General features: G+C 69.9%; 51 protein-coding genes (1 of these 51 running past the window's edge). 23 read left to right on the top strand and 28 right to left on the bottom strand.

Features of this window, described 5'->3' with window-relative positions; translation table 11 throughout:
- Positions 1 to 146 precede the first annotated feature (146 nt).
- From U1T56_RS00005 to U1T56_RS00015, 3 genes are read left to right on the top strand one after another with little or no spacing between them, the layout of a single operon-like run.
- Positions 147 to 1,700 carry a trimethylamine methyltransferase family protein gene (locus tag U1T56_RS00005; protein WP_418157371.1) on the top strand — a complete coding sequence of 518 codons (1,554 nt, stop codon included), beginning with the start codon at positions 147 to 149 and terminating at the stop codon, positions 1,698 to 1,700.
- Between the two features lie 28 nt (positions 1,701 to 1,728).
- The gene (locus tag U1T56_RS00010; protein ID WP_418157372.1) at positions 1,729 to 2,883 is read left to right on the top strand and encodes an iron-containing alcohol dehydrogenase; all 1,155 of its coding nucleotides are present in this window, start codon (positions 1,729 to 1,731) and stop codon (positions 2,881 to 2,883) included.
- 9 nt (positions 2,884 to 2,892) lie between these two features.
- Complete coding sequence (locus U1T56_RS00015) at positions 2,893 to 4,005, top strand: mandelate racemase/muconate lactonizing enzyme family protein (protein ID WP_418157373.1); 1,113 nt, start codon at positions 2,893 to 2,895, stop codon at positions 4,003 to 4,005.
- A 294-nt stretch (positions 4,006 to 4,299) separates the two neighbouring features.
- Here U1T56_RS00015 and hflX read toward each other — a convergent pair whose 3' ends face one another.
- From hflX to U1T56_RS00055, 8 genes are all read right to left on the bottom strand, one after another.
- Complete coding sequence (hflX, locus tag U1T56_RS00020) at positions 4,300 to 5,634, bottom strand: GTPase HflX (RefSeq protein ID WP_418157374.1); 1,335 nt, start codon at positions 5,632 to 5,634, stop codon at positions 4,300 to 4,302.
- Positions 5,634 to 5,894, bottom strand: coding sequence for an RNA chaperone Hfq (gene hfq / locus U1T56_RS00025; protein WP_418157375.1), 261 nt, complete (start codon positions 5,892 to 5,894; stop codon positions 5,634 to 5,636). The genes hflX and hfq overlap by 1 nt, the downstream gene beginning before the upstream one ends.
- Positions 5,895 to 6,118: 224 nt before the next feature.
- Positions 6,119 to 6,973, bottom strand: a complete 855-nt coding sequence (locus U1T56_RS00030; protein ID WP_418157376.1) for a D-amino-acid transaminase — start codon at positions 6,971 to 6,973, stop codon at positions 6,119 to 6,121.
- 42 nt (positions 6,974 to 7,015) lie between these two features.
- Positions 7,016 to 8,392, bottom strand: a complete 1,377-nt coding sequence (trkA, locus tag U1T56_RS00035) for a Trk system potassium transporter TrkA (protein WP_418157377.1) — start codon at positions 8,390 to 8,392, stop codon at positions 7,016 to 7,018.
- A 33-nt stretch (positions 8,393 to 8,425) separates the two neighbouring features.
- Positions 8,426 to 9,811: a nitrogen assimilation response regulator NtrX gene (gene ntrX, locus U1T56_RS00040; protein WP_418157378.1), complete on the bottom strand. Its 1,386-nt coding sequence runs from the start codon at positions 9,809 to 9,811 to the stop codon at positions 8,426 to 8,428.
- 81 nt (positions 9,812 to 9,892) lie between these two features.
- Positions 9,893 to 12,091 (bottom strand): sensor histidine kinase NtrY-like, encoded by a 2,199-nt coding sequence (locus tag U1T56_RS00045; RefSeq protein ID WP_418157379.1) that lies wholly within the window; start codon positions 12,089 to 12,091, stop codon positions 9,893 to 9,895.
- A 32-nt stretch (positions 12,092 to 12,123) separates the two neighbouring features.
- Positions 12,124 to 13,569 (bottom strand): nitrogen regulation protein NR(I), encoded by a 1,446-nt coding sequence (ntrC, locus tag U1T56_RS00050; RefSeq protein WP_418157380.1) that lies wholly within the window; start codon positions 13,567 to 13,569, stop codon positions 12,124 to 12,126.
- Positions 13,566 to 14,699: a two-component system sensor histidine kinase NtrB gene (locus U1T56_RS00055; RefSeq protein ID WP_418157381.1), complete on the bottom strand. Its 1,134-nt coding sequence runs from the start codon at positions 14,697 to 14,699 to the stop codon at positions 13,566 to 13,568. Before U1T56_RS00055 ends, ntrC begins: the two co-directional genes overlap by 4 nt.
- Before the next feature lie 176 nt (positions 14,700 to 14,875).
- Here U1T56_RS00055 and U1T56_RS00060 point away from each other — a divergent pair, with 176 nt between their 5' ends.
- From U1T56_RS00060 to U1T56_RS00070, 3 genes are read left to right on the top strand one after another with little or no spacing between them, the layout of a single operon-like run.
- The gene (locus tag U1T56_RS00060; RefSeq protein WP_418157382.1) at positions 14,876 to 16,036 is read left to right on the top strand and encodes a bifunctional 2-C-methyl-D-erythritol 4-phosphate cytidylyltransferase/2-C-methyl-D-erythritol 2,4-cyclodiphosphate synthase; all 1,161 of its coding nucleotides are present in this window, start codon (positions 14,876 to 14,878) and stop codon (positions 16,034 to 16,036) included.
- A 34-nt stretch (positions 16,037 to 16,070) separates the two neighbouring features.
- Positions 16,071 to 16,574: a CinA family protein gene (locus U1T56_RS00065; protein WP_418157383.1), complete on the top strand. Its 504-nt coding sequence runs from the start codon at positions 16,071 to 16,073 to the stop codon at positions 16,572 to 16,574.
- Entirely contained in the window at positions 16,571 to 17,272 is a 702-nt protein-coding gene (locus tag U1T56_RS00070) for a GNAT family N-acetyltransferase (protein ID WP_418157384.1), read from the top strand. The genes U1T56_RS00065 and U1T56_RS00070 overlap by 4 nt, the downstream gene beginning before the upstream one ends.
- Before the next feature lie 20 nt (positions 17,273 to 17,292).
- Here U1T56_RS00070 and U1T56_RS00075 read toward each other — a convergent pair whose 3' ends face one another.
- Positions 17,293 to 18,852: a DHA2 family efflux MFS transporter permease subunit gene (locus U1T56_RS00075; RefSeq protein WP_418157385.1), complete on the bottom strand. Its 1,560-nt coding sequence runs from the start codon at positions 18,850 to 18,852 to the stop codon at positions 17,293 to 17,295.
- A gap of 11 nt (positions 18,853 to 18,863) precedes the next feature.
- The gene (locus U1T56_RS00080; protein ID WP_418157386.1) at positions 18,864 to 20,132 is read right to left on the bottom strand and encodes an HlyD family secretion protein; all 1,269 of its coding nucleotides are present in this window, start codon (positions 20,130 to 20,132) and stop codon (positions 18,864 to 18,866) included.
- Between the two features lie 143 nt (positions 20,133 to 20,275).
- On the opposite strand from U1T56_RS00080, the gene U1T56_RS00085 reads away from it, so the two are divergent.
- Positions 20,276 to 20,914, top strand: a complete 639-nt coding sequence (locus tag U1T56_RS00085; RefSeq protein WP_418157387.1) for a TetR/AcrR family transcriptional regulator — start codon at positions 20,276 to 20,278, stop codon at positions 20,912 to 20,914.
- Here the strand turns inward: U1T56_RS00085 and U1T56_RS00090 are convergent.
- The 7 genes from U1T56_RS00090 to lpdA all read right to left on the bottom strand — a co-directional run bounded on the left by U1T56_RS00090 (position 20,911) and on the right by lpdA (position 27,517).
- The gene (locus tag U1T56_RS00090) at positions 20,911 to 22,050 is read right to left on the bottom strand and encodes an ABC transporter permease (RefSeq protein WP_418157388.1); all 1,140 of its coding nucleotides are present in this window, start codon (positions 22,048 to 22,050) and stop codon (positions 20,911 to 20,913) included. The genes U1T56_RS00085 and U1T56_RS00090 overlap by 4 nt on opposite strands.
- Complete coding sequence (locus U1T56_RS00095; RefSeq protein WP_418157389.1) at positions 22,047 to 22,967, bottom strand: ABC transporter ATP-binding protein; 921 nt, start codon at positions 22,965 to 22,967, stop codon at positions 22,047 to 22,049. The genes U1T56_RS00090 and U1T56_RS00095 overlap by 4 nt, the downstream gene beginning before the upstream one ends.
- 12 nt (positions 22,968 to 22,979) lie before the next feature.
- Entirely contained in the window at positions 22,980 to 23,924 is a 945-nt protein-coding gene (locus tag U1T56_RS00100) for an HlyD family secretion protein (RefSeq protein ID WP_418157390.1), read from the bottom strand.
- On the bottom strand, positions 23,921 to 24,535 hold the full coding sequence (locus tag U1T56_RS00105; RefSeq protein WP_418157391.1) for a TetR/AcrR family transcriptional regulator: 615 nt from the start codon (positions 24,533 to 24,535) through the stop codon (positions 23,921 to 23,923). The genes U1T56_RS00100 and U1T56_RS00105 overlap by 4 nt, the downstream gene beginning before the upstream one ends.
- Before the next feature lie 118 nt (positions 24,536 to 24,653).
- Positions 24,654 to 25,154, bottom strand: coding sequence for a type II toxin-antitoxin system RatA family toxin (locus U1T56_RS00110; RefSeq protein WP_418157392.1), 501 nt, complete (start codon positions 25,152 to 25,154; stop codon positions 24,654 to 24,656).
- A 13-nt stretch (positions 25,155 to 25,167) separates the two neighbouring features.
- Positions 25,168 to 26,115, bottom strand: coding sequence for a lipoyl synthase (gene lipA / locus U1T56_RS00115; RefSeq protein ID WP_418157393.1), 948 nt, complete (start codon positions 26,113 to 26,115; stop codon positions 25,168 to 25,170).
- Between the two features lie 4 nt (positions 26,116 to 26,119).
- Entirely contained in the window at positions 26,120 to 27,517 is a 1,398-nt protein-coding gene (lpdA, locus tag U1T56_RS00120; protein ID WP_418157394.1) for a dihydrolipoyl dehydrogenase, read from the bottom strand.
- Between the two features lie 588 nt (positions 27,518 to 28,105).
- On the opposite strand from lpdA, the gene U1T56_RS00125 reads away from it, so the two are divergent.
- From U1T56_RS00125 to U1T56_RS00135, 3 genes are all read left to right on the top strand, one after another.
- Positions 28,106 to 28,330: a hypothetical protein gene (locus U1T56_RS00125; protein ID WP_418157395.1), complete on the top strand. Its 225-nt coding sequence runs from the start codon at positions 28,106 to 28,108 to the stop codon at positions 28,328 to 28,330.
- A 103-nt stretch (positions 28,331 to 28,433) separates the two neighbouring features.
- On the top strand, positions 28,434 to 28,907 hold the full coding sequence (locus U1T56_RS00130) for a DUF2189 domain-containing protein (RefSeq protein WP_471683462.1): 474 nt from the start codon (positions 28,434 to 28,436) through the stop codon (positions 28,905 to 28,907).
- A gap of 51 nt (positions 28,908 to 28,958) precedes the next feature.
- A complete protein-coding gene (locus tag U1T56_RS00135) occupies positions 28,959 to 29,930 on the top strand; it encodes a cation diffusion facilitator family transporter (RefSeq protein WP_418157397.1) in 972 nt (323 codons plus the stop codon).
- Positions 29,931 to 30,032: 102 nt separating this feature from the next.
- Here U1T56_RS00135 and U1T56_RS00140 read toward each other — a convergent pair whose 3' ends face one another.
- From U1T56_RS00140 to tpiA, 9 genes are all read right to left on the bottom strand, one after another.
- Complete coding sequence (locus U1T56_RS00140) at positions 30,033 to 31,373, bottom strand: pyruvate dehydrogenase complex dihydrolipoamide acetyltransferase (RefSeq protein ID WP_418157398.1); 1,341 nt, start codon at positions 31,371 to 31,373, stop codon at positions 30,033 to 30,035.
- Between the two features lie 22 nt (positions 31,374 to 31,395).
- Positions 31,396 to 32,811 carry a pyruvate dehydrogenase complex E1 component subunit beta gene (locus U1T56_RS00145; protein WP_418157399.1) on the bottom strand — a complete coding sequence of 472 codons (1,416 nt, stop codon included), beginning with the start codon at positions 32,809 to 32,811 and terminating at the stop codon, positions 31,396 to 31,398.
- Between the two features lie 77 nt (positions 32,812 to 32,888).
- Complete coding sequence (gene pdhA / locus U1T56_RS00150) at positions 32,889 to 33,908, bottom strand: pyruvate dehydrogenase (acetyl-transferring) E1 component subunit alpha (protein ID WP_418157400.1); 1,020 nt, start codon at positions 33,906 to 33,908, stop codon at positions 32,889 to 32,891.
- A gap of 160 nt (positions 33,909 to 34,068) precedes the next feature.
- The gene (locus U1T56_RS00155; RefSeq protein WP_418157401.1) at positions 34,069 to 34,410 is read right to left on the bottom strand and encodes an FtsB family cell division protein; all 342 of its coding nucleotides are present in this window, start codon (positions 34,408 to 34,410) and stop codon (positions 34,069 to 34,071) included.
- Between the two features lie 19 nt (positions 34,411 to 34,429).
- On the bottom strand, positions 34,430 to 35,713 hold the full coding sequence (gene eno, locus U1T56_RS00160; protein ID WP_418157402.1) for a phosphopyruvate hydratase: 1,284 nt from the start codon (positions 35,711 to 35,713) through the stop codon (positions 34,430 to 34,432).
- 126 nt (positions 35,714 to 35,839) lie between these two features.
- Positions 35,840 to 36,682, bottom strand: a complete 843-nt coding sequence (gene kdsA / locus U1T56_RS00165) for a 3-deoxy-8-phosphooctulonate synthase (protein WP_418157403.1) — start codon at positions 36,680 to 36,682, stop codon at positions 35,840 to 35,842.
- Positions 36,682 to 38,310 (bottom strand): CTP synthase, encoded by a 1,629-nt coding sequence (locus U1T56_RS00170; protein WP_418157826.1) that lies wholly within the window; start codon positions 38,308 to 38,310, stop codon positions 36,682 to 36,684. The genes kdsA and U1T56_RS00170 overlap by 1 nt, the downstream gene beginning before the upstream one ends.
- Before the next feature lie 88 nt (positions 38,311 to 38,398).
- A complete protein-coding gene (gene secG, locus U1T56_RS00175) occupies positions 38,399 to 38,743 on the bottom strand; it encodes a preprotein translocase subunit SecG (protein WP_418157404.1) in 345 nt (114 codons plus the stop codon).
- Between the two features lie 58 nt (positions 38,744 to 38,801).
- On the bottom strand, positions 38,802 to 39,602 hold the full coding sequence (gene tpiA, locus U1T56_RS00180; RefSeq protein WP_418157405.1) for a triose-phosphate isomerase: 801 nt from the start codon (positions 39,600 to 39,602) through the stop codon (positions 38,802 to 38,804).
- 110 nt (positions 39,603 to 39,712) lie between these two features.
- On the opposite strand from tpiA, the gene U1T56_RS00185 reads away from it, so the two are divergent.
- Together U1T56_RS00185 and trpE are read left to right on the top strand one after the other, a co-directional pair.
- On the top strand, positions 39,713 to 41,638 hold the full coding sequence (locus U1T56_RS00185) for a SurA N-terminal domain-containing protein (protein WP_418157406.1): 1,926 nt from the start codon (positions 39,713 to 39,715) through the stop codon (positions 41,636 to 41,638).
- 33 nt (positions 41,639 to 41,671) lie between these two features.
- Positions 41,672 to 43,180, top strand: coding sequence for an anthranilate synthase component I (trpE, locus tag U1T56_RS00190; RefSeq protein WP_418157407.1), 1,509 nt, complete (start codon positions 41,672 to 41,674; stop codon positions 43,178 to 43,180).
- Positions 43,181 to 43,189: 9 nt separating this feature from the next.
- On the opposite strand, the gene U1T56_RS00195 is transcribed toward trpE, so the two are convergent.
- Positions 43,190 to 44,533, bottom strand: coding sequence for a divergent polysaccharide deacetylase family protein (locus U1T56_RS00195; protein ID WP_418157408.1), 1,344 nt, complete (start codon positions 44,531 to 44,533; stop codon positions 43,190 to 43,192).
- A 187-nt stretch (positions 44,534 to 44,720) separates the two neighbouring features.
- Here U1T56_RS00195 and U1T56_RS00200 point away from each other — a divergent pair, with 187 nt between their 5' ends.
- From U1T56_RS00200 to lexA, 6 genes are all read left to right on the top strand, one after another.
- The gene (locus tag U1T56_RS00200; RefSeq protein ID WP_418157409.1) at positions 44,721 to 45,305 is read left to right on the top strand and encodes an anthranilate synthase component II; all 585 of its coding nucleotides are present in this window, start codon (positions 44,721 to 44,723) and stop codon (positions 45,303 to 45,305) included.
- Positions 45,302 to 46,351 (top strand): anthranilate phosphoribosyltransferase, encoded by a 1,050-nt coding sequence (trpD, locus tag U1T56_RS00205; protein WP_418157410.1) that lies wholly within the window; start codon positions 45,302 to 45,304, stop codon positions 46,349 to 46,351. The genes U1T56_RS00200 and trpD overlap by 4 nt, the downstream gene beginning before the upstream one ends.
- Positions 46,348 to 47,148 carry an indole-3-glycerol phosphate synthase TrpC gene (gene trpC / locus U1T56_RS00210; protein WP_418157411.1) on the top strand — a complete coding sequence of 267 codons (801 nt, stop codon included), beginning with the start codon at positions 46,348 to 46,350 and terminating at the stop codon, positions 47,146 to 47,148. Before trpD ends, trpC begins: the two co-directional genes overlap by 4 nt.
- Positions 47,145 to 47,618, top strand: a complete 474-nt coding sequence (moaC, locus tag U1T56_RS00215) for a cyclic pyranopterin monophosphate synthase MoaC (RefSeq protein WP_418157412.1) — start codon at positions 47,145 to 47,147, stop codon at positions 47,616 to 47,618. Before trpC ends, moaC begins: the two co-directional genes overlap by 4 nt.
- A gap of 1 nt (position 47,619) precedes the next feature.
- Positions 47,620 to 48,831 carry a molybdopterin molybdotransferase MoeA gene (locus U1T56_RS00220; RefSeq protein WP_418157413.1) on the top strand — a complete coding sequence of 404 codons (1,212 nt, stop codon included), beginning with the start codon at positions 47,620 to 47,622 and terminating at the stop codon, positions 48,829 to 48,831.
- Positions 48,832 to 48,976: 145 nt separating this feature from the next.
- On the top strand, positions 48,977 to 49,684 hold the full coding sequence (gene lexA, locus U1T56_RS00225; RefSeq protein ID WP_418157414.1) for a transcriptional repressor LexA: 708 nt from the start codon (positions 48,977 to 48,979) through the stop codon (positions 49,682 to 49,684).
- 3 nt (positions 49,685 to 49,687) lie between these two features.
- Here the strand turns inward: lexA and ugpQ are convergent, their stop codons facing one another.
- The gene (ugpQ, locus tag U1T56_RS00230) at positions 49,688 to 50,470 is read right to left on the bottom strand and encodes a glycerophosphodiester phosphodiesterase (RefSeq protein WP_418157415.1); all 783 of its coding nucleotides are present in this window, start codon (positions 50,468 to 50,470) and stop codon (positions 49,688 to 49,690) included.
- Positions 50,471 to 50,571: 101 nt separating this feature from the next.
- On the opposite strand from ugpQ, the gene recD2 reads away from it, so the two are divergent.
- The 5 genes from recD2 to cbiE all read left to right on the top strand — a co-directional run.
- Complete coding sequence (gene recD2 / locus U1T56_RS00235) at positions 50,572 to 52,803, top strand: SF1B family DNA helicase RecD2 (RefSeq protein ID WP_418157416.1); 2,232 nt, start codon at positions 50,572 to 50,574, stop codon at positions 52,801 to 52,803.
- Entirely contained in the window at positions 52,800 to 53,594 is a 795-nt protein-coding gene (locus U1T56_RS00240; protein ID WP_418157417.1) for an inositol monophosphatase family protein, read from the top strand. The genes recD2 and U1T56_RS00240 overlap by 4 nt, the downstream gene beginning before the upstream one ends.
- Before the next feature lie 92 nt (positions 53,595 to 53,686).
- A complete protein-coding gene (locus tag U1T56_RS00245) occupies positions 53,687 to 54,700 on the top strand; it encodes a sirohydrochlorin chelatase (RefSeq protein WP_418157418.1) in 1,014 nt (337 codons plus the stop codon).
- Positions 54,701 to 54,714: 14 nt separating this feature from the next.
- Entirely contained in the window at positions 54,715 to 55,344 is a 630-nt protein-coding gene (locus U1T56_RS00250; RefSeq protein WP_418157419.1) for a precorrin-8X methylmutase, read from the top strand.
- Positions 55,341 to 55,436 carry the beginning of a precorrin-6y C5,15-methyltransferase (decarboxylating) subunit CbiE gene (gene cbiE / locus U1T56_RS00255; RefSeq protein WP_418157420.1) on the top strand. Its footprint extends 1,134 nt past the window's final position, so 96 of the gene's 1,230 nt are visible here — the first part of the coding sequence; its start codon is at positions 55,341 to 55,343; its stop codon lies off the right edge, out of view. Before U1T56_RS00250 ends, cbiE begins: the two co-directional genes overlap by 4 nt.

Below are 55,436 nucleotides of genomic sequence, written 5' to 3' on the forward strand. Positions count from 1 at the left end.
ACCCGGACGGGCGCTTCATGCTGTTCCGGGTGGGGGATGCCGTCGCCAGCCGCAACATCCACGCCGCCATCTTCGACAGCTTGCGGCTCTGCAAGGATTTCTGAACGAACGAGGGACCCTCGAGGGTCTGGAAGGGAGGCTCGAAGATGACCGCGAGCGAGACGGGAGGCCGGGCGGAGCGGCGGGGCGGCCGGCGCGCCGGACGCGGGGAGAGCGGGCCGAAGCAGCTCCCGTTCCGCCAGCCACGGCTGCGCTACCCGCCGGTCGAGGCGGTTTCGGCCGACGAGCTCGAAGCGATCCACGAGGCCTCCTTGCGCGTCCTCGAAGAGATCGGGATGGACGTCCTCCTGCCCGAGGCACGCCAGATCCTGAAAGAGGCCGGAGCGGAGGTCGAGCCGGGCGCCCAGCGGGTGCGGATGGACCGGGACCTCGTCCTGGAGGCCGTGGCCAAGGCACCGGAGCGCTTCCGGCTCCATGCCCGCAACCCTGCCCACGACCTCGAGATCGGTGGCGATCGCGTCTGCTTCGGCCAGGTCAGCAGCGCTCCCAACTGCTCGGACCTCGACCGCGGCCGCCGCCCCGGTAGCCAGGCCGACTTCCGCGACCTCGTGCGGCTGACCCAGTCGCTCAACGTCATGCACTTCATCGGCGGCTACCCGGTCGAGCCCGTCGACCTCCATCCCGACATCCGCCATCTCGAGTGCCTGCGGGATTTCGTGACCCTTACCGACAAGCCGTTCCACGCCTATTCCCTGGGCTGGAAGCGCATCCGCGACGGGATCGAGATCGCCCGGATCGGCCGCGGCATCAGCCGCGAGCAGCTCGAGCGTGAACCCTCGCTGATGACGGTCATCAACACGAGCTCGCCCTTGCGGCTCGATGCACCCATGGCGGCGGGCATCATCGAGATGGCGCGGGCCGGGCAGGTCGTGATCCTCACCCCCTTCACGCTCGCCGGCGCCATGGCGCCGGTCACCGTGGCGGGGGCTCTGGTGCAGCAGAACGCCGAGGCGCTGCTCGGAATAGCGCTCGCCCAGATCGTTCGCCCTGGCGCACCCGTGATCTATGGCGGCTTCACGAGCAACGTCGACATGAAATCGGGCTCGCCCGCCTTCGGCACGCCCGAGTACATGAAGGCCGTGCTCGTGGGCGGGCAACTCGCCAGGCGCTACCGCCTGCCCTACCGCTCGTCCAACGTGAATGCCGCCACCTGCGTCGACGCACAGGCCGCCTACGAGTCCGTGCTCTCGCTCTGGGCCGTGATCATGGGCCACGCCAACCTCGTGAAGCACGCGGCGGGCTGGCTCGAAGGCGGGCTCGTGGCCTCGTTCGAGAAGCTGATCATCGACGCCGACACCCTGCAAATGGTGGCGGAATTCCTGGAGCCCTTGCAGGTGGACGAGGCGGCACTGGCGCTCGATGCCATGCGCGAGGTGGGGCCCGGCGGCCATTTCTTCGGCTGCGCCCACACACAAGCGCGCTACCGCACCGCCTTCTACGCCCCCATCGTCTCGGACTGGCGCAACTACGAGAGCTGGCGCGAAGCGGGCGCTCCCGATGCGGCGCAGCGGGCGAACCGGATCTGGAAGACGATGCTCACCGCTTACGAGCCGCCGCCGCTCGACCCCGCGATCAAGGACGAGCTCGACGCCTTCGTCGCGCGCCGCATCGCCGAGGGCGGTGCGCCCAACGAGTTCTGAGCCAAGCGGCCAAGGGAGGCCCGGCATCATGACCATCGTTCTCGACCGCATCCCGCGCATCACCACCGGTGTCGGCGCTTTGGAGAGCCTGGGCACGCTCGTCGCGGGCCGGCTCGGGACCTCCGGCTCGGTCCTGCTCGTGGCCGATCCTGGGCTGATGACACTCGGCCTGATCGACGAGGCCCGCCACGCGCTGACCCGCTCCGGGCTTGCCGTGCATCTCTTCGCCGACATCAGGAGCGACCCGCTGGCCACCCAGGTCGATGCCGGGGCGGCGATCGCGCGCCGCGAGCGGGTCGGCGCGGTCGTGGCCCTGGGCGGCGGCTCGGCGCTCGACGCCGGCAAGGCGATCGCGGTCGTGGCGGGCAGCGAAGCGCCGGCCGAGAGCTACGCGCTCTGCGCGAAGCCTTTCCCGAAGACGCGGCTTCTCAAGATCTGTGTTCCCACCACCTCGGGCACGGGCTCGGAGACCACCCGCACCTCGATCGTGACCGATGCCGCCGGCAACAAGGTCTGGCTCTGGGGGGACGAGCTCAAGGCCGACGAGGTCGTGCTCGACCCCGCCCTCACGGTAGGCCTGCCGCCGGCCCTCACGGCCGCTACCGGCATCGACGCCCTGGTCCACGCGATCGAGGCTTCCACCAACCGCAACGCCTTCGCCGCCAACGACGTGTTCTGCCACGAGGCGATCCGACTCGTGACGCGCTGGCTGCTCCGCGCCCTCGAGCAGCCCGGCGATCTCGCCGCCCGCGAGGGGCTGCAGCGCGCCGCGACACTGGCCGGCATCGGCATCGACAATGCCGGCACGGCGGTCGCGCACAATATCGGCCACGCCCTCGCCTCGCTGCGCCCCTTGCACCACGGCCGCGCCGTGGGCGTGGCGATGCTGGCCACGCTTCCCTGGAACGTCGCTCACGATCCGCACGGGCGCTGGGCCGCCGTCGCCGCCGCCATGGGCCAGGCACCCGAAGCCGTCGCCGTGCCGCGTGCCTTCGAGCGGCTCCTGCGCGCCTGCGGCATCGAGGTCGGTCTCGCACGCGACGGCTTCGCCGACGTCACGCCCGAAGCGCTCGCCGCCCAGATGGCGCGGCCCGAGAACACCGCCATGCGGCGCTCGAACGCGCGCGAGATCGCGGACGAGGATCTCCTCGCCTTCGCCCGCACGGTCCTCGCCCAGAGCTGAGCGCTACCGATGAAGATCACCGGCATCGAGATCACCCAACACCGTTTCGTGTTCGCGGGTGCGCCGTTCCGGGCGAGCTGGGACACGCGGCCCCGCACGCACTGGGATGCCACCATCGTCCGGGTGACGACCGACGAGGGGCTCACCGGCATCGGCTCGGGCGACCTGATGCTGGGCTTCTCGGGCCACGAGCATCTCTTCGTCGGCTGGGATCCGCTCGCGATCGAGCGGCACTACCGGGTGCTCTCGCACCTGAACTTCCACTACGGCCGCTGCTGGCCGCTCGATCTGGCGCTCTGGGATCTCGCCGGCAAGATCGCGGGCCAGCCCTGCTGGAAGCTCCTGGGCGGGCTCTCGGGCCGGGTGCGGGCCTACGCCTCCTCGGGCACGCTGCGCGATCCCGGTGCGATGGCAGAGGTGGCCGAGCGCTATCTCGGCCAGGGCTTCGGCGCCATGAAGATCCGCTTCCAGCGCGGCCGGTGGCGGGACGACATCGAGGCGCTCGAGGCCGTGCGGGCGCGGGTGGGCGAGCGGCTCACCCTCATGGTCGACTGCAACCAGGGCTGGCGCATGCCCTGGGACACGCAGGCACCCTGGAGTCTCAAGGACGCCATCCAGGTCGCGCGCGAGCTGGAGCGGCTCGGAGTCTACTGGATGGAGGAACCGCTCCACCGCGGCGACCGCGAGGGCATGCGACGCTTGCGCGATGCCGTGGACGTGCGGATCGCCGGCGGCGAGATGACCCGCGAGCTGCACGAGTTCCGCGAGCTCATCACCGGCGGCTGCCTCGACGTGCTCCAGCCCGACGTGGCGCTGGTGGGCGGCATCACCGGGCTCCGGCGCGTCGCCTACATGGCGCAGGAGCACAACCTGATCTTCACGCCGCATAGCTGGACCAACGGCATCGGCGTGATGGCCAACGCCCAGCTCACGGCGGCGGTCGCGGATGCGCCCTGGCTCGAGTTCCCGTTCGATCCGCCCGAGTGGGACCTCGACCGTCGCGACTACATGCTGGCCGAGCCGGTCCGGGTCGATGCCGACGGCTGGATCGTCCTGCCGGAAGCGCCGGGCATGGGCCTCGTGCTCGACGAGGCGATGCTGGGGCGGACCCGGATCGGCTGAGATCTGCGCCCGACCCGATCGGACAAATCAACCAAAGGTAGAGAGCGGATTCCGCAGCGCTGCTGCGGCAAGACCGGGCGTTCGATCGCGCTTCGGATTATTTTTCTTGACATCTTATCAACTTTAAGGCAAAGTCTGGGTGTGTCTCGGGAGTTTTCCCTTCGACACCCGACTTGAGGCGTTTCCTCCCTACTGGCAGGCCGCGGTTCGTCCCGGCCTGCCCTTTTCTTTCCGGACCGATGCGTGAGGACGAAGGCCGGGATCGTGCGTCACGCGGTGGGCACGAGCGGGCCTTCAGACGGGATGGCCCAATTTATGGGCGAGGCGCGCCCGCTCGGCGGGCGAGATCGCGACCTTGAGCTGAAGCCCTTCGCCGTCGTCGGTCTGCTCCAGGACCTCGCCGTGGCGGTGCAGCCAGGCGACGAGTTCGCCGGCATCGTAGCCGACGCGCAGCTCGACCGTGGTGCGGTTGGCGGCGAGCCGCCGGTCGATCAGGGCGAGAAGCTCCGGAATTCCCGTGCCGTCGCGCGCCGAGACCGGGACGGCGGGAACGGGCGACCGCGCCGCCTCGGCCCGCCGCTCCCCGAGCGCCTCGGGCGACAGGCGGTCGATCTTGTTCCAGACCTCGGCCATCCGGGCGCCACGCTCGGCCTCGTCGATGCCGAGCTCGTCCAGGACCTGTTCGACGTCGCGTTTCTGCGCCTCGGTGTCGGCGCGGCTGATGTCGCGCACGTGCAGGACGAGGTCGGCCGAGAGCACCTCCTCGAGGGTGGCGCGGAATGCCGCCACGAGCATGGTCGGCAGGTCGGTGATGAAGCCCACCGTGTCGGAGAGGATGACCTTGGCTCCCGACGGCAGCCGGAGCTGGCGCATGGTGGGGTCGAGGGTCGCGAAGACCTGGTCGCGCGCATCGACCCTGGCGCCGGTCAGGCGGTTGAACAGGGTCGACTTGCCGGCGTTGGTGTAGCCGACGAGTGCGATGACCGGATAGGGCACGCGCTTCCTCGCCTCGCGATGCAGGCCGCGCGTGCGGCGCACCGCCTCGAGCTCTTGCTTGATGCTCGTGATCCGCTCGGTGATGCGCCGCCGGTCGAGCTCGAGCTGGCTCTCGCCGGGACCGCCCAGGAAGCCGAAGCCGCCGCGCTGCCGCTCGAGATGGGTCCAGGAGCGCACGAGGCGCGAGCGCTGATAGGTCAAGGCCGCGAGCTCGACCTGGAGCACGCCCTCGCGGGTATGCGCGCGCTCGCCGAAAATCTCGAGGATGAGCCCGGTCCGGTCGATGACCTTGGTTTTCCAGCGCCGCTCGAGGTTGCGCTGCTGTACGGGTGTCAGCGCCGCATCGACCACGACCAGCTCGGTGGGCTCGATCTCGAGTGCTCGCTTCAGCTCCTCGACCTTGCCCGAGCCGAGAAGCGTTGCGGGCGTCTTCTGGCGCAAGGGCACGAGCTCGGCACGCACGACCTTAAGGTCGATGGCCTCGGCGAGGCCGACCGCTTCCTCGAGTCGGCTCCTGGGCTCGCGCTCGTCGGCCGAAGCGGACGGATCGAAGGGACAGACGACCCAGGCCTGCCCCTTCCCTGCCTCGGCGGTAGCGCCGCCCGTCCGCTCGGGCCCGTCCTGCGTGGCCATCAACCCTGCATCGACGCCTGCTCGTCCGCCGCTGGCTCGTACAAGCGTACAGCAGCCGAAGGCATGACGGTCGAGACCGCGTGCTTGTAGACGAGCTGAACGTGACCGTCGCGCCGCAGCAGCAGGCAGAAGTTGTCGAACGAGCTGATTACGCCCTGGAGCTTGACACCGTTGATGAGGAACACCGTGACCGGAACCTTGTTCTTGCGGACATGATTCAAGAACACGTCCTGCAGGTTCTGTTGTTTCTCGGCCGCCATTTGATCTTTCCTTTCTTCTTTTCTTTGCCCTTGCCGTGCTTTCCCGGTCCGCTTCCTCATTCCGGTGCCGCACACAGATCCGAGCATGATTGCCGGAGCCGGCTTCCGGCTCCGGCTCTATCGAATATAAGTGATACGGCTCCCGATAGACGTCCACCCCATGGGCATCAAGAGCGGATTTTTATGCGATGATGCCCGAATACAACCAAGGAGAGCCCGGCGTGTCATTCCGGCATCTGCAAATGGTTCCGGTAGCGCGCCAGAAGCTCCAAGGTGATCGAGCCTGGAACGCCGTTCGCGACCGGCTGGCCGTCGATCGAGGTCACGGGCAGGACGAGCGAGGAGGTGCTGGTGAGAAACGCTTCCCGTGCGGCCTTGGCCTCCTCGACGGAGAAGGGGCGCTCCACCACCTCGAGGCCGGCGGTCTGCGCCAGCTCCAGGATCACGGAACGGGTGATACCGCCCAGGATCTCGGGACCGAGCGGCCGCGTGATCAGGCGGCCGTCGCGATCCACGATCCAGGCGTTCGAGCTGGAGCCCTCGGTCACGAGACCGTCCGCATCGTAGAGCCAGACTTCCCGGCACCCGGCCTCCGCTCCCTTCTGCTTCGCCAGCACGTTGGCGAGCAGGCTCACCGACTTGACGTCGCAGCGCTTCCAGCGCTGATCCGGCAAGGTGATAACACGGACACCTTCGGCAAGTTCCCGCGGCTTGGGCAGGCTCGCCCGGCGGACGGTGACGACGAGCGAGGGCTCGACGTCCTCGGGGAAGAGATGATTGCGTGGGGCCACGCCCCGGTTGATCTGGACGTAGACGATGGCGGTCGAAAGCGCGTTGCGGCGCAGCGTCTCCCGCATCACGGCCGCGAGGGCGGCGCGCGACATCGGCATCGGGATCGAGAGGGCGGCAAGCGAGCGCTCGAGCCGGGCGAGATGCCGGTCGAGATCGCAGAACCGGCCGTTCAGGACTTTGACGACCTCGTAGATGCCGTCGGCGAACTGTAGGCCGCGATCCTCGACCGGCACGGCGGGTGCGCCGATCGGCAGGTAGCGGCCGTTGACGTAGGCGATGCGGGACATGCTGGTCTCGTCCGGCAGACTCGGTGGCTCGGTTGGATTGGCTCAGAAATAATCGAGGCGGACGGCGAAGAGCTGCTGCACGCGCCGCACCATGTCCTTGCGCGCGGCGAGGATGACGCGGTCGCCGCCGCGGATCAGCGTGTCGCCACGCGGCATGATCACCTCGTGCTTGCGGACGACGGCGCCGACGATGATGCCGCCCGCGAGCCGCGCCTCGCGCAAGGGCTTGCCGACGAGCTGCGAGGTCTCGAGCGCCTCGGCCTCGTAGACCTCGGCCGCGCCGTCGCCGATGGCGTGCACGGCCTTGATCCGGCCACGGCGGACGTGCTGCAGGATGCTCGAGACCGTGATGTCGCGCGGGTTGATGGCGACGTCGAGGCCGATCGAGCGGTTGATCAGGTTGTAGGTGCCGTTGTTGACGAGCGCCAGGCCGCGGCGGCAGCCGAGTCTCTTTGCGAGCAGGCTCGAGATGATATTGACCTCGTCGTTGTTGGTCACAGCGACCATGGCCGAGGCCACGGCCACATTGGCCTCGTCGAGCACGTCGCGCTCGCGGATGTCGCCCTTGAGCACGACCGTGCGCTTCAACTGCTCGGCGGCGACCTCGGCGCGGAGCGGATCGGCCTCGATCAGCTTCAGGCCGAGCTCGGGGTGGCGCCGCTCGAGCTCGCGCGCGAGGAAGATGCCGACATTGCCGCCACCGGCGATGATCAGCCGCTCGCCGAGACGCTCCTCGAAGCCGAAGACGGAGAGCGCGCGCGGCACGTGCGCCGTCTCCACGACGCAATGGACCTCGTCGCCCTCCAGGATCTCGTCGTCGGCGTCGGGGATGAAGAACCGCTCGCCCCGGCCGATCGTCACCACGACGAGGTGCAGGTCGGGAAAGAGATAGGTGAGCTGGCGGAGCGGCGTGTCGTTGACCGGGCAGTCGGGGCTGGCGCGCACGGCGAGAAGCCGCACGCGGTCGTCCGCGAACGGCACGCAGTTGATCGCACCCGGCACCTCGAGCCGGAGCGCTATCGCACGCGCCACCTCGACCTCGGGCGAGATGATGACGTCGATCGGCACGTGCTGCGAGCGGAACAGGTCCTGCCAGCGGCCGTCGAGATAGGCCTGCTGCCGGATGCGAGCGATCTTGGTCGGCACGTTGAACAGCGTGTGCGCGACGTTGCAGGCCACCATGTTGACCTCGTCGACATGGGTGACCGCGATCAGCATGTCGCAGTCGGCGGCTCCGGCCTCGGCCAGCACGTTCGGGTGCGAGGCATGGCCCACGTGCGCCTTGATGTCGAGGCTGTCGCCGATCTTCTGCACGAGCTCGGCGCGCTGGTCGACGATCGTGACGTCGTAGCCGGTGCCGGCGAGATAGCGGGCGATGTGCAGCCCGACCTGCCCGGCGCCGGCGATGAGCACCTTCATCGCCGTGGCCGCCGGACCGGCCGGAACTCGGCCTCAGTCGTCGCCATGCAGCCCCAGGGTCTTGAGCTTGCGATGCAGGGCCGAGCGCTCCATGCCGACGAAGTTCGCCGTGCGCGAGATGTTGCCGCCGAAGCGCTGGAGCTGGGCCTGGAGATAGGCGCGCTCGAACTGCTCGCGCGCCTCCCGGAGCGGCATCGAGACCAGCTCGCCGTTGGCGTTGGGGTCCATGGCGGAGGTGGCGCCGTTGGTGAGCTCGGGCGGCAGGCCGTCGATGCCGATCGGACTGCCGGGCTCGCCCGGCGCCATGATCAGCATCCACTCGATTGCGTTGCGGAGCTGGCGCACGTCGCCCGGCCATTCGGTGGTCTGGAGCACCGCCATGGCCTCCTCGGTGATCGGGCGCGGCGGCAGGCCGGAATGGCGGGCCGCGGCCAGCATGAAGTGCCGGGCGAGCTCGGGGATGTCGACCCGCCGTTCGGCCAGGGGCGGCATGACGAGCGGTACCACGTTGAGGCGGTAATAGAGGTCCTCGCGGAAGCGGCCGGCCGCCATCTCCTGCTTGAGGTCGCGATTGGTGGACGCGATGACACGCACGTCGACCTCGACCTTGGTGTCGCCGCCGAGCCGGACGAAGCGCTGCTCCTGCAGGACGCGCAGGATCTTGCCCTGCGATTCCAGCGGCATGTCGGCGACCTGGTCGATCAGCAGCGTGCCGCCGTCCGCGCGCTCGAACGTGCCGATCATCCGGGGCTGGTCGGGCCCGAGCCAGCCGGGCTCGCACCCGAACAGCTCGATGTCGACCCGCTCGGGCGCGAGCGCCGCCGCGTTCAGGATCACGAACGGCATCGAGGCGCGGCGCGACTTGGCGTGGATCAGGCGGGCCGCGACCTCCTTGCCCGAGCCCGGCGGACCGCTGATCAGCACGCGCGAGCCGGTGGGCGCCACCTTCTCGATCGCCTGGCGCACCCGGACGATCGCCGGCGCCTGACCGATCAGCTCGGTCTCGTCGAAGGCGAGCGTTCTGAGTTCCGCCACCTCGCGCTTGAGCTGGCTCGCCTCGAGCGCTCGCTGCACGGCGAGCAGGAGCCGGTCGGACTTGAACGGCTTCTCGATGAAATCGTAAGCTCCTTTCTTGATCGCGGCGACCGCGGTCTCGATCGTACCGTGACCGCTGAACATGATCACCGGAATGTCGGGATACTGCTCCTTGATCCGCTCCAGGATCTGCACGCCGTCGAGCGCACTCCCCTCGAGCCAGATGTCGAGGAGGACGAGCCCCGGCGGGCGCCGCTCGATCTCCTTGAGCGCCTCGTCGCTGTTCGCCGCTTCCCGAGGACGGTAGCCTTCATCCTCGAGAATGGCGCCCACCACCTCGCGAATGGCTGCCTCGTCGTCGACGATGAGAACGTCTTTGCTCATGTGCTTGGCCAGGTTCCAGCGCTTTCTTGGCGGCCGCGCCGGCATTGGCCGGCGCCCGCGTCGACGCACCCGATGGCGATCTCAGACGGTGCGTAGCGGGAAGGTGAGCCGCACGAGCGCACCGCCCCGTTCCCCCGCAAGCAACTCAACCGTTCCTCCGTGTTCCTCCATGATCTTCTTGACGATGGCAAGCCCCAAGCCCGTACCTTTGGCCCGTGTCGTGACATAGGGTTCGAACAGCCGCTCACGGTCGGACGGGAAGCCGGGTCCGTCGTCCTCGACCTCGATCGCGACGTGAGCGTCGTTCGAGGAAACGCGCACCGTGATCGCGCCATGCTGAGGCTGCCTCCCTTCCGACAAAGCGTTGATGCTGTTCTGCAACAGATTGGTCAGCGCCTGCGATAGCTTGGCGCCGTCGCAGACCAACCGGACCGGACGGCTCGGCGGCAGCTCGACGGTGAAGCGGATCTGCGGCCAAGCCGACTGTTGCAAGAATACCGCATCACGCACCAGCTCGTCCACATTCTCCTCACGCATCACCGGCGCGGGCATCCGAGCGAAAGCCGAAAACTCGCTGATCAGCCGGCCGATCGTGTCGACCTGCCGCACGATGGTGCCTACCGACTTCCGGAACGACTCGCGGTCCTCCTCGTGCACCTGCCCGAGATACTTGCGCTCGAGCCGCTCGGCCGAGAGGCGGATCGGCGTCAGAGGATTCTTGACCTCGTGGGCGATGCGGCGCGCCACCTCGGCCCAGGCCGCCTGGCGCTGCGCGGAGAGGAGGGCGGTGATGTCGTCGAAGGTCACGATGTAGCCCAAGGTCCGGCCGCCGTCGCGCTGCGGCGAGAGTCGCACCAGGAGCGTGCGCTCGCGGCCATGGCGAAAGAGGCTGAGCTGGCGTTCGATCAGCTCGTCCGGATGCTGGGCCAGGGCCTCGAACAGCTTCTCGACGCCCGGCAGCACGGCCTCGATGCGCTGACCCACGATCTCGCCGTCCTCGTCGCCGAGAAAGTCCTGCGCCGCCTGGTTCGGGAGGACGATCTTGTGCTCGGGGTCGATGCCGATGACCCCCGCGCTCACCCCGGCGAGCACGGTCTCGGTGAAGCGGCGCCGCTCGTCGAGCTGCTGGTTCGCCTGGATCAGCTCGCTGCGCTGGCTCTCGAGCTGGCTCGTCATGCGGTTGAAGGCGCGGCTCAGCATGACGAACTCGTCGCTGTCGGGCCCCTCCTCGGGCACGCGCGCCAGAAGATCGCCGCTCCTGACCCGGTTCGCCGCCGTGATCAGCCGGCTGATCGGAGCGACGAGCTGGTTGGCCAGCGCCATGCCCACCCAGACCGAGGCGAAGAGGAGCAGGAGCGCGACGATCATGAAGATGAGGGCAGAGGTGATCTGGATGCCGGAGCGCTCGCTCTGCATCCGTTGATACTCGGCCACCATGGTCTGGGTCCGCTCCATGTAGCCCAGCACCTTGGCGTCCACGAACCGGCCGATGAAGAGATAGGCATCGCCGAAGCCGTCGAGCCGGACCAATGCCCGCACCCGATCCTCGGTGTCGCTCGTGAGCACGACCACCTCGCCGTTCGCGGCGCGGTCCAGGGCCTCGGTCGGGATCTGCTCGATCTCCATGGTGAAGGAGAGCCCGGTCCGGGCCAGCACCCGCCCGGCGCCGTCGAGCACGACCGCCTCGGTGAGCGAGCGCAAGGCGGCCTGCGCGTTCACGACCTGACGCAGCCGGGCCGGGCCGAACTCGGGGCTGATGCTCTCGCGGTTGAGGTCGGCCGCCATCGCCAGCGCGTCGGCGCGGATGTTCTCTTTATGCTCCTGCAGATAGGCCTGCGCCACGGCGAGCGAGTTCTCGAGCGCGTTCCTGACCCGCTCGCTGAACCAGTTCTCGAGGCCGGAACTCAGGAAGAACACCGAGAACACGGCGACGATGATCGCGGGTGTCACGGCGACGCCGCTGAAGAGCAGCACGAGGCGGGTATGGAGGCGCGAGCCCGCGGAGCCCTGGCGGCGCTGGAGGACGAGCTGGGTCAGGCGGCGCGCGATGACGACGCCGAGCAGCAGCAGGAGGACGAGGTCGAGGTTGAGGAGGACGAGCACGGTCCCGACATCGGGGCCGTAGGGCGGCGAGCGCGAGATCAGCCAATAGGTGGCGAGCCCCGCGGCGATGGCGCTCACGGTGAGCACCAGCGCCAGACGGCGCTCGAGGTCGACTTGCCTGAGCCGGGCCCACAGCGCGGCACCCAGCGGTTGATGATCGGGGAAGACGGCTCTCAACGAATGGTCCTACGGCCCGCGATGAGGGGGCATCATGGAGCCCGGCTCACCTGGATGTCCAGATCGCGGATCTTCTTGCGCAGCGTGTTGCGGTTCAGTCCGAGGATGTCCGCGGCCTTGAGCTGGTTGCCGCGCGTGGCGAGCAGGGTGCGTGCGATCAGCGGCCGCTCGACCTCGCGGATCAGCCGGTCGTAGACGCCGGGCGGCGGCAAAGCGCCGTCGTGGGCGCGGAAATAGCGGTCGATGTAGCGCTCGATCGCCCCACCCAGACTGTCGTCCACCGGACCGGCCTCGGCCGGAGCCGCCGGCGGCCGCGCCTGCTCGAGCTCGAGGGTGATCACCTCCTCGCCGATCGTGTCCTCGGCGTAGAGCACGGCCAAGCGCCGGACCAGGTTCTCGAGCTCGCGGACATTGCCGGGCCAGGTATGCGCCTTGAGGCGGACCATGGCCTCGGGGGTGAGGGTCTTCAAGGGAAGCCCGTCGGTCTGCGCCTTGGCGAGGAAGTGCTGGACCAGCGCCGGAATGTCGTCGACGCGCTCGCGCAGCGCCGGCAGGCGCAGGGGCACCACGTTCAGGCGGTAGAACAGGTCCTCGCGGAACAGGCCCTGCGCCACCATGAGCCTAAGATCGCGGTGGCTCGCGGCCACGATCCGGACGTTGGTGCGGATCGGATGATGGCCGCCCACCGGCACGAACTCGCCCTGCTGCAGCACGCGCAGGAGCCGGGTCTGGGCCTCGAGCGGCATGTCGCCGATCTCGTCGAGGAAAAGGGTGCCGCCCTCGGCCTGCTCGAAGCGGCCGACCCGACGCGCGGTGGCGCCGGTGAAGGCCCCCTTCTCGTGGCCGAACAGCTCCGATTCGATCAGCTCGCGCGGGATCGCCGCCATGTTGACGGCCACGAACGGCCCGCCTTTGCGCCGGCCGAAATCGTGCAGCGCCCGCGCCACGAGCTCCTTGCCCGTGCCGCTCTCGCCCGCGATCAACACGGTGAGGTCGGTCGTCGTGAGCCGGGCGATGATGCGGTAGATCTCCTGCATCGCCGGCGAGCGGCCGATGATCGGAAGCTGCTCCTCGGGCAGCGCCGGTCCGGCCGCAGCGAGCGCCGGCCGCTTCCTGCTCGTGAGCGAGCGCTGCACCGTGGCGATCAGGTTGCCGATGTCGAAGGGTTTCGGCAGGTACTCGAACGCCCCGCGCTCGGCCGCACGCACGGCGGTGAGCAGCGTGTTCTGGGCGCTCATGACGATGACCGGCAGATCCGGACGGAGCGTCCTGATCCGCGGCAGGAGGTCGAGCGTGTTCTCGTCGGGCAGCGCCACGTCGGTGATCACGACGTCGCCCTCGCCGGCGGCGATCCAGCGCCAGAGCGCCGCCGCCACGCTGGTCGCCTGAACTTCGTAGCCCTGGCGCGAGAGTGCTCGGCTCACCACCGTGCGGATACCGGCATCGTCCTCGGCCAGGAGAATCTTCTCGCCGCTCATGCCACCTCCTGTCGCGGGGGCCGCTCGTGACGCGCCTTCGCCGCCGGCAGCCGGACGCGGAACACGGCACCGGGCTCGCCCGGCTCATAAGCCACCACCCCCTGGTGATCGGCCACGATCTTGGCGACGAGCGAGAGGCCGAGGCCGCTGCCGCGCCGCTTCGTGGTGACGAAAGGCTCGAACAGGTGCTCGACCATGTCCTCGGGCACGCCGGGGCCGTTGTCGCGCACCTCGACCGTGATCGGCAGTTCGAGCCGCTCGCGGCTGTTGCCGACCGCCACGCGCAGGCCGTGCTGGTAGTGAGTCACGAGCGTGATCTGGCCGCCTTCGGTGGGCGCCGCCTCGGCGGCGTTCTTGACGAGGTTCAAGAACACCTGGATCAGCCGGTCGCGGTTGCCCTCGACCTCGGGCAGCGACGGGTCGTAGAGTTCGACGATCCGCAGGTGCCGGGCGAAGCCGGCCTCCGCGATCCGCCGCACATGCTCGAGCACCTGGTGGATATTGACCGAGCGCCGCTCGGGCGGGACCGTATCGCCGAACTCCTCCATGCGCTCGACGAGCGCGCAGATCCGGTCGGTCTCGTCGCAGATGAGCTGGATCAGCGGCCGGTCGTCCTCGCCCACGGCGGGCTCGAGAAGCTGGGCAGCGCCGCGGATGCCGGAGAGCGGATTCTTGACCTCGTGCGCCAGGGTCGCGGCGAGGCCGGCCACCGAGCGGGTCGAGCGCCGGTGCGAGATCTGCTGGTCGAGCCGGCGCGCCACCGAGCAGGGATGCAGGACGACGAGCACGTGCCCCGGCAACTCCGGAATCGGGCACAAGTGACAATCGACGTTGACCACTTCGCCGCGGGCCAGCGTCAGCTCGACGCCGTAATCGGAGATCGAGCTTCCGCTCGCCTGTACCTGCCGGGCGAGCGCCATTATGGTCGCGTGCGGCGCCACCAGCTCCTGCAGCCCGCGACCGGCGAGCACGTTCCAGCTCGCCGAGAAGAGCTGCTCGGCCGCGGGGTTGGCGGCATGGAAGCGCAAGGCCTCGTCCAGGGAGAACACGGCGCTTGGGATGCTCTGCAGGAGAATGCCGGGATCGCAGGCCCATCGATCGTGGGCTCCCTTGAGGGAGGTCTGGCGCATCGGGGGCATCGGGCCGCCATCCTTTGCCGATCTGATAAGCACGAGAGCGAATGTGCCTAAGTTTATAGCAGATGATGCGGAGCCGACAAAGAGCCGACGCGCTGCGCTCGGCCGGACCACAACGGGCACGAGGTCGCCGACGCGGCGGCTTCCGGCCGCAGCGGCGTAGACGGACGATGCACACGGTCGCGCTCGTCGTGGCGGCCGGGCGGGGCGAGCGCTTCGGCGCCGCCCTGCCCAAGCAATATGCGAGCCTGGCAGGAAAGCCGATCCTGCGGCACGCCGTCGAGGCGTTCCTCGCTCACCCGCTGATCGACGCCGTGCGCGTCGTGATCGGGCCCGAGGACCGATCGCTCTACGATGCGGCGACTCGGGGGCTCGACCTCCTGCCGCCCGTGATCGGGGGTGCCTCGCGGCAGGAGACGGTCCGGCGCGGCCTCGAGAGCCTGGAGCCGCTGGCCCCCGACCACGTGCTCGTCCACGATGCGGCCCGGCCGCTCGTGTCGGCGGCGGTGATCGGGCGTGTCGTCGCGGCGCTGGAGCATCATCCGGCCGTGCTGCCGGTGCTGCCGGTCGTCGATACCCTGAAGCGGGTGGCGGACGGGCTGGTCGCGGGCGAGGCGGCGCGCGACGGGCTGGCGCGGGCGCAGACGCCGCAGGGATTCCGTTTCCCTCTGATCCTGGCAGCCCACCGCGCGGCCGAGGACCGGGGCTACACCGACGACACGGCGATCGCGGCCGCAGCCGGGCTCGAGGTCGCGACCGTCGCGGGAGAGAGCCGCAACATGAAGCTGACCCTGCCCGAGGATCTCGGCCTTGCCGAGGCGCTCCTGCGCAGCCCGGCCCTTCGCTGGCGCACCGGCCTCGGCTTCGACGTCCATGCCTTCGCCGAAGGCCGGCCGCTGATCCTGTGCGGTGTCCGGATCCCGCACGATCGGGGCCTCGCCGGGCACTCGGACGCCGACGTGGCGTTCCACGCCGTCACCGACGCCATCCTGGGCACGCTCGGAGCGGGCGACATCGGCACCCATTTCCCGCCCGGCGACCCGCGCTGGCGGGACGCCGATTCGGCCCGCTTCCTGCGCCATGCGGTCGAGCTTCTGGCCGCGCGCGGCGGGCGGATCGAGAACGTCGATCTCGTCATCGTCTGCGAGCGGCCGAAGATCGGCCCGCACCGGGAGGCGATGACGGCGCGTCTGGCCGAGGTGCTGGGCGTCGGCCCGGATCAGGTCGGCATCAAGGCCACGACCAGCGAGAAGCTCGGCTTCACCGGCCGTGGCGAGGGCATCGCCGCGCAGGCCGTGGTCAGCGTGGCGCTGCCCGAACGCGCGGGCTAGCATCCGCTCCACCCCGGAGGGAGGATCCAGCACCATGTTCCCGGACGACTGCCTTGCGGCCGCGCGAGCGCTCCTCGACGCCTGTGCCGCGCGGGGCCTGCGGCTCGCCACCGCCGAATCCTGCACGGGCGGGCTGATCGCGGGCTGCCTCACCGAGATCGCCGGCTCCTCGGCCGTGGTCGACCGGGGCTGGATCGTCTACGACAACCGCGCCAAGGTCGAGATGCTGGGCGTGCGTGCGGCCACGCTGGCGGAGCACGGCGCCGTGAGCGCCGCCACCGCCATGGAGATGGTCTCGGGCGCTCTCGCCCGCTCGGGCTGCGATCTCGCCATCGCCGTCACCGGCATCGCCGGGCCCGGTGGCGGCAGCGCCGGCAAACCCGTGGGCCTCGTCCACCTTGCCGCGGCCCGACGCTCGGGCGAGGTCGCGCACGAGCGTCACGTCTTCACGGGCGATCGCCGCTCGATCCGGCTGCAGACCGTGCACCGGGCGCTGCGGATGGCGCTCGGCCTGATCGGACCCACGGAGATCGCATGAGCCACCGTCTGAACGCCTTGGGCCAGCCCATCGGCGAGCCCGTTTCGGGCTGGAGCCCGCGCCCGCGGCCGGGCCGCGACCCCATCGAGGGCCGCTGGTGCCGGATCGAGCCGCTCGATCCCGCCCGCCACGCCGAGGCGCTGTTTGAGGCCAATGCCGCCGACCGCGAGGGGCGGATGTGGACCTACCTGCCTTATGGGCCGTTCGAACGGCTCGCCGAGTATCGGACCTGGGTCGGGCGCATGGCGGCGAGCGAGGACCCGTTGTTCCACGCCATTCTCGACCGGCGCTCGGACAAGGCGGTGGGGGTCGCCTCGTACCTGCGGATCGAGCCCGCCGTGGGCGTGATCGAGGTCGGCCACATCGCCTATTCCCCTGCCCTCCAGCGCACGCCGGCCGCGACCGAGGCCATGTATCTCCTGATGCGCCGCGCGTTCGACGAGCTCGGCTACCGGCGCTACGAGTGGAAGTGCGACGCGCTGAACGCACCCTCGCGCGCAGCCGCCGAACGGCTGGGCTTCCGCTTCGAGGGCATCTTCCGCCAGGCGACGATCTATAAGGGCAGGAACCGCGACACGGCCTGGTATGCGATCATCGACAAGGAGTGGCCGGAACGGAAGGCCGCCTTCGAGGCCTGGCTCGAGCCCGGCAACTTCGACGAGGCGGGCCGGCAGCGCCGGGCGCTGGCGCGGCCCTGAGCCCTCCCCTGAGCCCTCGCTCAGTGGCCGCCGCCAGCGCCGCTCGCGAGCTGCGACCGCTTGATGAGGGGCGTCAGGCACGCCATCGCCACGAACAGGAAGGTGAGGATCAGGAACACGTCGGCGAACGACATCACCAGCGCCTGGGTGCGCACGAGACGTGCCAGCGTCTCGAGCGCGGCCGAGCCCGCATCCGAGCCCAGAGCCGAGAGGCTCTGGGTCAGCCCGTTCAGCCGCTCGACCGCTGTTGCGCTGCTCCACGTCACGGTCTCGTGCAGGCGTGCCAGGTGCAGGTCGAGCCGGTCGTTGAGGACGGTGTTGATGAGGGCGAGCCCCACCGCACCGCCGAGATTGCGGGTGAGGTTGAACAGGCCGGACGCGTTCTTGAGCCGGTCGGGCGGCAGCGTGCCGAGGGCGATGTTGTTAATCGGCACCATGCAGATCATGAGCGACACGCCGCGGCAGACCTGCGGCAGGAGCAGTTCCCAGAAGTCCCAGTCCTTGGTGAGGCCGGTCACGATCCAAGTACCGACGGCGAAGCCCATGAAGCCCGCTGCCATCATCACGCGTGGATCGAGAAGGCGCATGAGCCGCCCGGCCACGGGTGCCATCAGGAACATGCAGACACCGGTGACGAACATGGTCTCGCCGATCTGCAGGGCCGAGTAGCCGCGCACGCGGGCGAGGTAGAGCGGGTAGAGATAGGTCAGGCCGTAGAGGCCGATGCCCATGATGAAGCTGAAGGCGCAGCCGGCGGCGAAGTTGCGGTTCGTGAAGGCGCGTAAGTCCACGATCGGATGCTGCGTCGTGAGCACGCGCCAGAAGAAGGCGATGCCCGCGGCGAGGCCGACGCAGGTGAGCGTCAGGATCGTCCCGTCCTCGAACCAGTCGTCGGCAGGCCCCTCCTCCAGCACGTACTCGGCACAGCCCAGAAGACCCGCCATGAACAGGAGACCCCACCAGTCGAAGGTCCTGATCAGCGAGAGCTGCGGCTGGTCGAAGTCGATCAGAAGCCAGGCCGCCGCCGTCACCGCGATGCCCGGCACGATGTTGACGAGAAACAGCCAGTGCCAGGAGAAGAGGTCGGTGAGGTAGCCGCCGATCGTCGGGCCGATCGTGGGGGCGAGCGTCGCCACGAGCCCGATCACGGGCGAGATCAGGCTCTGACGCTCGCGCGGAAAGATGGTGTAGGCGGCGGCGAACACGGTCGGGATCATCCCGCCACCGATGAAACCCTGGAGTGCTCGCCAGAGGATCATCTCCTCGATCGAGGAGGAGAAGGCGCACATCAGGCTCATGAGGGTGAAGCCGCCGGCCGAGAGCGCGAACATCCAGCGGGTCGAGAGCACGCGCGAGAGCAGGCCCGAGAGCGGAATCATGATGACCTCCGCGATCAGGTAGCTCGTCTGCACCCACGAAATCTCGTCGGCACTCGCCGACAGGCCGGCCTGGATCTCGGACAGGGACGCCGAGACGATCTGGATGTCCAGGATGGCCATGAACATCCCGAACACCATGAAGACGAACGTGACCAGCCGGCGCCTGTCGATCGGCGGTGGCACCACCCCTGGAGCTGCCATGCGCATCGACCTCAGCGCTGCGCCAGCTTCTCGGACGCGGCCGGCGCGGAGCGCGTGTCCACGTCGACGACGACGGAGAGGCCCGGCCGTAAGATTCCCTCGCGCACGACCTCGGGCGCCACCGCGATCCTGACCGGCACGCGCTGGACGATCTTGGTGAAGTTGCCGGTCGCGTTCTCGGGCGGCAGCAGGCTGAACACCGAGCCCGAGGCCGGTGCTATGCTCTCGACCGTGCCCGGAACGTCGCGGTCCGGGAAGGCGTCGACGCTGATGCGGACCTTCTGGCCGGGGGCGATGCCCTCGATCTGCGTCTCCTTGAAGTTCGCGTCGACGTGGATGCTGTCGAGAGGGACGAGTGCTGCAAGCCGGGTGCCGGGCTGGACGAAAGCGCCGACCTCGATCGCCCTGTTGCCGACGATGCCGTCGATCGGCGCACGGATCACGGTGAAGGAGAGATCGCGCTCGGCCTTGGCGACCGCCGTCCTAAGCTCGCCCGCGACCCGCTCGGCCTCCATTTTCTGCGCCGCCAGCACGTCGACGTTGGCGCGCTCGGCGGCCAGCGCGGCTTCGGCGCTGCGCACCGCCGCCTCGGAGCGGTCGCGATCGGCCGTGGCCTGGTCCAGGCGCGCCCTGCTCGCGAAGTCGGCGCGGGCGAGCTGGACCTGGCGGGCATAGTCCGCCGCCGCCCGCGCGGCGTCGGCGCGCGCCGCCGCGAGCTGCGCCTCGGCGCGCGCCACCGACGCCTTGGCCGCCTCGATTTGCCGGGCGATCCTGGCGATGGTGCCGTCCTGGGTGGCGAGCTTGTCACGTGCCGCCTGCAGCGCCAGGCGGTAGTCGCCATCGTCGATGCGCGCGATCACGTCGCCGGCCTTCACGGCCTGGTTGTCCGCGACCTCGACCGAGGCGACGTAGCCCGACACCTTCGCGGCGAGAAGCGTGATGTCGGCCTGGACGTAGGCATCGTCGGTGCCCACGAGAAACCGGCCTTCGGTCCACCAGTGCCGGGCCTCGTAGCCGCCATAGCCCAGGGCGGCAGCCAGCACCGCGACGAGGACGAGCCGGCGCCACGGCCGCCGCGGCTGCGCAGGCTTGGCCGGCCCCGCCGACGGTGCGGCCGGTGCCGGGACCGATGCCGCCGGCGGGGCCGCCTTCGGCTGCGCCGGCGCGGCGCGCGCCATGGGGTGCACCCGCTCGCGCTCGGGCGTCGGTTCCGACCCGCCCGACACCTGGGCCAGGGAATCGCTGTCGAGCGCAGCCGACGAATCCTGGTCGAACGCCATGGGCGAGGACGCCTCCGGATCACGCGCCCGACCGATCGACCGAACCGTTCGGTCATCGCGGCACGCCGATTGACAAGGAGAGATGCTGGAACCTATATGTCCTAACCGAACGGTTCGGTCAATACGGCGGACGAACAGCGGACATGCAGAAACTCGATGCCTTCGAGACCGGCTGCGCCGACAGCGCCAAGCGACGCCAGGTGCTCGAGGGTGCACGGCGCGTCTTCCTGCACCAGGGCTTCGACGGTGCCAGCATGGGCGAGATCGCGAAGGCCGCGGGCGTGTCGAAGGGCACGCTCTACACCTACTTCGAAAGCAAGGAGGCGCTGTTCGAGGCGTTGACGCTGGAGGAGCGTGCCGGCCTCGCCGAGGCGCTGTTCCGGCTCGATGCCGACGATCCCGACACCCGCGCCGTGCTGCGGCGGCTGGGCAAGAGCTTCATCGCGATGATGACGCGGCCGGAGCACGTCTCCTCGGTGCGGATGGTGATCGGCGCCGCCGAGAAGTTCCCGCGCATCGGCCAAGTGTTCTTCCAGGCGGGCCCCTGCCAGGGCATCGCACGGCTCGCGGCCTATCTCGACCGGCAGGTGGCGGTGGGCCGGCTCGCGATCGCGGACACCAGCGTCGCGGCCCAGTTCTTCCTCGACCTGTGCAGCTCCGGCATCCTGAAGCGGCTGCTGTTCGCGGTCGGAACGGCCCCGGACGAGGCCGAGGTCGAGCGCCACCTCGACGAGGTGCTGCGCGTGTTCTTCGCAGCCTACGGCCCTGGGTCCGCGGCCTAATCGAGCGTGCGCTGGTAACGCGCCACGGCCAGGGTCGCGACGGCGGCGAGGAACAGGAGCAGCGGCCACAGGTTCGGCCAGGCTTCGGCGAAGCCGTTGCCCTTCAGCATGACACCGCGCACGATCCGCAAGAAATGGGTGAGGGGCAGAACCTCGCCGATCACTTGAGCCCATGCCGGCATGCCTTTGAAGGGGAACATGAAGCCGCTCATCAGGATCGAAGGCAGGAAGACGAAGAACGACATCTGCATCGCCTGGAGCTGGTTCTTCGCGAGCGTGCTGAACAGGTAGCCCATGGCGAGGTTGGCGGCGATGAAGACGAGAAGGCTCGCCGCCAGCACGGTGGTGCTGCCCAGCATCGGCACGCCGAACAGGAGCCGGGCGGCACCGACGATGATCGCGACCTGGATCAGCCCGACGCCGATGAACGGCAGGAGCTTGCCCAGCATCACCTCGAGCGGTGTCACCGGCATGGCGAGCAGGTTCTCCATGGTTCCCCGCTCGCGCTCGCGGGTGACGGCGAGGGCGGTCATGATCACCATGGTCATGGTGAGGATGGTGCCGACGAGGCCCGGCACGATGTTGTAGCTCGTGAGCCCTTCCGGGTTGTAGCGGCGGTGGACGCGCAGATCGAACGGCGGCGGACGTGGGCTCAGCTCGCCCAGCGGTCCTTTCAGGTCGTGGGCGAGTGCGGTCGTGCCGAGCGTGCCCAGGGCGGCCAGTGCGTTGCCGGCGGCGACGGGATCGGTGGCATCGGCCTCGATCAGGAGCTGCGGCCGGTCGCCCCGGATCAGTCGCCTTGCGAAGCCGGCCGGGATCGTGACCGCGAACAGCACCTCGCCGGTGTCGAGCAGCCGGTCGAGCTCCTCGCGGCTCTCGGCGATGCGCACCACGCGGTAATAGCCGGTGTTCTGGAGCGCTACGACGAAGCTGCGGCCGAGATCGCTCCGGTCATAGGACAGGACGGCCGTGGGCAGGCGCTTGGGATCGCTGTTGATGGCATAGCCGAACAGCAGCAGCTGGATCACCGGGATGCCCACCATCATGGCGAAGGTCAGCCGGTCCCGCCTCATCTGGATGAACTCCTTGAGGATCATCGCGATCAGGCGATGGAAGGAGAACAGCCGGTCGTTCATGCCGCGTCGTTCCTGGCCTCGGCCATGAGGTGGATGAAGACGTCCTCGAGCGTGGGCTCGATCCGTTCCCATGAGAGGCCACGCCCCTCGCGCCAGGGGGCGATCGCCGCCTCGAGCGCCGCCGCGTCGGTGCCGCTGGCATGGAGCGTGGCGCCGAAGGGAGCCACCATCTCGACGCCGGGCCGGCCCTGGAGCGCGCGCGCCGCCTCGTCCACCCCCCGCCCTTCCGCCTTCCAGGTCACGAGGCCCGAGCGCTCGACCACCTCGGCGATGGTGCCCTCGGCGAGCAGCCGGCCATAGGCGATGTAGGCGATGCGATGGCAGCGCTCGGCCTCGTCCATGTAGTGGGTGCTGACCAGCACGGTCATGCCGGCGGCGGCGAGGCCGTGGATCTCGTCCCAGAACTCGCGCCGAGCCTTGGGGTCGACTCCGGCCGTGGGCTCGTCGAGAAGAAGGAGCTTCGGCTCGTGCAGGATGCAGGCGGCGAGCGCCAAGCGCTGCTTCCAGCCGCCCGAGAGCGTGCCGGCGAGCTGGTCCTTGCGCCCCCTGAGCCCCAGCCGGTCCAAAGCCTGCGCCACCTGCTCGCGGCGCCGCGGCAGCGCGTAGAGGCGGGCGACGAAGTCGAGGTTCTCCTCGATGCTGAGATCCTCGTAGAGGCTGAAGCGCTGGGTCATGTAGCCGACCTGGCGCTTGATCGCCCGGGCATCCCTGACGATGTCGAGGCCGAGGCAGGTGCCGCTGCCGGCATCGGGCGTCAGCAGGCCGCAGAGCATGCGGATGGTCGTGGTCTTGCCGCTGCCGTTGGGACCGAGAAAGCCGCAGATCTGGCCCTGCTCGACCCGGATCGTGAGGCCGTCGACCACCGTGCGGCCGCCGAAGCGCTTGACCAGCCCGCGCGCGTCGATGACCGGCGCCATCGCCCCCTGTCCTCACCCGGTCCCGACGGCGACGTCGACCGGCTGGCCGGGATGGAGCACCACACCCTCGTCGGGCCAGGCCTCGACCAGGAACACGAGCTTCTCCCGGCGGCCGATGCTGTAGATCACGGGCGGGGTGAACTCGGCCTCGGGCGCTACGTAGCGCACCGTGCCGGCGAGCCCTGCGGCGCAGCCGTCGCAGCGCAGGCCCACGCGCTGGCCCACCCGAATGCCGGCCAGGGCCGTTTCCGGCACGAAGAAGCGCACCTTGACGTTCCCCGGCGGCAGGAGGCTGACCACGATCCCGCCGGCCGGCACCCACTCGCCGGGCTTCCTGAGCGTGTCCTCGACCAGGGCCGCCGCCGGAGCGCGGACGGTGCGCTGGTCGAGCTGCCAGCGGGCCTGGGCGAGTGCCGCCCGAGCGCTCTCGACGGCGGCGCTCGCGGCCGCGATCTGGTCGGCACGCGCCGGCAGGCGGGCAGCGGCGAGCTGCGCTTCCATGGCGGCGACCCTTGCCCGCGCGGCATCCGCTGCGGAGCGGGCCTGATCGAGGCGGGCCTCGGCCGCCACGTCGGAACGGGCGAGCTTCTCCTGCCGGCGCAGATCCTGCTCGGCATAAGCGGCCGTCGCCCGCGCCTGCGCCAGCTCGGCCTCGATCTCGGCGATCTCCTCCGGGCGCTTGCCCTGCTTCAGGTCGGCGAGCTGGGCCTCGGCCCGCGCCAGCCCGGCCTCGGCCTCGCGCACGGCGGCACGCTGCCTTCCGGCCTCGAGGGCGAACAGAGGCGCTCCCGCCTCTACCCGGTCGCCGCGCTGCACGGCCAGGCTCTCGACCCAGCCCGCCTCGGGGGCGGCGAGGCGCAGATACTCGCCTTCGGCATAGCCCTGCAGCCAGCGCCCGTCCTGCCGCTCGCAGGCGGCGAGCAGCAGGATCAGGAAGAGGGCGGCAACACGGCTCATGGCGCCAGGCCGCGCAGCAGAATCTCGACATGAGCCCGCAGCACCGGCGCCGGGTCGAACGGCTCGTCGCCGTAAGGGGCGAACACGGTGCGCCAGATGGCCATGAGCAGCACGGGTGCTATCACCAGCCGGGCCACGGCGTCGCTGTCTTCCGGCCGGAACTCGCCCTGCTCGACCCCCTTCCGGTGCATGGCGGCGATCAGGCCGAGGCCGCGGTCGATCACGGTCGCGCGATAGAACCGGGCGAGCTCGGGGAACTTGTAGAGCTCGCCGATCATGAGGCGCGGCAGCACCACGAGCCGCGAGTCGCGGATCATGGTCTCGAGGAGGCCCATGAGCTCGCGCAGGAGCGGTGCCACCGGCCCCTGGTGCGCAGCCGCCAGCGCCTCGGCCCGCTCGAGATTGGGGACGATGGCCGAGCGCACGAGCGCCTCGAACACCGCCTCCTTACTCGGGAAGTAGAGATAGATGGTGCCCTTGGCCGCGCCCGCGCGGGCGGCGATGTCCTCCATCCGCGCCGCGGCGAAGCCCTTCTCGGCGAAGACCTCGAGCGCCGCCTCGAGAAGCTCGGCAGGCCGGGCGTCCTTGCGGCGGCGCGGAACCGGCGACATGGCCGCCTCCGGCAACTGACTGGTCAGTCATTAAAATCGCACGGAACGCGTGCCCGGTCAAGCGGCTGCCGGAGCGGCCGCGCCACGAACGGTCAGGAGAAAGGGGAGAGCCGCAGCTTCAGCCGCGCCAGCCGCCCACGGCCGGATCGGCCATGATGTGGGCCTCGGGCGCTGCGTCCGGCTGGGTCACCGGCCGATAGAGCTGCCGGGCGCGGGCCTCGAAGGCTGCTACCATCCGGTGCACGGCCTCGTTGAACAGAAGGCCGATCAGGTTCTGCAGGATCTTCGAGCGGAACTCGAAGTCGACATAGAAGTCCACCACGCAGCCTTCTGGCGCAAGGTCGAACTTCCAGTGGTTGTTGAGGTAGCGGAACGGGCCGTTGATATACTCGACGTCGATCAGCGACTTGTCGTGTAGTGTCACCTTCGAGGTGAAGCGTTCGCGAAACACCTTGAACGCCACCACGAGGTCGGCATAGAACACGTTGCCATCGCGCTGGGTGATCCGCGCCGCCTTGCACCAGGGCAGGAACTCGGGGTAGCGGTCCACACCCGCCACGAGATCGAACATGTCCTCGGGACGATAGGGCAGGATCCGCTTCTCGGCGTGGGTCGGCATGGGGCGATGGCCTTCAGATGGCGACGAGTTCGGATGCGGCAGCAACACCCCGAGCGAGCTGCGCGTTCCGGGCTGCGCGCAGTCGGGCGAAGTCGGCCCCGGCATGGTAGGAGGAGCGGGTCAAGGGCGAGGCCGAGACCATGAGGAAGCCTTTGGCGCGCGCGGCACGGGCGTAAGACTCGAACTCGGCGGGCTCGACGAAGCGCTCGACCCGGTGGTGGCGCGGCGTCGGCTGGAGATACTGGCCGATGGTGAGGAAATCGATCTCGGCCGAGCGCATGTCGTCCATCACCTGCAGGACCTCGCGCTTCTCCTCGCCCAGGCCTACCATGATCCCGGACTTGGTGAAGATCGAGGGGTCCAGCTCCTTCACCTTCTGCAAGAGGCGCAAGGAGTGGAAGTAGCGCGCCCCCGGCCGCACGCCGCGATAGAGCCGCGGCACGGTCTCGAGATTGTGGTTGTAGACGTCGGGCCTGGCGGCGACGACCGCCTCGACCGCACCGGGCTTCCTGAGGAAGTCGGGGGTCAGAATCTCGATCGTGGTCTCCGGCCGCGCCTTGCGGATCGCCTCGATGCAGCGCACGAACTGATGCGCCCCGCCGTCGGGGAGGTCATCGCGATCCACCGAGGTGATGACCACGTGCTCGAGGCCCATCGTCACCACGACCTCGGCCAGATGCCGCGGCTCGTCGGGATCGACAGGCTTCGGCATCCCGGTCTTGACGTTGCAGAAGGCGCAGGCCCGCGTGCAGGTGTCGCCCAGGATCATCACCGTCGCGTGCTTCTGGTGCCAGCACTCGCCGATGTTGGGGCAGGCCGCCTCCTCGCAGACCGTGTGCAGCCGTTTCTCGCGCAGGAGCGCCCTCGTCTCGTGGTAGCCGGTCGAGGTCGGGGCCTTGACCCGGATCCAGGCGGGCTTCCGGGGCAGGCTCTTGCGGTCGAGGACGGTGATCGTGGTCATGGGCTCAGAAGTGGATGGCTCGGCCGTAGGCGTCAAGCGCCGCCTCGTGCATCATCTCGGACAGGGTCGGGTGCGGGTAGACGGTGTGGAAGATGTCTTCCTCGGTCGCCTCCATGGTCCGAGCCAGAACGTAGCCCTGGATCAGCTCGGTGACCTCCGCGCCGATCATGTGAGCGCCCAGAAGCTCGCCCGTCCTGGCGTCGAACACGGTCTTGACCATGCCCTCGGGCTCGCCGAGCGCTATCGCCTTGCCGTTGCCGATGAACGGGAACCTGCCGACCTTGACCTGGTAGCCCGCCTCCTTCGCCGCCTGCTCGGTCAGGCCCACGCTCGCGACCTGCGGCGTGCAGTAGGTACAGCCCGGGATCTTGGAGATGTCGAGCGGATGCACACCCTCGACCCCTGCGATTTTCTCGACGCACACCACGCCCTCGTGGCTGGCCTTGTGCGCGAGCCAGGGTGGGCCGGTCACGTCGCCGATGGCATAGACACCGGGCTCGCCGGTGCGGCCCCAAGGGTCGACCTTGATGCGGCCGCGCTCGATCTCGACGCCCGTGCCTTCGAGGCCGATATCCTCGATGTTGTGGACGATGCCCACCGCCATGATCACGCGCTCGACCGTGAGCTTCTCGCTCTTGCCGTTGCTCTCGATCGTGGCCGTGACGCTGTTCTCTCCTTTGTCGAGCGCCGTCACCGTGGCGTTGGTGCGGATCTTCATGCCGCGCTTCTCGAAGGCTTTGTGGGCGAAGGCCGAGATCTCCTCGTCCTCGACGGGGAGGATGCGCGGCAGGACCTCGACCACCGTGACCTCGGCGTTCATCGAGCGGTAGAAACTCGCGAACTCGATGCCGATCGCGCCCGAGCCGACGACGAGGAGCGACTTCGGCATGGTCTCCGGGACCATGGCCTCCTTGTAGGTCCAGACCAATTTGCCGTCGGCCTCGAGGCCCTTGAGCTGGCGCGCACGCGCGCCCGTGGCGAGCACGATGTGCTCGGCTTGAAGTGTCTCGTCGCCGCCCTTGTTGAGCCTGACGGCGAGCCTGCCCTTGCCGGCGAGCCGGCCGTGGCCGTCGAACACCGTGACCTTGTTCTTCCTGAGGAGATGACCGACGCCGCGGTTGAGCTGCTGTGCCACCGCGCGGCTGCGCTTGACCACGGCCGCCCCGTCGAAGCGAGGATTGTCGGCGGCGAGACCGTAGCTGCCGGCATGGCGGATCAGCTCGAGCACCTCGGCCGAACGCAGGAGAGCCTTGGTCGGGATGCAGCCCCAGTTCAGGCAGATGCCGCCCAGATGCTCGCGCTCGACCAGAGCCGTCTTCATGCCGAGCTGGGCGGCGCGGATCGCCGCCACGTACCCGCCGGGACCACCGCCCACGACGACCAGATCGAAGCTCTGTGCCACGGGTTTCCTCCCCCTCTCCTTGCGGCAGGCAGACCTGCCAGCAGCCGGTTGTCCGATCGAGGCGTCCTTGTCAACGTTCGAGGGTGGCGAAGGTGGCGCGAAAGCCGGGCAAAGCCCGGTCAATCCACCAACACTCGACGGCTTAGCCATTGATCCGACGGAGCTTTCTGAAATCGTTCGTGCAAATTCGCAATGCATCGATCGCCCATTCCTGCGCGGCGGCCGGAGTCGAGTCGATAAGGAAGATTATCCTAGAACATTCATCGCATCGAGCCACACGGAACGGCTACGGCGTCGCGCTCGGCGGCAGCCGATCCGGGGCGAGGCCCTGGTCGAGGTCGCAAGAGCAGGCTTCCGGCAAGGCGGCGGGCTTCGGACCCGCCTTGCGACCCGCATGCCCAGCCGCCGTGTATGCTCATCGACGGCCGAGCACGCAACGCGATGCCTTGCCGGGCGTTGATTTCGATGCGAGCGGCGCTCTGCCGGCGTGACGGAGAGAACGGGGAAGACGTCCATGGCCGAGCTGGTGACGTCGTTCGACGTGATGGTGCCGATCATCCGGCGGATCGAGCTCGGCCGGTCCCGGCTGTGGCTCGGGCGCGGCTGGCGCGATCTCGTGGCAGCCGCGGCGGCCAGCCTGACGCGTTCGGCGCCGTCTTCGCCCTTTCGGGCTGGGCGCTCACCTTCGGGTTGTGGCGGGGCGGCTTCCTCCATCCGGTCCCGCCGCTGGCGACGGGGTTCATGATCGTGGGCCCGATCCTCGCCGTCGCGTTCTACGAGGTCGGCTGCGGCTCGCCGCGGGCGAGCGGGTGAGCTTCGCCACGGCGTTCGCCGTGTTCCGGTGCAGTCCGCGGCAGATCGCGGCGATGGGCTTCATCCTGCTGCTCGTGCTCTCATCCGGCTCGGGATCGCGGCCATGATCTGCATGCTCTACCGGCGGGGCCCGACCCCGCCCTCGTTCGAGGAGCTCGTGGTCAACACCTTCCTGCGGCCGGCGAGTCTGCCCTTCCTGATCGTGGGTGTGGGTGCAGGCGGGCTGTTCGCTCCGTTCGCCTTCTCGATCGGCACCGTCTCCATCCCGATGCCGGCGGACCGGCCCAAGGTGGACACGATTACGGCCATCGTCACGAGCGGGCGCGCGGTGCAGGACAATCCGGGACCGATGCCGCTCTGGGCGGTGCTGGTCGTGGCCATCACCGGGCTCGGGCCCGCCACCGCCCATCTCGGCCTCGCCATCGTGACGGTGCCGGTGATCGGCCACGCCACCTGGCACGCCTGTCGCGATCTGGTGCCCGATCCCGCGCCGGCCGAGCTCGGCCATGCCCCGACCGCGGCCGTTCCGCCGGAGCCGGCCGGAGCACCTTCCGCCGGCGAGCCACGGGCGCGCTGACGTGGCCGCCCGCGTTTCCTCGCGGCCGCGCTTCCAAAGCCGGAGGCGGGCATGACGGCAAAGGCGGGATCGAGGAAGGTCGTCTATGCCGCCCTCCTCGGCAATCTCCTGATCGCGCTCACCAAGCTCGGAGCGGCGGCCTTCACCGGCAGCTCGGCCATGCTGAGCGAGGGCGTGCATTCGCTCGTGGATACCGGCAACGAGCTCCTGCTCCTTCACGGACTGAAGCGCGCGGCGCGCCCGCCGGACCGTACGCACCCGCTGGGCCACGGGCGCGAGATCTATTTCTGGTGCTTCATCGTCGCGCTCCTCGTGTTCGCGCTGGGGGCGGGAGTCTCGTTCTACGAGGGCGTGGCGCACATCCGCCGACCCGAGCCGATCGAGAACGGCACCGCGAACTACGTCGTCCTCGGCCTCTCGTTCCTGTTCGAGGGCGGGTCGTGGTGGACGGCGTTCAAGGAGCTGCGTGCGACCAAGGGCCGGCTCGGCTACATCGCCGCCGTGCGCCAGAGCAAAGACCCCACGACCTTCACCGTGCTGCTCGAGGACAGCGCGGCGCTTCTCGGCCTCGGCATCGCGCTCGCCGGCATCGCGACAGCACAGGCGTTCGACGCACCCGTGCTCGACGGGACCGCCTCGCTCGGGATCGGGCTCGTGCTGGCGGCGACGGCGCTGTTCCTCGCCCGCGAGAGCAAGGGTCTCCTCATCGGCGAGCCGGCCCGCCCCGAGCTGCAGGCGGCCGTGCTGCGGATCGCGGGCGAGGACCCGGCGGTGCAGCGCGCCAACGGCGTGATCACGGTGCATCTCGGCCCGGACCAGATCGTGGCGGCGCTCAGCCTCGAGTTCGAGGACCGGCTGACGAGTCCCGAGATCGAGGCCTGCGTGACCCGGATCGAGGAGCGGATCCGCAAGGCGCATCCCGAGATCACGGTCCTGTTCGTCAAGCCGCAGATCGCGGGCACATGGGAGCGGCGCCGGCGACGCATCGAGGGGGCGGTCGACGATCCGGCGGCCGCGGGCTGAGGCGACCCGTTGGCCGACGCATGCCCCCTCCCCCCGCGGCAAGGCAGAGGAAGGGCCGGCCTGCGCCCCAGGCTCCACGGGCCGGGCGGCGCGGGCTCGCGATCAGAGGAGAAGGGCCAGCGGATCCTCGATCAGCTTCTTGAACTCGGCCAGGAACTGGGCGCCCAAGGCGCCGTCGACCACGCGATGGTCGACCGAGAGCGTCACGGTCATGACGGTCGCGATCTGGAGCGAATCGTTCCTGACCACGGGCCGCTTCTCGCCGGCACCCACGGCCAGAATGCAGGCCTGGGGCGGGTTGATGACGGCCTGGAAGTCCTTGATGCCGTACATGCCGAGATTGCTGATCGAGAAGCCGCCGCCCTGGAACTCTTCGGGCTTGAGCTTGCCCTCCTTGGCACGCTTGGCGAGATCCTTCATCTCGTTCGAGATGGTGGAAAGACCCTTCTGATCGGCCTTCCGGACGATCGGCGTGATCAGCCCGCCCTCGATCGCGACCGCCACCGAGATGTCGATGTCCTTGTACTGGTAGACTTTGTCACCGCCCCAGGATGCGTTCACCCCCGGCACCTTGCGCATGGCGAGGGCCACGGCCTTGATGACGAAGTCGTTGACCGAGAGCTTGTAGTCCGCGCCCTCGCGGGCGTTGAGCTGGGTGCGCATGGCAAGGAGCGCATCGAGCTCGCAGTCGATCGCCAGGTAGAAATGCGGGATGTCGCGCTTCGCCTCGGTGAGGCGCCGGGCGATGACCTTCCGCATGTTGGAGAGCGGGATCTCCTCGAAGGCAGCGCCGGGAATCGGACCCGGGGCGGCGGCCGGCGCTGGCGCCGGTGCGGCGGGAGCGGGCGCCGGCGCGGGCCGCGCCTCGGGCGCTGCGGCGACAGGACGAGGCGCCTTCATGGCGGCCTCGACGTCGGCCTTGACGATGCGGCCATGCGGCCCGGTGCCCTTCACCTGCCGCAGGTCGAGCCCGGCCTCGCGGGCGAGGCGCTTCGCGAGCGGGCTCGCGAAAATGCGCCCGCCGGCCTCGGCCGCCTCGGCGCGGCCGGCTTCCGGCTTCGCCGGCTCGCGGGGCGCTCCGCCCGGCGCCGGGGGCGGTGCGGCGGGCTGCCGTGCCGCCTCGGCCCGGGCGGGCCCGGCCTCGCCATCGGCCTTGCCGGCGGCGGGTGCCGCTGCCCCCTCGAGCGCACTTTCGTCCTCGCCCTCCTCGAGGAGGAGTGCGATCGGCTCGTTGACCTTCACCCCTTCGGTCCCGGCCGGGACCAGGATCTTGCCCAAGGTGCCCTCGTCGACCGCCTCGACCTCCATCGTCGCCTTGTCGGTCTCGATCTCGGCGATCACGTCGCCCGCCTTGACCGGATCGCCCTCGTTCTTCACCCAGCGCGCCAGGTTGCCCTCGGTCATGGTCGGCGACAAAGCCGGCATCAGGATCTTGATCGGCATGTTTCCTCCCCCTGGGCCGGCGTCAGGAGCGGTAGCAGACGGCTTTCGCCGCCGCCACGACGTCGTCCACCTGCGGCAGGGCCAGACGCTCGAGGTTGGCGGCATAAGGCATCGGCACGTCCTTGCCGGTGACCCGCACCACGGGCGCGTCCAGCCAGTCGAAGGCCTGCTCCATCATGATGGCCGCGATCTCGGCGCCGAAGCCGCACTGCGGCCAGCCCTCCTCGACCGAGACGATGCGGTTGGTCTTCTTGACCGATTCCACGATGGTCTCGACGTCGAGCGGGCGCAGCGTCCTGAGATCGATCACCTCGGCCTCGATGCCCTCCTCGGCGAGCTTCTCGGCCGCCTTCAGCGCGCGATCGACCATGAGGGAGAAGGCGGTGATGGTGACGTGGCTGCCCTCGCGCAGGATGCTGGCCTTGCCGATCGGCAGCACGAAGTCGTCGAGCTTCGGCACGTCGAAGCTCTGGCCGTAGAGCACCTCGTTCTCGAGGAACACGACCGGGTTGGGGTCGCGGATCGCGGCCTTGAGCAGGCCCTTGGCGTCGGCGGCACTGTAGGGGGCGATCACCTTGAGGCCGGGGCAGTGCGCGTACCAGGAGCCATATTCCTGGCTGTGCTGGGCGGCGACGCGCGCGGCGGCGCCGTTGGGCCCGCGGAACACGATCGGGCAGCCGATCTCGCCGCCGGCCATGTAGCGGGTCTTCGCGGCCGAGTTGATGATGTGGTCGATCGCCTGCATGGCGAAGTTCCACGTCATGAACTCGACGATGGGCTTGAGGCCCGCCATGGCGGCGCCCACGCCGAGGCCGGCGAAGCCGTACTCCGTGATCGGCGTGTCGATCACGCGCCTGGGGCCGAACTCGTCGAGCAGGCCCTGGCTGACCTTGTAGGCACCTTGATACTCCGCGACCTCCTCGCCCATGAGGAACACGTCGGGATCGCGGCGCATCTCCTCGGCCATGGCATCGCGCAGGGCCTCGCGCACGGTCTGGCGCACCATCTCGGTACCGGTCGGGATCTCGGGCTCGCGGGCGCGGCGCACCTTCTGCGGCATCGCCGGGCTCTCGGCCGCAGGCTTCTTCTCGCCCATGGCGGTGTCGGCGTCGGGCTTGCGGATGGCGGCACCCTGCTCCACCTGGGTCGCAGCCTCCCTGGCCGGAACGGCCTGATCGAGGGCGCTTTCGTCCTCGCCCTCGGCGAGCAGCATGGCGATCGGCGTGTTGACGGCGACACCCTCGGTCCCGGCCGGGACCAGGATCTTGCCCAAGGTGCCCTCGTCGACCGCCTCGACCTCCATCGTCGCCTTGTCGGTCTCGATCTCGGCGATCACGTCGCCCGCCTTGACCGGATCGCCCTCGTTCTTCACCCAGCGCGCCAGGTTGCCCTCGGTCATGGTCGGCGACAAAGCCGGCATCAAAATCGGGGTCGGCATTCTCGTCTCCCTGTCGGCGCAGCCAGCCTTCCATCCGACGGAGCCGGCCGCCCGCATCCTCGTCTTCGTCGCTGCCCTCAGGCTTCCACCAGCACGTCCGTCCAGAGCTCGGCCGGATCGGGCTCGGGGCTGTCCTGGGCGAAGCGCGCGGCCTCGTTGACGATGTCGCGGATCTCCTTGTCGATCCGCTTGAACGCGTCCTCCTGGGCGAGCCCGTGCTCGGCCATGACCCGGCGCAGATTCTCGATCGGATCGTGGCGCTCCCGCATCTCCTGCACCTCCTCCTTGGTGCGGTACTTGGCGGGATCCGACATGGAGTGGCCGCGATAGCGGTAGGTCATGGCCTCGAGGATGACGGGGCCCTGACCGTTGCGGACCTGCTCGACGAGCTCTTGTGCCTTGGCGTGGACGGCGATCACATCCATGCCATCGACCTGGTGGCCGGGAATGCCGTAAGCCTCACCGCGGTCGCACAAGCGCCTGCCGGCGGCCGCGCGTGCCTGGGCCGTGCCCATGGCGTAGCGATTGTTCTCGATGACGTAGAGCACCGGCAGCTTCCAGAGCGCTGCCATGTTGAAGCTCTCGTAGACCTGACCCTGGTTCACCGCCCCGTCGCCCATGTAGGCGACGCAGATGCCGCCGTCGCCGCGGTACCGATGCGCGAAGGCGAGGCCGGTGCCGAGCGGGATCTGGGCGCCGACGATGCCGTGGCCGCCGTAGAAGCCCTGGGCAGGAGCGAACATGTGCATCGAGCCGCCCTTGCCCTTGGAGTAGCCCGTGACCCGGCCGGTGAGCTCGGCCATGACCCGCCTCGGGTCCATGCCGCAGACCAGCATGTGGCCGTGGTCGCGGTAGCCGGTGATGACGCTGTCGCCTTGCTTCAGCGCGTGCTGGATGCCGACCGCGACGGCCTCTTGGCCGATATAGAGATGGCAGAAGCCGCCGATCAGACCCATGCCGTAGAGCTGGCCGGCCTTCTCCTCGAAGCGGCGGATCAGCAGCATCTCGCGATAATAGCCGAGCAGCTCGTCGGCGCTGGGCAGGGGTGCCGCACCCTTGTCCTGATCGACGGCCTTCGCGGACGTTCGTGCTGCCATCGGGCCCTCTCCTCCCTTGTCCGTTCGCGCGCTGCGATGCAGCGCAAGCGACGCCACCGACCGACGGAGGCGCCGTTTCCTGGCCTCGCTTGCTGTTTACACGCTTTTCCCGCAGCGCCAAGCACGGCGCCTGCACGGCCACGCCCGCCTAATGCAGAGGTCAGCCGGAAGTTCCCGGCTGCTTGTCGTCGTGGCGCAGGATGATGACCTCATTGGGCTTCACGTAACCGAGCTTCCTCAGTTCCTCCTCGAGGAGGTCGCGGTCGATCGAGTCCTGCTGGAAGGCCTGGATCTGGCGCTGAAGCTCGGCGCGCTCCGCCCGGAGCTTCGCGAGCTCCTGGCGCGCCGCCTCGAGATCGCGGCTCGTGTCGATCCAGGCCAGAAGGCCGCGATGACCGTGCAGCGCGTGGTAGCCGAAATAGACGAGGACGGCCGTGACCAGGACGGCGAGCCAGCGGCCCCTGAGCTGGTGCTTCAGCACCTCGAGCAGTGTCGCGACCATCCTCCTCCTTCCGGCGTCCTCAGCCGCGCGCGAGACCCGAGCGCCCGGCGTAGATGGCTCCGCCGCCGAGCTGCTGCTCGATCCTCAAGAGCTGGTTATACTTCGCGAGACGGTCGGAACGCGAGAGCGAACCGGTCTTGATCTGGCCGCAGTTGGTGGCGACGGCGAGATCGGCGATGGTGCTGTCCTCGGTCTCGCCGGAGCGATGCGAGATGATCGAGGCGTAGCCGCAGGAGGTGGCGAGCTGGATCGCCTCCAGGGTCTCGGTCAGCGTGCCGATCTGGTTGACCTTGATCAGGATGGCGTTCGCCACCCCCTGCTCGATGCCCTCGGCCAGGATCGCGGGGTTGGTCACGAACAGATCGTCGCCCACGAGCTGGACCTCGTCGCCGAGCGTCTCGGTGAGGAGCTTCCAGCCGTCCCAGTCGCCCTCAGCCATGCCGTCCTCGATCGAGACGATCGGGAACTTCTCGCACAAGGACTCGAGCCAGCGCACCATGCCTTCGGCATCGAGCTCGCGGCCTTCGCCCGCGAGCCGGTACTTGCCGCCTTCGAAGAACTCGCTCGACGCCACGTCGAGGGCGAGCAGCACGTCGTCGCCGAGCTTGTAGCCGGCGGCTTCCACGCTCCTCTCGATGAAGGCCAGCGCCTGCTCCGTATCGACGTTGGGGGCGAAGCCGCCTTCGTCGCCGACGGCGGTGCTGTGGCCCGCGTCCTTGAGCTGCTTCTTCAGGCTGTGGAAGATCTCCGTGCCCATGCGCAGCGCGTCGCCGAACGTGTCCGCGCCCACGGGCAGGATCATGAATTCCTGGATGTCGAGCGGGTTGTCGGCGTGCGCCCCGCCATTGATGATGTTCATGAGCGGGGTCGGCAGGATGCGGGCACCCACACCGCCGAGATAGCGGTAGAGCGGCAGCCCGGTCGCGACCGCGGCGGCGCGCGCCGCGGCGAGGCTCACGGCGAGGATGGCGTTGGCGCCGAGGCGGCTCTTGTTCTCGGTGCCGTCGAGCTCGATCATCGCGGCATCGAGGCCGGTCTGGTTGAGTGCGTCGAAGCCCGTCACGGCGTCCGCGATCTCGCCGTTGATGGCCTCGACCGCCTTGGTGACCCCCTTGCCGAGATAGCGCCCCTTGTCGCCATCGCGAAGCTCGATGGCCTCGCGCGAGCCGGTCGAAGCGCCGGACGGCACGGCAGCGCGGCCCGAAGCACCACTCTCGAGGATGACATCGGCCTCGACGGTCGGGTTGCCGCGGCTGTCCAGGATCTCGCGCCCGCGGATCGAGACGATCTCGGTGTCGCCCATAGCTACTCCCCTTTCCTCACGTTCAAGCATCCTCCGACCGGCTCGCGGGCGTTCATGGTACCAAGCGTTCCTGGTACCAGGTACCAGGAACGGGCGTTAACGTCCCCCGTACCGCCTCGGGCAGGCTCAGAGTGCGACCGGCGGCTGCGCCTTCGCCAAGGCATCGAAGCGCTGCAGGTCGGCCAGAAGCTCGCCCATCCGGGCGAGCGGCACCATGTTGGGGCCGTCGCTCAAGGCCCGCTCGGGAGCGTCGTGCGTCTCGATGAACACGGCGGCGACGCCGATCGCGACCGCGGCCCGGGCCAGCACCGGCACGTGCTCGCGCTGGCCGCCGCTCCGGCCGCCGAGGCCTCCCGGCTGCTGCACGGAATGGGTGGCGTCGAACACGACGGGCCAGCCCGTGGCCGCGAGCTGCGGCAGGGCCCGCATGTCCGAGACCAGCGTGTTGTAGCCGAAGCTCGCCCCGCGCTCGCAGACCAGGATCCGCTCGCAGCCGAAGCCCTCGAGCTTCGCCGTCACCTGGCTCATGTCCCAGGGTGCGAGGAACTGCCCTTTCTTGACGTTGACGGCACGGCCGGTCTCGGCGGCAGCGCGCAGGAGATCGGTCTGACGGCAGAGGAAGGCCGGGATCTGGAGCACGTCCACGACCTCAGCCACCGGCTCGCACTGCCAGCTCTCGTGGACGTCGGTGAGGATCGGCAGGCCCGTCCTCTCCTTGATCTCGGCCAGGATCTCGAGCCCGCGCTCGAGGCCGACGCCCCGAGCGCTCGATCCGCTCGTCCGGTTGGCCTTGTCGAACGAGCTCTTGAAGACGAGCGGGATGCCGAGCGCATCGGTGAGCCGCTTCAGCTCGTCCGCCATCATCAGCGCGTGCTCGCGGCTCTCGATGGCGCAGGGGCCCGCGATCAGGGCGAGCGGCAGCCGGTTGCCGATCTCCACGCTGCCCACACGAACGGTACGGCTCGTCATCACACCAGCCTCGATTGTTCCACCGCCGCGCGGATGAAGGCGGCGAACAGCGGATGCGGCGCGAACGGCCGCGACTTGAGCTCCGGATGGAACTGCACCCCGATGAACCAAGGATGGCCACGGAGCTCGACGATCTCGGGCAGCCGCCCGTCGGGCGACATGCCGGAGAAGCGCAGGCCCGCCTTCTCGAGCACGGGCCGGTAGTTGATGTTGACCTCGTAGCGGTGGCGATGGCGCTCCGAGATCGCCTCGGCCCCGTAGACCGCGGCGGCGAGGCTGCCGGGCTCGAGCACGCAAGGATAAGCGCCGAGCCGCATGGTGCCGCCGAGATTGTCGCCGGCGGCCCGGCGCTGGACCGTCCCGTCCTGCTCCCACTCGGTCATGAGGCCGACGATCGGATGGGCGCAAGGGCCGAACTCGGTGGACGAAGCGCCCTCGAGCCCGGCGAGGTTGCGCGCGGCCTCGACGCAGGCGAGCTGCATGCCGAAGCAGATGCCCAAGAACGGTAGGCGCTTCTCGCGGGCGAAGGTGACGGCCGCGATCTTACCTTCCGCCCCGCGCTCGCCGAACCCGCCCGGCACCAGCACGGCGTTCATGCCGTGCAGCCGGTCGGTGCTGTCCGAGTGCGCGAACTCCTCGGCATCGATCCAGTGCAGGTTCACCCGCACGTTGTTGGCGATGCCGCCGTGAACCAGGGCCTCGTTGAGCGACTTGTAAGCGTCGAACAGGCCCGTGTACTTGCCGACCACCGCGACCGACACCTCGCCCTCGGGGCGGTGCACGCGGCTCACGGTCTCGTGCCAGGGGGCGAGATCCGGCGGCGGCTCGGCCGGCAGGCCCAGCACCTCGAGGAGCTGGGTGTCGAGCCCTTCCTCGTGGTAGCGGATCGGCACTTCGTAGATCGAATCGCAGTCGAGCGCGGGAATCACTGCCTCGGGGCGCACCGAGCACTGGAGCGCTATCTTGCGGCGCGCATCCTCGGGGATCGGCCGGTCGGCGCGGCAGAGCAGGATGTCGGGCTGGATGCCGATGGCGCGAAGGGCCGCAACCGAGTGCTGGGTCGGCTTGGTCTTGAGCTCCTTCGCGGAAGGAATCCAAGGTACCAGCGTCACGTGGATGAAGCAGCACTGCTGCCGCTCGCGCTCGAGCGCGAACTGGCGGATCGCCTCGAAGAACGGCAGGCCCTCGATGTCGCCGACCGTGCCGCCGATCTCGCAGATGACGATGTCGGCGTCCCTGGTGTCGTTGCGGATGAACTCCTTGATGGCGTTGGTTACGTGCGGGATCACCTGCACCGTGCCGCCGAGATAGTCGCCGTGGCGCTCGCGGGTCAGCACGGTCCAGTAGATCCGCCCGGCCGAGACCGAGTCGGAGGCGCGCGCCGGCACGCCCGTGAAACGCTCGTAATGGCCGAGGTCGAGGTCGGTCTCGGCCCCGTCGTCGGTCACGAACACCTCGCCGTGCTGGTAGGGCGACATGGTGCCGGGGTCGACGTTGAGATAGGGATCGAGCTTGCGCAGCCGGACACGATAGCCGCGGAGCTGCAGGAGCGAGCCCAGCGCCGCCGCCGCGAGGCCTTTGCCCAGGGACGAGACGACACCGCCGGTTATGAAGACGTACCGCGTCATCATGCACCAATAACGGCCGATACCGCTCCCCCGAGCAGGTCTCTCATGGGGAGCGGGCGTCGGCAGAGGGCCATGGGAAGGAGTGCCGCTATCTGGCGATCGGGGCCGCCGGCTCGGCCGGCGCCGCGGGTGCTGCGGGCGCGGGCGCCTGAGCCGGAGCGGTCGCCGCCGGGGCCGGGTGGTCGAGGATCGAGCTGCCCTGGTGGCTGCGGCTCGCCAGGATCGCGAGCAGGAGGCTCGTGCCGATGAAGCAGGCGGCGAGGATCGCCGTGGTGCGGGTCAGGAGGTTGGCCGTCCCGCGTGCGCTCATCAACCCGCCGAACGTGCCGCCGCCGAGGCCGCTGAGCGCCCCGCCCTCGCTGCGCTGGATGAGGATCACGCCGACCAGCGCGGTCGCGATCAGGAGGTGGATGACCAGGACAACCGTAATCATGAGCTAAGCAACTGCTCCAAAGGAGAATCGGACGGGACGACCCGTCCGGTGGCCGAGATCAGGCGCCGCCGCCTGCCCGATAGATGGCGAAGAATCCGTCGGGGTCCAGGCTCGCCCCGCCGACGAGGACACCGTCCACGCCGGCCACGGCCATGATCGCACCCGCATTGTCGGCCTTGACCGAGCCGCCGTAGAGGATCGCGACCTTGTCACCGTCGCTCGCGAGCCGCTCCAGCCGGGCGCGAATCGCCGCATGGCTGCGGCCGATGTCGTCCAGCGTGGGCGTGCGGCCGGTGCCGATGGCCCAGACCGGCTCGTAGGCGACGACGACCCGCGCGGCCGAGGCGCCTTGCGGCCAGCTCTGGTCGAGCTGCCGCTCGAGGACCTCGAGCGTGCGGCCCTCGAGCCATTCGGCCTCGGTCTCGCCGATGCACAGGATCGCGAGAAGGCCCGCTTCCAGTGCCGCCTGCACCTTCGCCCTGACGAGCGCGTCGGTCTCGCCGAGCCCGTGCCGGCGCTCGGAATGGCCGACGATCACGGCGACGGCACCGGCGTCTTTCAGCATGGGTGCGCTGATCGAGCCGGTGAAGGCGCCCTTGGGCTTGTCGTGGCAGTCCTGCCCGCCGACCAGAATGCCGGTGCCGGCGAGCTGGGCCGCGACCTCGGCCAGGACCGTCGCCGGGGGGAACACGCCGAGCGTGGCGGACGGCCGGCCCACGCGCTCGGCGAGCCCGCCGGCCAGCGCCTTGGCCTCCGCGCGCAGGCCGTGCATCTTCCAGTTGCCGAACACGATCGGTCGCGCGAGCGCCATCTTCTGATCCATCGCAGCCGTGAAGCCGGCGGCTAGGTAACACACCATGCCCGAGCTTTCCAGCTTGGCGGCGCCGAGTCGCCGGGTGTTGCCGTAGGTCCGCCTTGCCCATATTGTCGCGGTCCGCTGCGGGCTCGGCCAAGAGCTCTCGCGGCGGCATGCAACGCAACCACGGCGGCTCTTCATCCATGCTCGATGCCCTGCGCACGCACGCCACCGGTCCGGTGGCGAAGGTGCTGTTCGGAATCCTCGTCGTCAGCTTCGCGATCTGGGGCATCGGCGACATCTTCAGAGCGCCGCACGGCGGCGGATCGCTGGCACGGGTCGACGGCACCGACATCACGGCCCGCGAGGTCACGAACGAGTTCGAGAATCGCTGGCGCCAGCTACAGCAGCAGTTCGGCAACAATCTCGACCGGCGCGCTGCGGTGAGCCTCGGACTCATGAACGAGGCGCTCGAGGCCGCGATCGCGCGCCGGCTGGTCGACGCGCACGCCCACGACCTCAAGCTCACCGTGGCCGACGAGACCATCGCCGCGCAGATCCGCGACAATCCTTCCTTCCAGGGGACGAGCGGCTTCGACCGGCAGACCTTCCAGATGTTCCTGCGCTCGATCGGCCTGAGCGAGCAGGACTACGTCGCGGCCCTGCGCGCCGAGATGATCCGGGACCGCCTGATCGACGCCATGACCGGCCCGCTCGCCGTACCCGGCACGCTCGTGAGGAAGCTGGTCGAGTACCGGCAGGAGCAGCGGCGCGGCAAGGCGCTCGTCGTGAACGCCGGCGACATCCAGGTGGAAGCGCCCGGCGAGGAAGCACTCCAGGCTTATCTCGACGAGCACGTCAAGGATTACGAAGCACCCGAGTACCGCGATGTCACCCTGCTCGTGCTGCGGCCCGAAGATCTCCTGAACGAGATCGAGGTCAGCGATGCGGACGTACGTGCGGCCTACGACAGCAGGGCGGCGCAGTACAAGAAGCCGGAGCAGCGCAAGCTCGAGCAGCTCCTCGCGAACGACGAGGCCACGATCAGGCGCGCCGCGGAGATGGTGGCTTCGGGCCAGAGCTTCGCGGCCGTGGCCGAGGCGCTGAAGGGGGCGGGTGTCGAGCGCTCCGAGCTCGGCCCGCTCGCTGAGGGCGACCTGCCCGAGGCCCTGGAGCAGCCGGTCTGGTCGCTGCCCGAGGGCGGCGTCAGCCAGCCCGTGCAGACCCCCTTCGGCTGGCACCTCGTCCGGGTGACGCAGATCAGGCCCGAGGAGACCCAACCCTTCGACGCGGTGAAGGACGAAATCCGCCGCGAGCTGGCGCTCGAGCGGGCATCGAACCAGCTTCCCGACCTCGCGACCAAGCTCGACGACGAGATCGCCGCCGGTACGCCGATCGACGAGGCCGGCAGGAAGCTCGGGATCGAGGTCCTGAAGCTCCAGAAGATCGACCGCACCGGCCACAGCCCGGCCAAGGAGCGCCTCGCCGCCGACCGGCTCACCGGCGAGATGCTGAACACGATCTTCGCCGCCCGGCAGGGCGAGACCTCGCTGCTCGAGCAGACGCCGGACGGCCGTTACTACATGTACCGGGTGGATGCCGTGGAGCCGGCGCGCCCGCGCACGCTGGCCGAGGTCAGGGACGAGGTGGCGAAGGCGTGGACCGCCACCGAGCAGAGGAAGCGCGCGCGGGCCAAGGCCGAGGAGCTCTCGAAGCAGGCGACCTCGCCCGCCTCGCTCGACCAGCTCGCGCAGGGCGAGAAGGGTGTCGAGATCGTGGCGATCGGGCCCGTCATCCGCTCGGACGATGCGGCGCTGCTCGGGCTCAACGGCGATGCCGTGCACGCCCTGTTCGCGACCGAGCCCGGCAAGGTCGCAGGGTCGGTGGTGGACGTGCCCAAGGGCTCGGCCATCGTCGCCACCGAGGAGATCGTCCCGGCCAAGCCCGAGCCGGCCCTGCTGAACGCCACCGAGACCCTGGTGCTCAACGCGATGCGGGGCGAGCTGCTCCAGGCCTACGAGGCCGCGCTCCGCAAGCGCTATTCGGTCTCGATCGACCAGCAGGCGCTGGCGAAGCTCATGGAGCAGCAGGCGCAGTGACGCCGGTGCGGGCAGCGAGAAAGCCATAAAGCCATGGATACCCGACCCGATCTCGAGGGCTTCACCGCCGCCTACGAGCGCGGCCAGGCGCAGGTGGTCTCGGCCTCGCTCGTGGCCGACCTAGAGACGCCGGTCTCGGCGCTCCTCAAGCTGGCCGAGGGCCGCCCCTACAGCTTCCTGCTCGAGAGTGTGACGGGCGGTGCGGTCCGCGGCCGCTACTCGATCCTGGGCATCAAGCCCGATCTGGTCTGGCGCTGCCGCGGCAACCGGGCAGAGATCAACCGAAGTGCCCGCTTCGATCGCGATGCCTTCGAGCCCTGCCCGGAGCCATCGCTCGAGAGCCTGCGCCGGCTCGTGGCCGAGAGCCGGATCGAGCTGCCGGACCATCTACCGCCGATGGCGGCGGGGCTGTTCGGGCACATGGCCTACGACATGGTGCGGCTGGTCGAGCGCCTGCCCGAGAAGAACCGGGACCGGCTGGGCCTGCCCGATGCCGTGTTCCTGCGCCCCACCGTGATGGCGATCTTCGACAATATCGAGGATCGGGTCACGATGGTGACACCGGTCTGGCCCAGCGCCGAGCTTTCCGCCCGTGCGGCCTATGCGTCAGCCTGCGAGCGGCTGGCCGACGCCATCGCCGACATGGGCCGCGGCATCAGCCTCGCCCCGCTCAGGACCGCGAGTCCGCCGCCCGAGCCGGTCTCGAACGTCACCCGCGAGCAGTATCACGCGATGGTCGAGCGGGCGAAGGAGTACATCCGGGCGGGCGACATCTTCCAGGTCGTGCCCTCGCAACGCTTCGAGCTGCCATTCCACCTGCCGCCCGTCGCCCTCTACCGCGCGCTGCGCCGGCTGAACCCCTCGCCTTTCCTGTTCTTCCTCGACCTCGACGGCTATGCGCTGGTGGGCTCGAGCCCGGAGATCCTGGTCCGGCTGCGGGACGGCAAGGTGACGATCCGCCCGATCGCGGGCACGCGCCGACGGGGTGCGACCAGGGCCGAGGACGAGGAGCTTGCGAAGGATCTCCTGAGCGATCCCAAGGAACTCGCCGAGCATCTCATGCTGCTCGACCTCGGACGCAACGACGTCGGCCGCGTGGCGCAGATCGGGACCGTGAAGGTCACCGAGAAGATGATCGTCGAATATTACAGCCACGTCATGCACATCGTCTCGAACGTGGAAGGGACGATCCGGCCCGAGTGCGACGCGCTCGATGCGCTGATGGCGGGCTTTCCGGCCGGCACCACGACCGGTGCGCCGAAGGTGCGGGCGATGGAGATCATCGAGGAGCTCGAGCCCGAGCGGCGCGGCTTCTATGCCGGTGCAGTGGGCTATTTCGCCGCCGACGGCAACATGGACAGCTGCATCGCGCTCCGGACCGCGCTCGTGAAGGACGGGCGAATGTACGTCCAGGCCGGGGGCGGCGTGGTCTGGGACAGCGACCCCGAGGCCGAGTACCAGGAGAGCTGCAACAAGGCCAAGGCCTTGATCCGCGCCGCCGAAGAGGCGGTGCGGTTCGCGAACGGCGGCGGGGGGCGCTGAGGCGCCGCATCAGCAGGCGGGCACGGGCGGGCAGTCGCCGTTGCCGCAGGCGCTGACCGGGATCGGCTCTGCCGGCGGGCGGCAGCGACTGCGGGCGATCAGCTCGCCCGCGCGCACGATCCGCAGGCCGCGCGTCTCGGCCTGCGGCAGCCAGCTCTCGAGCACCTCCAGCGTCGCCGGATGCGGATGGCCGATGGCGAGCGCCTGCCCGCGGCGCCGCGCCAGGCGCTCGGCCGCATCGAGCTGACGGTGCACCGCGGCCGGGTCGGGCTCGTTGTCGAGAAACACGTCGCGGCCCGCGTGCGGCAGGTCGAGCCGCTCGGCGAGCGTCGTTCCCACCGAGAGCGGCGAGGTGCGGCTGTCGACGAAGACGAGGCCGCGCCGCCCGATCTCCTCGAGCACCGCCATCATCACCCCAGGGTCGGACGAGGCGCGGCTGCCCATGTGGTTGTTGACGCCCACGGCCTGCGGCAGCCGCCCGAACGCCCAGGCGAGACGGCGGTGCAACTCCGCGGGCTCGAGGTTCGTCAGGATGGCGTTGGGCCCGGGATCCTCGTCGCCCTCGGGCTCCATCGGCAGGTGGAGGAAGATCTCGTGGCCGTGCGCCTTCGCGGCGGCGACGAGCCCGTCGAGCCCCGCGGCATAAGGCAGGAACGACAGGGTCACGGGCCGCGGCAGCCGGGTCGCGCGCTGGCTCGGAGCCGCGGCCGGGCCGACATCGTCGATGACGATCGCGAGCATCGGCGCATCCTTCGGCGCCGGCTCGGGCCGGGGCGGCGGCGGAGGCGGCAGGACCAGGGTGGCGAGCCGGGTGGCGGACGACAGCGGTGGCCGGGGCACGAAACGCGGCGGCTCGGCGGGTGGCGCCGCCCGCGCTTCCGGCCCGAGCGGTGCCATGGCCGCCGGGGGCGGCTCCGGGGCGGGCCCGGCCGGTGTCGGAGGCGGAGCTTGGCGCGTGGGCGGCTCGAGAGAGGCCACGGCCGGCGGCGCCGGCTCGGCGGGCGGCCGCGGCAGCGGGCCGAAGGCCCACTTTTCGGGCTCGAGACCGCTCGGGAGCACGAAGCGCGGGCTCGCCGAGAGGCTCGGCACCTCACCTTGCGCCTCGGCCATCGTCACCGCGTCCTCCATGGGCAGGCCTAGCGCCCTGCGCACGGGATCGGTGCGATAGAAGGTCGGCCGGCGCTCCGGCCCGGTGAGCGCCACGAGCACGACGACGCAGGAGACCACGATCGCGAAGGCACCGGCGAGATTTCTCGACCGGAACGTCCGTCGCAGCCGGCGCAGCAGCCGGCCCGCGCGCCGCGAGGAGCGCCGCCGTCTGGCTCGTGCCTCGTCCCCTGCCGGTGGAGTCACGCGTTCGGACCTTGGATCCTGGCTGCCGATTGTGCGATGAACCTAGTGGACGGCTCCGCCGGCCGGAAGCGCTTTTCGCACTTGCGAACGGTACTCCCGGGCGGCACGGCGCTTGACGGCGCGGACGGCGGCAGGCTTCCTTGCGGCACGTGCGCATGCGGCTCCTGCTCTTGATGCGAAAGCGACGATGCTCCTCCTGATCGACAACTACGACAGCTTCACCTACAACCTCGTCCATTATCTCGGGGAGCTCGGAGCCGAGACCGTCGTCTGGCGCAACGACGCGCTCACCGTGCAGGATGCGATCGCGATGCGCCCGGATGCGATCGTGATCTCGCCGGGCCCGTGCGATCCCGACAGGGCCGGCATCACCCTGCCCCTGATCCGGGCGGCGGCGGAGCGCATCCCGATCCTGGGCGTGTGCCTCGGCCATCAGGCGATCGCCCAGGCCTTCGGTGCGGTGATCGACCGGGCGAAGCAGGTCATGCACGGCAAGCTGAGTCCGATTCTGCACGACGGCACCGGCGTGTTCCGGGACCTGCCCTCCCCGTTCGCGGCGACGCGCTATCATTCGCTGGTCGCCGTGCCCGAGACCGTGCCCTCTTGCCTCAAGGTCAATGCCTGGACCGAGGACGGCACGATCATGGGCCTGCGGCACGAGAACCTGCCGATCCACGGCGTGCAGTTCCATCCCGAGAGCATCGAGACGAAGCACGGACACCGGCTCTTACGGAACTTCCTCGAGCTCGCCCGCGTGGGAGTTCCGGCATGACGGCCGAGCTGCAGCGCTTCAGGCAGCTCATCGCCAAAGCGGCGACGGGCGCTCCTCTCGCGTTCGAAGAAGCGCGAGCGGCCTTCGACATCATGATGACCGGCAACGCCACGCCGGCGCAGGTGGCAGGCCTTCTGATGGCGCTTCGCGTGCGCGGCGAGACGGTCGACGAGATCACGGCGGGCGCGCTCTCCTTGCGCGAGCGCATGGCCCGGCTGCAGGCGCCCGCAGGGGCGATCGACACCTGCGGCACGGGCGGCGATGCCGCCGGCACCTACAACATCTCGACCGCGGCAGCACTCGTGGTGGCGGGCGCGGGGGTGCCCGTCGCCAAGCACGGCAATCGCAGCCTGTCCTCGAAATCGGGCTCGGCCGAGGTGCTGGCCCAGCTTGGTGTCAACATCGACGCCGAGTTCCCCGTGATCGAGCAGGCGATGCGCGAGGCCGGGATCGGCTTCATGATGGCGCCGCGCCACCACGGCGCCATGCGCCACGTGGCGGGCCCGCGCGTCGAGCTCGGTACGCGCACGATCTTCAACCTCTTAGGCCCGCTCGCGAACCCGGCCGGCGTCGAGCGTCAGCTCATGGGCGTGTTCGCGGCCGAGTGGGTCGAGCCCTTGGCGCACGTGCTGGGCCGGCTCGGCTCCCGCTTCGCCTGGGTCGTCCACGGCAGCGACGGGCTCGACGAGCTCACCACGACGGGCCCGACGCTCGTGGCCGAGTGGGACGGCAGCCGGGTCAGGACGTTCGAGGTGACGCCCGAGGACGCCGGCCTGCCGCGCGCCCGGCCCGAGGATCTCAAGGGCGGCGATCCGGCCCACAATGCCGATGCGATCCGGGCCGTGCTCGAGGGCATGAAAGGACCGTTCCGCGATGCGGTCGTGCTGAGCGCCGCCGGTGCCCTCCTGGTCGCCGGCCGGGTCCGCTCCCTGCGCGAAGGTGCCGCTCTCGCGGCGCGTTCGATCGACGAGGGAACGGCCGCAAGGGCGCTCGAGCGTCTGATCCGCATCACCAACCTCCCGCACGGATCCGCGGCCGAGCCATGAGCGACGTCCTCGCCGAGATCTGCGAGCACAAGCGGGCGCACGTCGCCGCCATGAAGGCGGAGCGGCCGCTCGCCCGGCTCGAGGCCGAGCTGCCGGCGGAACCGCCGCGCGGCTTCGGGCGGGCGCTGCGGGCGGCACGCGCCGCCGGGCGGCACGCGCTCATCGCCGAGATCAAGAAGGCCTCGCCGAGCAAGGGGCTGATCCGGGCCGACTTCGCCCCCGCGATGCTCGCCGAGGCCTATGCGGCCGGCGGAGCGACCTGCCTCTCGGTGCTCACCGACGAGCCCTACTTCCAGGGCAGGGACGAGTACCTGGCCGCGGCCCGCGCCGCCGTGCCCTTGCCGGCTTTGCGCAAGGACTTCATGCTCGACCCCTGGCAGATCGTGGAATCGCGCTGGCTCGGGGCCGACTGCGTGCTGCTCATCATGGCCTGCCTCGACGACGGCGCCGCGCGCGAGCTCGCCGCCGCGGCCATGGAGCTCGGCATGGACGTGCTGGTCGAGGTGCACGACGCGGCCGAGCTCGACCGGGCGCTGCTCCTGCCCGAGACGGCGCTGCTCGGCATCAACAACCGCGACCTGAAGAGCCTGAAGGTCGATCTCGCCACCTTCGAGCGGCTGGCGCCGCGGGTGCCGAAGGATCGCCTCCTCGTCGCCGAGAGCGGGCTCTACGGCCATGCCGACCTCGCGCGCATGGCGGCCGCGGGCGCGGGGGCCTACCTCGTCGGCGAGAGCCTGATGCGCGAGGCGGACGTCACGGCCGCGACCCGGCGGCTGCTCGGGTCGGAGGCTGCATGAGCGGGCTCACCCACATCGATTCCGCCGGCAACGCGGTGATGGTCGACGTCTCGGCGAAGGACGTCACCGAGCGCACCGCGACGGCCGAGGGCCGCATCGTCATGGCGCCCGCGACCCTGGCACGGATCAAGGAGCGCGGCTTCAAGAAGGGCGACGTGCTCGGCGTGGCGCAGCTCGCCGGGATCATGGGTGCGAAACGCACGGCCGATCTGATTCCTCTGTGCCATCCCCTGCCGCTCGCTTCCGTCAAGGTCGAGCTCGAGCCTTTGGAGGAGGCGGTCCTGATCCGGGCGACCTGCAAGGTCACGGGTCGCACCGGGGTCGAGATGGAGGCGCTGACCGCCGTGGCGGTGGCGGCGCTCACCGTCTACGACATGTGCAAGGCCGTGGACAAAGCGATGCGCATCACCGACGTCCGGCTCGTCCACAAGGCGGGCGGCCGGTCCGGCGAATACCGGGCGGAGGGCTGACATGTTGCCCGTGGCCGAGGCGCAAGCGCGCATCCTCGCTCCCTTGCGTACCATGCCGGTCGAGTGGGTGGCGCTGCCCGAGGCCCTGGGCCGGGTGTTGGCGCAGGACCTTCTCGCCCGACGCGACCAGCCGCCGGTGGCGGTCTCGGCCATGGACGGCTACGCCGTGCGTGCGGCCGACACGGAAGAGGCCGGGCGGGTCTTCCGGCTCGTCGGCGAGGCGCCGGCGGGCGGGAGCTTCCAGGGGCTCGTCGGTCCGTTCGAGACGGTCAGGATCTTCACCGGCGCACCGCTGCCGGCCGGGACCGATGCGGTCCAGATCCAGGAGAACGCCACCGTCGCGGGCGACGAGGTCCGCTTCGACGGTCCCGTCGCTCCCGGCGCCTTCGTCCGCCCGGCCGGGCTCGACTTCACGCTCGGCTGGAAAGGACTCGCCGCCGGAACCGTGCTCGATCCCCGAGCGCTGGGCCTTGCCGCCGCGATGGGGCATCTCTGGCTGCCGGTGCGGCGGCGGCCGCGGATCGGGCTCCTCGCCACCGGCAACGAGCTGCGCTGGCCCGGCGAGACGCCCGAAGGCAGTCAGATCGTCAGCTCCAACACGACCACACTCGCCGCCATGGTGAGCGGCTGGGGGGCGATTCCGGTCGATCTCGGCATCTGCCCGGACGAGAGTGCCGCTCTGATCGAGCGGCTGCGCGACGCCGCCGGGCTCGATCTGCTCGTCACGACCGGGGGCGCCTCGGTCGGCGATTACGATCTCGTTCAGGCGGCGCTGGAGGCGGAAGGGCTCGCGCTGGATTTCTGGAAAATCGCGATGCGGCCGGGCAAGCCGCTCCTGTTCGGCAGCCTGGGTGCGCTGCACGTGCTGGGCTTTCCGGGCAATCCCGTGAGCACGGGCGTGTGCGCCATCGTTTTCCTGCGGGCGGCGCTGCAGCGGATGCTCGGCCTGCCGCCGGGGCTCCGCCACGGCGAGGCCCGGCTCGCGAACGCGCTCGCCGCCAACGACCGGCGGCAGGACTATCTGCGCGGCTTTCGGGTGCGGGGCGGAGGCGAGGACCGGGTCGAGACCGCTGGCCGGCAGGACAGCTCGATGTTCGCGACCTTCGCCGCGGCCGACGTGCTCGTGGTGCGTTCGCCGTTCGATCCGCCGAAGGCGCCGGGCGATACGGTCGCGATCGTCGATCTGCGCGAGGTTCTCGCGAGCCTGCGGTGAGGCGGTGCCACGCGTACCCGTTCGCCTGCGCTGCCCGCATACCCCCGCTGCGCCGGATCACCGCTTTCCGCCTTGATCGTACATGCGAACTAAAGTAGAACATTTCCCGATGCTCCGGACAGCGCGAGACCATGGGGAGGGTGGCGTGCTCACGCAACGCCAACTGCAGTTGCTCAAGTTCATCGAAGACTATGTACGCGAGCACAATGTCTCGCCCTCGTTCGAGGAGATGAGGTTCGCTTTACGGTTGCGCTCGAAATCGGGCATTCATCGGCTCATCCAGGGACTGGAGGAGCGAGGTTACATTCGGCGCCTCGCCTATCGCGCGCGAGCGCTGGAGGTGGTGAAGCCCGTCTCGGAAGCACCCGCCGAGCCCGCGACGGCACCGCTCGAAGCAGCCTCCAACGTCGTTCGCGGTCTGTTCCGCCGTTCCCGCCCGGAGCCGGCCCTGCCGGATGCTCCTGCCGTCGCCGCCACGGTGCTTCCGCTCTATGGCCGGATCGCCGCCGGCACGCCGATCGAGGCTCTCGCCGACACCAGCGCCTCGATCGAGGTGCCGAGCCTGCTCCTCGGGCACGGCGAGCACTACGTGCTCCAGGTGACCGGCGATTCGATGATCGAGGCCGGCATCTTCGACGGCGATCTCGCGATCATCCAGCGCTGCGACGACGCCGAGAACGGAGCCATCGTGGTGGCGCTCGTCGACGATCGCGAGGTGACGCTGAAGCGGCTCCGGCGCCGGGGTGCTTCGATCGCGCTCGAGCCCGCCAACGCCAACTACGAGATCCGGATCTTCGGACCGCACCAGGTCAAGATCCAGGGCCGGCTCGTGGGCCTGCTGCGCCGCTACTGAGCTTCAAAGCCCGGCGAGCAGCGTGTCGGGCGCATCCGTGAACACGGCCGCCGCACCGCTCTTCAGGAGCTCGGCGGCGCGCGTCGCCGTGTTCACGGTGTAGAGCAGCACCGGCACCCCGCGCTCGGCCAGAAGATGCAGGGTCGCGAGGCTCACCTTGGCGTGGTCGAGGTGGAGCGTGGCGCAATCCAGCGCCTGCAGCGCCTCCTCCCAGTCGGCGGGCAGCTCCTCGGCCAGAAGCCCGCGCGGAATCGAGGGTGCCGTGCGTCGGGCCGCCTCCAGCGCCGGGTGCTCGAAGCTCGAGAGCAGAAGGCGCGGGCCGTCGGTCGGCCAGGTCCTGGCCAGCATCCGGGCCACGGCCTCGCCGGTCGCGACCTCGCGGCCTTTGGCCGGCTTGATCTCGACATTGGCGTGCAGCCCGAGCTCGAGGAGAACGGCGATGGCCTCCTCGAGCGTGGGCACGCGCTCGCCGGCGAAAGCCGGCGCGAACCAGGCGCCGGCGTCGAGTGCTCGGAGCTCGGCCAGCGTGTGGTCGGCCACGCGGCCGCGGCCGCTCGTGGTCCGTTCCAGGGTTTCGTCGTGGATCAGGACGGGCACGCCGTCCTTCGTCAGCATGACGTCGAACTCGACCCAGCGCGCACCCAGCTCGTGCGCCTTCCTGAGGCCCGCCAGCGTGTTCTCGGGTGCGCGCGCCGCGGCTCCCCGATGGCCGATGACGGGCGAGAGATCCGGCGTGGCGCTCTGTCCGCCGGGTGACCAGGGCTGCCAACCGTCCTCGCGCATCATCGCCTCCGTCGCTATGGTACGCGCTCCTCGCAGGGGTGGTCTTTTCACGCCCGGCATGATCGGGCAAGAGCGACGGCGAGGGACCGAAGGCGAAACGAGGCATGGAGCGCCCGGCCGGAATGGCGCCGCAGGATGCAGTCGAGGGGGGCGGATCGCCGCCGGAGGTGCTGGCCGGCGTGGTGGATCGCGTCCTGTTCGAGCGGGCGGAGACCGGCTACCGCGTGCTGCGCGTGCGCGCCGCGGGCGAGGCCACCCCCGTGGTCGTGGTGGGCGTCCTGCCGCCGGCCGAGCCGGGCGAGCTGATCCGGGCCGAGGGGACCTGGTACAACGACAAGACCTGGGGCCGGCAGTTCCGTGCCGGCTCCGTGTCGATCGCGGCACCGGCGAGCGAGGCCGGGCTCGTGGCCTATCTCGGCTCGGGACGGATCAAAGGGATCGGCGAGGAGCTGGCCAAGCGCTTGGTCGAGCATTTCGGGACCAGGCTCGGCGAGATCATCGAGAAGGAGCCGGCGCGCCTACGGGAGGTCGAGGGTGTGGGCCCCAAGATCGCCGCCCGACTGCGGGAGGCCTGGCAGGGCCAGCGCCGAGCCCGCGAAACGCTCATGTTCCTCGCCGAGCACGGGCTCTCGCAGACGCGCGCCGCCCGTATCCTCGACGCCTACGGGCTCGATGCGATCGCGACGGTGCGCCGCGATCCCTACCGGCTCGCCCGCGACATACGTGGCATCGGCTTCGCCACCGCCGACGAGATCGCGCTCCGGCTCGGGGTCGCCCCGGATTCGCCGCAGCGCACCGGTGCCGCCATGGCCGAGGTCCTGCGTGTGGCGGCCGACGAGGGGCACACCGCGCTTCCCCGGCACGAGGCGCGCAGCCGGCTCGCCGAGCTTCTGGATACGGAACCTTCCCTGGTCGATGCCGGCATCGCCCGCGAGCTCGAGGCCGGGCGGCTGGTCGAACTCGTCGTGGACGAGCGCGAGCATTACCTGATGCTGAGCGAGCTCGACCGCGCCGAGGAGACGGTGGCGAGCCGCCTCGTGGCGCTCGCGACCGGCACGCCGCCCTGGAATCCGCCCGAGCTCATCGCTGCCATCGCCAAGAGCGAGGCGGCACTGGGCGTGGCGCTCGCAGCAAGCCAGCAGGAGGCGATCGCCCGCGCCGTCCACAGCAAGCTGCTCGTGATCACGGGCGGCCCCGGCACCGGCAAGACCACGCTCGTGCGCGGCATCCTCGCGGCGCTGGACGAGCCGGACCTGCGCGTCGTGCTGGCGGCACCCACGGGCCGCGCCGCGCGGCGGCTCGCCGAGAGCACCGGGCGCGAGGCCAGGACACTGCACCGGCTGCTCGAGGCCGACCCCGAGCACGGCTGCTTCCGGCGCCATGCCGGGCGGCCGCTCGAGGCCGATCTCGTCGTCGTCGACGAGGCCTCGATGATCGACACCCAGCTTCTCTCCGCCCTTCTCCAGGCGCTGCCGGAAGAAGCGGCGCTGCTTCTCGTGGGCGACGTCGATCAGCTTCCCTCGATCGGGCCGGGGCAGGTCCTCGCCGACCTGATCGCCTCGGGCGTCCTGCCCGTGATCCGGCTCGCCGAGATCTTCCGCCAGGCGGCCGAGAGCGGGATCGTCCGCAACGCGCACCGGATCAACCGGGGCGAGGTGCCGGTCTTCGCGCGCCCGGAGGACGGGCAGCTCGCCGATTTCTACGGCATCCGGGTGGCAGGCCCGGAGGATGCCGAGGAGAAGCTCGTCGAGCTCGTGACGGAGCGCATCCCGCAGCGTTTCGGCCTCGATCCTCTGAGCGAAGTCCAGGTGCTGACCCCGATGAACCGCGGGCGGATGGGCACCCAGTCGCTGAACGAGATCCTGCAGCGGCGGCTGAACCCCTCGCCTTTCCTGTCGCTCGTGCGCGGCCAGACGCGGTTCTCGCTCGGTGACAAGGTCATGCAGCTCGAGAACGACTACGAGCGCGAGGTCTACAACGGCGACATCGGGCGGATCACCGGCCTCGATCCCAAGGCCCAGACGCTCGAGGTGACGATGGACGGCCGCCCGCTCACCTACGGCGCCGACGAGCTCGACCAGCTCGCCTTGGCCTACGCGGTCACCGTCCACAAGGCGCAAGGCTCGGAGTACCCGGCCGTGGTGGTGCCGCTCCTGCGCCAGCACGGTCGCATGCTGCGCCGCAATCTGCTCTATACCGCCATCACCCGTGCCAGAGCGCTCGTCGTGCTCCTCACCGAACCCGACGCGCTCGAACGCGCGGTCTGGAACACGACCGACCTCCGCCGGACGACGCTGCTCCGGCAACGCCTGATCGACAAGGGAAGCAGGGTATGATGGACCCGCAGGAGCTCGATGCGCGCCTCGAGGCAGCGATCCCGGCCGTCCGGGCTGCGGGCCGGCTGGCGCTGGAGCACTTTCTGAATCGCGACCGGCTCGCGATCGAGCACAAAGGGCAGCAGGATCTGGTCAGCATCGCCGACCGAGCGGTCGAGGACCTGTTGCGCCGGGAGCTGAACGCCCTGTTCCCCGAAGACGCGATCCTGGGCGAGGAGGGTGGCGGCGAGGACGCACCCCGGAGCTGGGTGCTCGACCCGATCGACGGCACCTTCAACTTCCTCAAGGGAATCCCCTGCTGGGGCGTGGTCGCGGCCTATGTCGTCGACGGCAGGACCCTGATCGGGATCACCTACGATCCCGTCCACGACGAGCTGTTCACCGCCCGGCGTGGCGGCGGAGCGTTCAGGAACGGCACGCCGATCCGGGTCTCCGGGAACACGAGCGTCGACACCTCCTGCCTGGCGCTGGCCTACAGCTTCAGGCAGCCCAAGGAGACCTATGTCGGGCTCGTCAAGCAGGCGCTCGACCAGGGCTTCGAGCATCGCCGCATGGGCTCGACCGCGATCCAGCTCTGCTGGGTTGCGGACGGCCGCTGCGACGGGATCGCAACCCTCTTGTGCTCGTCCTGGGACGTGCTGGCCGGGTTGATCCTGGTCGAGGAGGCGGGCGGCCGCGCCACCGACTTCCTCGGCGCTTACGGCCTTCTCGGCAAGGGCGGGATCATCGCCTGCACGCCGGCCCTCGCCCCCGAGCTCGAGGCGGTGAGCGGGCTGGTGCTGCCGCGCTGAGGACAGAAAGGCCCCGGGCCCGGCCCCATCCTTGTCTCTCTCGGCTGCGGTTGCTAAGCAGGCCGCGCCTCTTTTCGGGAGCACGTGAGAGCATGGGCCGCACCGGTGTGATGATCTGCGGGCACGGCAGCCGCGATGCGGCGGCGTGCGAGGAGTTCCGGCGGGTCGTGGACAAGGTGGCGGCGGCCATGCCCGAATATCCTGTCGCCATGGGCTATCTCGAGTTCGCTCGGCCGATCATCCGAGAAGGACTCGACGCGCTGCGTGCGCAAGGGGTCGATTCCGTGCTGGCCGTGCCGGGCATGCTGTTCGCGGCCGGGCACGTCAAGAACGACGTGCCCTCGGTGCTCAACACCTATGCCGCCGAGCACGGAATCCGGATCGCGATGGGCCGCGATCTCGGGATCGACGGCAAGCTGCTCCAGGCCTCGCGCGAACGGATCGGTGCCGCGCTCGAGCGCGCCGAGGCGGACGTACCTCTCGACGAGACCTGCCTCGTCGTGATCGGCCGCGGCACCTCCGACAGCGACGCCAACGGCAACGTCGCCAAGGTGGCGCGGATGCTGTGGGAGGGCATGGGCTTCGCGCACGCCGAGATCGGCTATTCGGGTGTGGCACATCCGCGCACCGAGGTCGCGGTCGAGCGGACCACACGGCTCGGCTTCAAGCGGATCGTGGTCTTCCCCTACTTCCTGTTCACCGGCGTCCTCGTGCGCCGGATCTACGATGCGGCCGACGCGGTGGCGGCACGGCATCCCGAGGTCGAGATCCTGAAGGCGCACTATCTCGACGACCACCCGCTCGTGGTCGAGACCTTCGTCGAGCGCATCCGCGGGATCGAGGCCGGCGACGTCAACATGAACTGCGGGCTCTGCAAGTACCGCACCCGGATCCTGGGCTTCGAGCGCGATCTGGGGGCGCCACAGGAGAGCCACCACCATCACGTCGAAGGCATCGGCACCGACGCGGATCACCATCATCACCACCATCATCATCACCACGGCGGGTACCACCATCATCACCACGGCCATCATCACCACCACGAGCACGGCCACGACGACCACCATCATGCCCCGGTGAGTCGTGGCAACGGGACCGGGGGCTGAGCCGCCGCGCCACGATGCTGGACTATCTGCGCGATCCGGCCGCGATCTATGCCCGCTCGTTCGAGCTGATCCGGGGCGAGGTGCCGCTCGACCGGTTTCCGCGCCCGCTTCACGGCATGGTGCTGCGCCTGGTCCATGCCTGCGGCATGCCCGAGATCGCGCTCGACCTCGCCTGGAGCGGCGATCCGGCAGGGGCCGGCCGCGCAGCACTCACGGCGGGCGCATCTCTGCTCGTCGATGCCGGCATGGTGGCGGCGGGGATCATGACGGGCCGGTTGCCGGCCGCCAATCCGGTGCGGATGCTGCTGGACGATCCGGCCGCGCCGGCGCTCGCGGCAGAGCTCGGCACCACCCGCTCGGCAGCCGCGGTCGAGCTGTGGCGGCCCTATCTCGAGGGTGCGGTGGTCGCGATCGGCAACGCGCCCACCGCCCTGTTCCACCTTCTGGAGCGGCTCGAATCGTGGCCCGAGCGGCCGGCCGCGATCTTGGCCTTTCCGGTGGGCTTCGTGGGTGCCGCCGAGAGCAAGGAGGCGCTGATCGCGGCCGAAGGCCTGGACGTGCCGTGGATCACGCTCAAAGGCCGCCGCGGCGGCAGCGCTCTCGCCGCCGCCGCCGTCAACGCCCTTCTCGTCGGGCCGGCATGAGCGGACAGCCCTGGCTCACCCTCGTCGGCATCGGCGCCGACGGGCCGGACGGGCTCGGACGCGAGGCGCGCGAGGCCCTGGTCGAGGCCGAG

The sequence above is a fragment of the Benzoatithermus flavus genome (assembly GCF_037908215.1).
GTDB lineage: Bacteria > Pseudomonadota > Alphaproteobacteria > Geminicoccales > Geminicoccaceae > Benzoatithermus > Benzoatithermus flavus.

What these genes read in the sequence shown, in the direction of transcription:
- U1T56_RS00005 (WP_418157371.1), top strand. Translation starts at nt 147, where the DNA reads ATGACCGCGAGCGAGACGGGAGGCCGGGCGGAGCGGCGGGGCGGCCGG.
- U1T56_RS00010 (WP_418157372.1), top strand. Translation starts at nt 1,729, where the DNA reads ATGACCATCGTTCTCGACCGCATCCCGCGCATCACCACCGGTGTCGGC.
- U1T56_RS00015 (WP_418157373.1), top strand. Translation starts at nt 2,893, where the DNA reads ATGAAGATCACCGGCATCGAGATCACCCAACACCGTTTCGTGTTCGCG.
- hflX (WP_418157374.1), bottom strand. Translation starts at nt 5,634, where the DNA reads ATGGCCACGCAGGACGGGCCCGAGCGGACGGGCGGCGCTACCGCCGAG.
- hfq (WP_418157375.1), bottom strand. Translation starts at nt 5,894, where the DNA reads ATGGCGGCCGAGAAACAACAGAACCTGCAGGACGTGTTCTTGAATCAT.
- U1T56_RS00030 (WP_418157376.1), bottom strand. Translation starts at nt 6,973, where the DNA reads ATGTCCCGCATCGCCTACGTCAACGGCCGCTACCTGCCGATCGGCGCA.
- trkA (WP_418157377.1), bottom strand. Translation starts at nt 8,392, where the DNA reads ATGAAGGTGCTCATCGCCGGCGCCGGGCAGGTCGGGCTGCACATCGCC.
- ntrX (WP_418157378.1), bottom strand. Translation starts at nt 9,811, where the DNA reads ATGAGCAAAGACGTTCTCATCGTCGACGACGAGGCAGCCATTCGCGAG.
- ntrC (WP_418157380.1), bottom strand. Translation starts at nt 13,569, where the DNA reads ATGAGCGGCGAGAAGATTCTCCTGGCCGAGGACGATGCCGGTATCCGC.
- U1T56_RS00055 (WP_418157381.1), bottom strand. Translation starts at nt 14,699, where the DNA reads ATGCGCCAGACCTCCCTCAAGGGAGCCCACGATCGATGGGCCTGCGAT.
- U1T56_RS00060 (WP_418157382.1), top strand. Translation starts at nt 14,876, where the DNA reads ATGCACACGGTCGCGCTCGTCGTGGCGGCCGGGCGGGGCGAGCGCTTC.
- U1T56_RS00065 (WP_418157383.1), top strand. Translation starts at nt 16,071, where the DNA reads ATGTTCCCGGACGACTGCCTTGCGGCCGCGCGAGCGCTCCTCGACGCC.
- U1T56_RS00070 (WP_418157384.1), top strand. Translation starts at nt 16,571, where the DNA reads ATGAGCCACCGTCTGAACGCCTTGGGCCAGCCCATCGGCGAGCCCGTT.
- U1T56_RS00075 (WP_418157385.1), bottom strand. Translation starts at nt 18,852, where the DNA reads ATGGCAGCTCCAGGGGTGGTGCCACCGCCGATCGACAGGCGCCGGCTG.
- U1T56_RS00080 (WP_418157386.1), bottom strand. Translation starts at nt 20,132, where the DNA reads ATGGCGTTCGACCAGGATTCGTCGGCTGCGCTCGACAGCGATTCCCTG.
- U1T56_RS00085 (WP_418157387.1), top strand. Translation starts at nt 20,276, where the DNA reads ATGCAGAAACTCGATGCCTTCGAGACCGGCTGCGCCGACAGCGCCAAG.
- U1T56_RS00090 (WP_418157388.1), bottom strand. Translation starts at nt 22,050, where the DNA reads ATGAACGACCGGCTGTTCTCCTTCCATCGCCTGATCGCGATGATCCTC.
- U1T56_RS00095 (WP_418157389.1), bottom strand. Translation starts at nt 22,967, where the DNA reads ATGGCGCCGGTCATCGACGCGCGCGGGCTGGTCAAGCGCTTCGGCGGC.
- U1T56_RS00100 (WP_418157390.1), bottom strand. Translation starts at nt 23,924, where the DNA reads ATGAGCCGTGTTGCCGCCCTCTTCCTGATCCTGCTGCTCGCCGCCTGC.
- U1T56_RS00105 (WP_418157391.1), bottom strand. Translation starts at nt 24,535, where the DNA reads ATGTCGCCGGTTCCGCGCCGCCGCAAGGACGCCCGGCCTGCCGAGCTT.
- U1T56_RS00110 (WP_418157392.1), bottom strand. Translation starts at nt 25,154, where the DNA reads ATGCCGACCCACGCCGAGAAGCGGATCCTGCCCTATCGTCCCGAGGAC.
- lipA (WP_418157393.1), bottom strand. Translation starts at nt 26,115, where the DNA reads ATGACCACGATCACCGTCCTCGACCGCAAGAGCCTGCCCCGGAAGCCC.
- U1T56_RS00130 (WP_471683462.1), top strand. Translation starts at nt 28,434, where the DNA reads ATGATCTGCATGCTCTACCGGCGGGGCCCGACCCCGCCCTCGTTCGAG.
- U1T56_RS00135 (WP_418157397.1), top strand. Translation starts at nt 28,959, where the DNA reads ATGACGGCAAAGGCGGGATCGAGGAAGGTCGTCTATGCCGCCCTCCTC.
- U1T56_RS00140 (WP_418157398.1), bottom strand. Translation starts at nt 31,373, where the DNA reads ATGCCGATCAAGATCCTGATGCCGGCTTTGTCGCCGACCATGACCGAG.
- U1T56_RS00145 (WP_418157399.1), bottom strand. Translation starts at nt 32,811, where the DNA reads ATGCCGACCCCGATTTTGATGCCGGCTTTGTCGCCGACCATGACCGAG.
- pdhA (WP_418157400.1), bottom strand. Translation starts at nt 33,908, where the DNA reads ATGGCAGCACGAACGTCCGCGAAGGCCGTCGATCAGGACAAGGGTGCG.
- U1T56_RS00155 (WP_418157401.1), bottom strand. Translation starts at nt 34,410, where the DNA reads ATGGTCGCGACACTGCTCGAGGTGCTGAAGCACCAGCTCAGGGGCCGC.
- eno (WP_418157402.1), bottom strand. Translation starts at nt 35,713, where the DNA reads ATGGGCGACACCGAGATCGTCTCGATCCGCGGGCGCGAGATCCTGGAC.
- kdsA (WP_418157403.1), bottom strand. Translation starts at nt 36,682, where the DNA reads ATGACGAGCCGTACCGTTCGTGTGGGCAGCGTGGAGATCGGCAACCGG.
- U1T56_RS00170 (WP_418157826.1), bottom strand. Translation starts at nt 38,310, where the DNA reads ATGACGCGGTACGTCTTCATAACCGGCGGTGTCGTCTCGTCCCTGGGC.
- secG (WP_418157404.1), bottom strand. Translation starts at nt 38,743, where the DNA reads ATGATTACGGTTGTCCTGGTCATCCACCTCCTGATCGCGACCGCGCTG.
- tpiA (WP_418157405.1), bottom strand. Translation starts at nt 39,602, where the DNA reads ATGGTGTGTTACCTAGCCGCCGGCTTCACGGCTGCGATGGATCAGAAG.
- U1T56_RS00185 (WP_418157406.1), top strand. Translation starts at nt 39,713, where the DNA reads ATGCAACGCAACCACGGCGGCTCTTCATCCATGCTCGATGCCCTGCGC.
- trpE (WP_418157407.1), top strand. Translation starts at nt 41,672, where the DNA reads ATGGATACCCGACCCGATCTCGAGGGCTTCACCGCCGCCTACGAGCGC.
- U1T56_RS00200 (WP_418157409.1), top strand. Translation starts at nt 44,721, where the DNA reads ATGCTCCTCCTGATCGACAACTACGACAGCTTCACCTACAACCTCGTC.
- trpD (WP_418157410.1), top strand. Translation starts at nt 45,302, where the DNA reads ATGACGGCCGAGCTGCAGCGCTTCAGGCAGCTCATCGCCAAAGCGGCG.
- trpC (WP_418157411.1), top strand. Translation starts at nt 46,348, where the DNA reads ATGAGCGACGTCCTCGCCGAGATCTGCGAGCACAAGCGGGCGCACGTC.
- moaC (WP_418157412.1), top strand. Translation starts at nt 47,145, where the DNA reads ATGAGCGGGCTCACCCACATCGATTCCGCCGGCAACGCGGTGATGGTC.
- U1T56_RS00220 (WP_418157413.1), top strand. Translation starts at nt 47,620, where the DNA reads ATGTTGCCCGTGGCCGAGGCGCAAGCGCGCATCCTCGCTCCCTTGCGT.
- ugpQ (WP_418157415.1), bottom strand. Translation starts at nt 50,470, where the DNA reads ATGATGCGCGAGGACGGTTGGCAGCCCTGGTCACCCGGCGGACAGAGC.
- recD2 (WP_418157416.1), top strand. Translation starts at nt 50,572, where the DNA reads ATGGAGCGCCCGGCCGGAATGGCGCCGCAGGATGCAGTCGAGGGGGGC.
- U1T56_RS00240 (WP_418157417.1), top strand. Translation starts at nt 52,800, where the DNA reads ATGATGGACCCGCAGGAGCTCGATGCGCGCCTCGAGGCAGCGATCCCG.
- U1T56_RS00245 (WP_418157418.1), top strand. Translation starts at nt 53,687, where the DNA reads ATGGGCCGCACCGGTGTGATGATCTGCGGGCACGGCAGCCGCGATGCG.
- U1T56_RS00250 (WP_418157419.1), top strand. Translation starts at nt 54,715, where the DNA reads ATGCTGGACTATCTGCGCGATCCGGCCGCGATCTATGCCCGCTCGTTC.